This is a genomic window from Synechococcus sp. UW140 (genome assembly GCF_900474295.1).
In the GTDB taxonomy this organism is placed as follows: domain Bacteria; phylum Cyanobacteriota; class Cyanobacteriia; order PCC-6307; family Cyanobiaceae; genus Synechococcus_C.
On record NZ_UCOB01000031.1, the window covers coordinates 55,238 to 95,975 of the forward strand.

Below are 40,738 nucleotides of genomic sequence, written 5' to 3' on the forward strand. Positions count from 1 at the left end.
TGATCGATGCAACTGGGTCGCGCACGCCACACATCAAACGGCCGGATCATGGCCCGGTGGCGGGGCAAGCCGCCTATGGCCTGGTTGGGCGCTTCTCGAAGGATCCGATTCCTTCGGGTCAGTTTGTGCTGATGGATTACCGCTGCGATCACCTCAGCGCTGAACAACGCACGGAACCGCCGACGTTTCTCTACGCGATGGATCTGGGTGACGGTGTGTTTTTTGTGGAGGAAACCTCCTTGGCCCTGGCACCGGCCGTTCCCTTCGACGTGTTGAAACTGAGGCTTCAGCAGCGCCTAGATCAGTGCGGTGTTCAGATCGAGGAGGTGCTGCACGAGGAGTTCTGCCTGTTCCCGATGAACCTCCCGTTGCCAGATCTGCTTCAGCCAGTGCTCGCATTCGGAGGGGCGGCAAGCATGGTGCACCCCGCTTCCGGGTACATGGTGGGCTCGTTGCTGCGCCGTGCCCCCGCTGTGGCGCAGGCTGTGGCCGATGCGCTGACAGAGCATCCCGGGCTGGGTTCGGCGTCTTTGGCGCGTCGAGGATGGCAAGCACTTTGGCCCCTGCAATTGGTGTTGCGCCATCGCCTCTATCAGTTCGGGCTAGGCCGTTTGATGGGCTTCAACGAAGCGTTGCTGCGCCGTCATTTCGCCACCTTCTTCTCACTGCCACGAGACGAGTGGTTTGGCTTTTTGACCAATACCCTGCCGCTACCGCGGCTCATGGTGGTGATGCTGCGCTTGTTTGCCTTATCCCCTTGGGAGTTGCGACGGGGGTTGGTGCTGGGGGCAGATCCAAGGCAGCATCCGCGCTGGGGAGCAGCCGATTCAATTGTTCTTCGGCACGATTAAGCGCTTCCCCTCCTCGTCCTCAGGCATTCGCAGGAAGCTGCCGCCAATCCGCCGGTTGGATCAATGGGAAGAGGGCGTCTTCTGCTTCCACGTCCTCCAGCCAGTGTTCGGGAAGCTCTTCGCGTCTTTCGATTGCGGCCATCAGTTGCCAGAAGCGATACAGATGGCGTTCCACGCGCTCCCTCGCCAGGTCGGTGGTGGTGCCGGAGCGCAGGATGAAACTCCAGTCAGATGACTGGGCTAGCAGGAGTTCCCGGCCTGCTTGGTGGAGCAGGCGCAGGTCGGCTTCGCTGCCAACGCCTCGGCTGCTGCGCTCCACCATGGCCTGGCCGGCTTTGCTCCACTCGGGCACGATCCAGGCATTGGTGTCGTTCAGCCAGTAGTCGTGGAACCCCCCGCGGCCCCAACTGGAGGGGCAGGGATCACACACCTGCAGGTTGGGGGTTCCGCCCAAGGCAGCCCGCAGACTGCTGAAGCGAACACCTTGCTCAGGGCCCTGACGGAACAATTCGGCCAGGAACCGAGGGCCCTCAAACCACCAGTGGCCAAACAACTCGGCGTCAAAAGGGGCCACGAGCAACGGTGCGGTTCCCATCCCTGCCTGGAGGTTGGCGAGCTGGTCGCGGCGACCCTGGAGAAAGTGTTGGGCGTGCTCGCGGGTGCGGGCTTGTGCCTGTTCCGGTTGATAGGGCTGTTTGGCATCAAGCGGTGCATTTTGGTCGCTGACCCGGTGCAGCTTCAGCCCCAGTGGGCGCTGGCCGGGAAGGCCATGGGCGGCGATGCGCTCGGGGGGAAGGTCCCAGCCCAAGTCGCGGTGGAATTCGCGATAGGCCGGATCGCCGGGGTAGCCATCCTTGGCTGACCACACCGGCAGGGTGGCGTCGCTGTCGCGTCCGAAGAAGGCCACACCCTGGCGGCTGCAGATCGGTGCATAAACGCCGTAACGAGGTCGGGGTTTGGCATGCAGGAGCCCATGGCCGTCGAGCACGGCGTAACGCAGCCCGGCATCCCGCATCCAACGATCGAGACCTTCGTAGTACGCGCATTCCGGTAGCCAGATGCCCAGAGGGCGCTCCCCGATCAGGCGGTGGTGTTCGCGAACTGCTGTGCGCAGCTGGGCACGGACAGCTTCCGGATGCTCCCGCAACAGCGGTAGATAGCCGTGGGTGGCGCCGCAGGTCAGTAGGTCCAGCACCCCCTGCTGTTGCAGAGCGGCGAAGCGTGCGATTAGATCTCCATCGCAGTCCTGCCAGCGTCCTCGGTGCCGGGTGATGGTGGCTTCCAGATGCTCAGCTGCATCTTGACGATCGGCTGGAGCCTCCTTGAGCAGACCAAGACGGGCATCAATCCAGGCGGGGAAGCGCTCTCGCAGCGTGGTGTCCGCCAGCAGCGACAGCAGGGTGGGAGACACCCCCATGGTCAGTTGCGGATGCTGGAGTGGATCAGCTGCCGCAGCCTCAAGCGTTTCCAGCAGCGGTAAGTAACACTCGATCAGGGCCTGAAAGAACCAGTCTTCTTCCAGGGAGTTGGGCTCGGAACCCCGCACATAGGGGAGATGGGCGTGGAGAACTAGAGCCAGTGCTCCGTGAGCCACGTTCCAGTCCCAGTAATCGAATGAATGTACCGGTAATTGCCGCAGTCTCTGCGGGATTTGACACGTGCACTCGCCTAGACTGATCTAACTCATAGTCATTCCGACTAGCACTGCTCTCGAGGCTGTTGCCATGGCCAAGGATCCCGGCCGCGTTCTGATCTTCGACACCACCCTCAGGGATGGTGAGCAATCGCCTGGTGCCAGCCTCAATCTTGAGGAGAAGCTTGCGATCGCTCAGCAGTTGGCACGCCTTGGCGTGGATGTGATCGAGGCGGGGTTTCCCTTTGCGAGCCCCGGTGATTTTGCCGCTGTGCAGCGCATCGCCCAGCAGGTGGGTGGTGAACAGGGGCCGATCATCTGCGGCTTAGCCCGTGCCTCCCGTGGCGATATCAAGGCCTGTGCAGAGGCGGTGGCGCCCGCACCCCAGAGGCGGATTCATACCTTTATCGCCACCAGTGATATCCACCTTGAGCACAAGCTGCGCAAGAGCCGCAAGGAGGTCTTGGCGATCGTGCCCGAGATGGTGGCCTACGCCCGCTCTCTTGTTGAGGATGTGGAGTTCTCTTGTGAAGACGCTGGCCGCAGTGATCCTGAGTTCCTTTATGAGGTGATCGAGGCGGCGATTGCTGCCGGGGCGAGCACGATCAATATTCCCGACACCGTGGGCTACACCACCCCCTCCGAATTCGGTGCCTTGATCGCCGGCATCGATCAATATGTCCCCAACATTGATGAGGCTGTGCTGTCCGTGCATGGCCATAACGACCTCGGTCTGGCGGTGGCCAACTTCCTCGAAGCGGTGCGCTATGGCGCTCGTCAGTTGGAATGCACGATCAATGGAATCGGTGAGCGAGCCGGCAATGCCGCCCTGGAGGAGTTGGTGATGGCGCTGCATGTGCGTCGTCGCTTCTACAACCCCTTTTTCGGACGTCCTGAGGATTCGCCGACACCACTGACAGCGGTGCGTACCGAAGAGATCACGAAGACCTCCCGGCTGGTGTCGAACCTCACCGGCATGGTCGTGCAGCCCAACAAGGCGATTGTGGGGGCGAATGCCTTCGCTCATGAGTCGGGCATTCACCAGGATGGTGTGCTCAAGAACAGGCTCACCTACGAGATCGTTGACGCCCGCACGGTCGGACTCACCGACAACCGTATTTCCCTTGGCAAACTCAGCGGCCGCAGCGCTGTGCGAGCTCGCCTGGAGGAGCTCGGTTATGACCTCAGTCGCGAGGATCTGGATGAAGCCTTCTCACGCTTCAAAGATCTGGCCGATCGCAAGCGAGAGATCACCGATCGTGATCTGGAGGCGATCGTCAGTGAGCAAGTACAGCAGCCTGAGGCCCGCTACCAGCTCAAGCTGGTGCAGGTGAGCTGCGGCAGCAGCCTTCAGCCCACCGCCACTGTCACCCTTGCGAATGAGGACGGCCAGGAGCAAACATCCGCTGCCATTGGCACCGGTCCGGTGGACGCGGTGTGCCGTGCTCTTAATGCTTTAGCGGGCGAACCGAATGAACTGGTTGAGTTCTCGGTGAAGTCGGTCACCGAAGGCATTGATGCCATGGGAGAGGTGACCATTCGCTTGCGTCGCGAGGGGCAGCTATTTTCTGGGCACTCCGCCGATACCGATGTGGTGGTCGCGGCGGCCCAGGCGTTTGTGAATGCTCTCAATCGCCTCGTGGCCGGCAGCCTTCATCAGCCGATCCATCCTCAGCGTGATGCTGCTGAAGTGGCGTCCCGTCCCAGTCTTTGAGGCGTCATGGCCACCTCAGCAAAGACTCGCGCTGGAGCCCTGTTGCAGCTACTGCTGCTGATCTTGCTGGCCCTGGTGGTGCTCGTTCCCTTGCTCTGGCTGGTGAGTACCTCCCTGAAGGGACCAGCCGAAGATATCTTCAGTTCACCACCAGCACTGTTGCCGGCCCAACCCAGCCTCGCGGCCTATGGCCGCTTGTTCCGGGATAACCCCCTCGGCCTTTATCTGCTCAACAGCACGATCGTGAGTGTGCTCGCGGTCGTTGCCAACTTGCTGTTCTGTTCCCTCGCGGCCTATCCGCTGGCGCGGATGCGTTTCGCCGGTCGGGGATTTGTGCTGGCCCTGGTTGTGGCCACGATCCTGATTCCCTTTCAGGTGGTGATGATTCCTCTCTATCTGTTGATGGTGCAACTGGGCTTGAGGAACACCCTGATGGCATTGGTGATCCCCCAGGCTGCCACTGCCTTCGGTCTCTACTTATTGCGTCAGAGCTTTCTGGCGGTGCCGGTCGAGCTTGAGGAGGCGGCCCGAATCGATGGCTGCAGCAAGCTTGGCGAATGGTGGAACGTGATGATCCCAGCCGCCCGTGCCGATCTGATCACCCTGGGCATGTTCGTGTTCATCGGCACCTGGAGCGATTTCCTGTGGCCGCTGGTGATCCTTGATGACCCTGGGTTGTACACCCTTCCACTGGGTCTCCAACAGCTTGCCAGCAGTTTCTCCCTGGATTGGCGCATCGTCGCCGCTGGTTCTGTGGTCTCGATCCTGCCGGTGCTGATCTTGTTTGTGTTGCTCCAGCGCTTCATTCTCCCCAGCGCGAGCAGCGACGCGGTGAAAGGTTGATCAGCGGCTTGGTTCAAGCTTGAAGGACTGGAAGGGATCAAAGCCCTCTGCAGGTCTGGCTTGCTGGCGAAGTGATTGCTTCAGTTCGATCAGTTCAGATTGCTGTTGTGCCATCCGGCCGATGCGATCTTCCAAGTCCCGCTGATTGGTTTGGAGCTGCTGGAGCTGCTGCTCCAGCAGCTTGCTGCTCACTGAGGGGTTCTCCTCCAGACGTTGCTCGAGATCTGCGAGTCGTTGTTGGATCCGGTTGATGGTGGTGGTGTGCTGTGCGAGGGCCTGCCAGAGCACCATGAACAGCACCGCGAGCATGCTGATCCCCGCAATTGGGATCAGCATCCAGACCATTTGTCTCGCCTGCATCTGCGCCGATTGCGCCTCTTGCGACAGTGCTAGCAGTCCTGACGTCAGGATGGGCTTGTGGATGGAATGTGTTGATGGCTTTGAACGATTTGGATCAGTTGCTGGCGTTACGCAGTGAGGATCCTTCTCTTGCCGAGCGGATGGCCGGCCCCCTCGATCTCGAGGCCTTGATTGCGCTGGCGGCCGAGCGTGGACTCACCGTCACAGAAGCCGATGTTTTCGCTGCCCAGCAACGGGAGAATTCAGATCGGTCCTCCGCTCAGCTTCAGCAGGAGGCTGCCCAGGAGTCCCGGCGTCTCCGCCATTTCATTCAGGGTTAGCAAGGGCTGGTGTTGCACGACACCGCATGCTCAGGCCCTTTTGCGGAATCTTGGGGAGGACGATTCCTTCGCTTTGACGTGGATTCCAGCAATCGGTCCATTGAGCGCATCGGCTCTGAAGGCTCTCGACCTGTCTGTGACCATGCAAATCTTCTGTTGCTGCGTTTTGACGACAGCCAGGATCTGATCGATCAAGATCATTTCCTGGCCTGGGATGAACTGTTGGGCTTGCGCTGAGCACCCAGAATCGAGCTCTCAGCGCAGCATCACCACGTCTGGTGTCACTCCAAGAATCTGGCCGATCCAGAGCGCGTGGGTGACAGCTCCTTCGTGGGTGTGAAACGCCCAGGCATTGTCTGGGGAGCTGACGTTCTCAATCTGTTCATCTTGGGCGTTCACCCTTAGATAGGTCCCAGCGCGGGGGCAGCGGAGCACGAAGCGCTCGATCGAGAAGTCCGTCATCTTCATCAACGATCTCGTTGAGACTCACTATTTCGATAGCGATGGCGGGCCCTTTGAAGGCCCTGATCCTTTGTTTTCTTGCGGTTTTCATCAACGGTTTGTGACAGCTCTGTTGACGCTGGCCTATCCGTCTTCGCTTGATTGCTCCGTTGGCATGGGCGAGCTACGGAGCCAATGCAGCCCTGTCGGCGCGCTGAACAGGCTCTGATGGCCGCCGCCGCGAAACCACGCCTGGTCTTGGGGTTGTAGTGCCGGTAGGGCAATGTCCCATTGCTGCTCGAAGTAGGTAGTCGCTTCCTGCTCAGGGGCTGGGTCGGGCTGTTCCCAGTGCACAAGGGCAAGTTTGACGGGGTGGATCGACAGCACGGCCAGTCGCTCGCCTTCGTCTGGGGCCGGCACGATGCGTTCCTCGATCGACTCTTGGCTCACGAACAGGCGCAGGCTTCCATGGCAGTCGCGTCCGTCCAAGGGGTATTTGCACAAGTACAGCGCCCTTGCCTTCTTGAACAGGGGTGAAGGCGCTCGCTGCATCAGGGATTCGTAAGCCAGCTGGAGCCTTGCGTTCGGCATCGGAGCGTGATGTTTGAACTTTCCGGCCTCGGAGTGGCGCCAACACCGGCACCGAGGCGAGACTGGGGACAGTTTGCAGTCTGTACCAGTGGGAGAGCGTTGCCGGCCGCAGTACCGACTCGTTGCTCTTGATGGCAGTCCGCATCCGGTGCTTGATGCCCCATACGACTCCATGGAAGCGGCTGAGGCTGCTGCTCAGCGATGGTGCACTGGTCAGGGTCGCGCCTTTGCGATGGGGCAGAGCGGGATTGGCGTCGAAGTTCAGACCAGTTGTGGGGAGTGGCGCACCGTTGGCTATCCGCTCAGTTGCCTGCGCTCTCGCTAGACCGGAGTGAGGTGATCTTCGGCTGTGATGTGGGTCAGTGTCGACCTCTGTGTTGTGCCTCTCGGTGTCGGGGTCTCCTTGGCGCCTTATGTCGCCGCCTGTCAGCGGGTGATTGAGCAGGCGGGGCTCGACCACGAGCTTGGTCCGAATGGAACCGCGATTGAGGGTGAGTGGGACGCGGTCTTTGCTTGCGTGAGGGACTGTCATGACGCTGTGCACGCTTTGGGCGCGCCCCGCGTTTACACCACCTTGAAGGTCAATACCCGTACGGATCGGCAGCAGAGTTTTCGCGACAAGGTCGTCAGCGTCCAGGCGTCGACGCTTAGCGGTGCCTGAAGTCCGAAAACCGGAGAACTTCTGTGCAAAACACCAACGCCTGAGCGGTCCTGAGTCCAATGAGACTAGAGATGCGATTGGCTTGTTTTGCGGATACGTGCTCTGGGCTGTGCCCTTCTATTCGGCTTGGCGATCGGTGCAGGCTCCGGTCTATCGGTCCGGGCTGAAACCTGGGACAGGATTGGTCGTTTTGCTGCGACGCTCCGCAAAGCCGGCACGTCCACTCTGGTGGCCAGGGATTGTCCGAACACCTTGCTCGGTGCTTTCCATTCCGAACGCAATGCCCTGCTGATCTGTGCCAACAACCTCCCCAACGATCCTGCGGAGATCTGGGAGGTGCTGGCCCATGAGGCGGCTCATGTGATGCAGCATTGCCGCGGTGGCCCGCTGCTGGTGGAGGGTCAGATGGACGATGCGATTGCCCGGGTGCGCTCCCGTTCGCCGCGTCTGTTCAAGGAGCTGAGTCTCTATCACAGCAGTCAGCACCGCGATGAGGTGGAAGCTCGGCTGGTGCAAACCCTGCCCCCCGATCAGGTGGAAGCCTTGTTTCAGCGGTTCTGCGCGACGCGACTGACTGGAACGAGCTCGGATTCGTGAATGTTCGGGAGGTGAGTGCCATGGATGAGCAGAAGCCGATCACGCCACTCACCGGCCCAGTGTTTGATGACGAGGGTCGACTCACTTACATGGGGGTGGATGGACGCCGCTATGTCGTCGTCGATGGCGTCGATTTTGATGAGCAGGACGCCGCCAAGGTGATGAAGGTGCTGCAGTTGGCAGGCGGGGTGTTTGAAGAGATCGAGCAGCATTGCCGCCATTGGTTGCAAATGGTGGACGACTCACCCCTGAGCGAGGAAGAGGCCTTGTCGTTGCTGTTGGCCACTCTCGAAACCGTTTTGGAAAGAAAGCAAGATGACCAGCAGGACCCTGGCCAAGGGAGCTGAGGGTGCGCCCTTACGGTGTGACTGTTAACGCAATCGGCCGGCGATGAATTCCAGCGTGCGGGGCTATTGGCTGATGACCTGGCTGGGGTTGGTGGGCAATGTGATCGCCTTACCGCTGATCGGTTGGATCGCTTTTCAGGCCCCGTCCCTGCGAGTGACCCATATTAGCCTCGCTTTTGGCCTTGCCTGGCCTGCTGCGGTTGTCGGCATCGTGGCCTGTGGTGGCCTGCTGGCAGAACGGCGCTGGGGTGGGATTGTTGCCATCGTGGCTTTGTCGATGGCTTTGGCTGCTTCCTTGCCTTACGGCATCGTGCGCTTCGCCCTGCTGCCCCTAGATCAGTCGCTCAACCTCGGCCTTGTGTCCATGTCTCTGGCCCTGGTGAACTTGTTGGCGCTTCTCTATTGGTGCCGACCTGCGCTTCGCCGGGGTGGTCCACTCTGAATGCAGGCGATTGCCGATCTGCCGGTCTTGTATCGAGATCGATGGGTTTTGGTGGTGGACAAACCTGCTGGACTTCTTTGCCAGCCTGGTCTGGGCCCGGCGCAGCTGGATTCTTTGCTCAGACGCGTGCAGCGTTGGGAACCCGGTTTGGCCTTGGTGCATCGCCTTGATCGCGATACATCCGGCTTGTTGTTGTTGGCTCGTAATCCCGAGGCTTTGGCGGCTTTCAGTGGTTTGTTCGCGCATCGTCGGGTGCACAAGCTCTATGTCGCGGACATCTGCACGGACCCTCCAGCTTTCGCCGGTCTGATCGATCTTCCCCTCGCCCGTTTGCAGCGTCACCCCCCTCGCTATGGCGAGCATCCTCAAGGACGGGCCAGTCGGACCCGATGGCGAGTTGCTGCATCGGCAGGGTCACTTCGACGGTTGTGGTTACAGCCCATCACGGGGCGATCTCATCAGCTTCGCGCCCACCTTGCGGCCCTTGGCTGTCCGATCCAGGGGGATCCGATTTATGCCGATTGCTCTGCCCCCTTCGGCAGCAGTCGCATGCATCTTCATGCCACCGCCCTCAGCCTTCTCCACCCTTTCACTGGCGAACGCTTGCGCTGCCGCAGTGCTGTGCCCTTTGCGTCTTCGCTTAATTAGGCCGGGAATCCTTTCTTGTATGCGGGAATCGGATAGGGGATGCGGCGATGGCGCATCCGCCGCCACACGCGGACGAAAGCGCGTATGACAAGTTCCACCTCGGAACGACTGAGGCTGCTCAGTCGCAGTTGGCCATCGCGCTGTCTGGCTTCCACGATCCTTCGCACCGTCAGTTTTGCTTGCGCATCAATGGTGTCTGGTGGGAGGGATCGAAGTGCGGCTTCGCAGCCATCAGCAAGCATCAAAATGGCCGTTTCGCGTGAGCGCGGACGCGGACCCTTGTAGCGGAAGCGGGCCTCTGGGATCGCGGCATCCTGTTCGCGTGCTTTATGCAAGAAGTAGCCCATCTTCAGTGTGCCCTGATGCTCCGGGATGAAGTCGGCCACCGGTCTTGGCAGGCGGTGACGACGCGCCAGTTTCAGGCCCTCATCGACGTGGGCCTGAAGAACTCCGGCACTGGCAAGGGGATCATTGAGTCGGTCGTGGGGATTTTCAATGTCACCGACCTGGTTCTCGATGAACCATTCAGGCGCATGCAATTTGCCAACATCGTGATACAGCGAACCGGTACGGATTAGGTCGATATCGGCACCGATGGCCCTGGCGCCTTCCTCGGCAAGCCCGCAGATCATCAGGGTGTGTTCAAAGGTGCCTGGCGCTTCCGATGACAAGCGGCGCAGCAGAGGCCGTTCTTGGTCCGCCAGTTCCATCAGTCTTGCTCGGGTGAGCAATCCAAAGGATCCCTCGAGAATCGGGATCAGCAGGATCGCAACCATCAGCAGGATGCCCATCAGCAGGGCTTCAGAGGCCAGCTCTCCCGCATCAGGGGCGAGCCGGGTCCAGGCGCTGGCTCCGGTATTGATCTGGCTGCGCAGCAGCAGCATCTCCACGAATAGTGCTGCCAGGGGCAGCAAGACGGTGAGCTGAAGCAGCTGGGCACGGCTGCGTAAACGTCCTGCCTGTAGTGCTGCCACCACGGCAATGGCCGCGGCAATCATCAGTCGCCCCTCTCCCAGTCCATTCACCGGCATGGGCCAAAGCAGGCTGGCGATGGCCAGCCAGGCCAGCCCGCAACTGGTTCCCAGCCCCTGGGCGAGTAGCAGCGTCGGCGGCACCAGCACTGCTAGAGGGCTCACGGCAGCACCAAAATGGAGCTTGCTGTACTGCACGAGTAGGAGGAGGCCCAGGCTCAGAAAGCTATGGGAGGCTTCCAGCTGGGGCCGTTCTCGCCGCATTAGCAACAGCAGTACGGCGCATCCGGCCAGAGCCTCGGTGAAGCGCATGGCCCATTGGCTCCAACGCGGCGTGCGTTTCACCTCGCCGAAATAATCAAGAACGTCATAGGCCTGGGGGCTGATCGGTTCTCCCTTGCGGGTGATCAGGCTGCCCTTCGTGACCTTGATTTCGGGTTTTCCCTGTTTGGTGATTAATGCCTCGAGCTTGCGCTGGCTCAGCACAGGATCGGTGCGCAGGTTGCTGGACCCTTGAAAACTGGCGGCCAGCAGTTTGCTGCCGATGCTGCGGGCGGGATCACCCTGTGCACCAAGATCTTCAAGCTGAAGAGCTGCAGCCTGGCGGAGCTGATCCACCGCCAGGCTGTTCACCAACCCCTGGCTGAGCATGCGAGAGGCGGCATCCCGCACGGCCTCCCGCCAGAACTGGGTGGTTTGTGGGGTCTGAGTGGTGAGCCAGAGCTGTTCCTCGGGGCTGAGGTTCACTGGACCTACCCGCTCGGCGGCATCGCTGAGGGCCACCCGCTGAAGTTCCTCCAGCTGCCGCTCTAGCCGTTCGCGCAGGCGTTGACTTTCCTGTTGGTCGATGACCTGCACGTAGGTGCTCGGTCCCAAACTGCTGCGTCGCTGTTCCAGCGCCTCACGGTCCACCACAAGGGCATCTTTGGGCGCGACGGCGTCAAAGGGAGCTGGAACGCCCGGACGCAGATTCGGTTCCCCTAGCGATGGCCAGCTTGAAACAAGCGCCACCAGCAGGCACATCATCAGCAGACCGGCCTGCTGAATCCGCCGCCAGCGCAGGATGGGCCGTCTGGGGGATTCGTTGCGCAGCCAGCTGTGCCAAAGCCGGCGGAGGCGTTGGAATCGAATCACAGCGGACGGCATTGAACACAAACGCTAGCTCCACCGAGCGGGCATGCTGGAGGGAACTACGTCGTCGGCAATGGCCCTGAGGCTGGATGGCAAACAGCTCGCCTCTGAGCTGGAAACGCGATTGCGCCAAGAGATCGAGTCTGGGATCTCACAGGCCGGTCGTCCGCCTGGTCTGGCGGTCCTGCGGGTGGGCGACGACCCCGCCAGTGGCGTGTACGTGGCCAACAAAGAGAAGGCCTGTGCCCGGATCGGTGTTGCCAGCTATGGATCCCACCTTCCAGGAAGCAGTTCTCAGGCTGAGGTGGCTGCGGCGATTGCCGCGCTCAACGCTGATGATCGTGTCGACGGCATCCTGCTGCAGCTTCCACTGCCGGCCGGACTCACAGAAGGACCGCTGTTAGAGCAGATTGATCCTGACAAGGATGCCGACGGTCTCCATACGTTGAATCTGGGCCGTCTGCTCAAAGGACAGACGGGTCCGCGCAGCTGTACACCTGCCGGGGTGATGGCTCTTTTGGCTCGACATCAGTTCTCGTTAGAGGGCAAACGGGCCGTGGTGGTGGGTCGCAGCATCCTGGTGGGTCAGCCCATGGCCCTGATGCTGCAGGCGGCTAACGCCACCGTGAGCGTGGCCCACTCCCGCACCAAGGATCTCGAGGCGATCACCAGACAGGCCGATGTGTTGGTTGTGGCTGCCGGCAAGCCGCGCATGATCGGGGCTGAGCATGTGCGTCCAGGTGCAGTGGTGGTGGATGTGGGTATCCATCGCTTGCCAAGACCTGCTGATGCCCCTGAGGGCACTAAGGCCAAGCTCTGTGGCGATGTGCGTGCCGAGGAACTGGAGGAGATCGCCTTGGCGCTCTCGCCGGTGCCTGGGGGTGTCGGCCCGATGACCGTGACCATGCTGCTGGTGAACACGGTGGTGGCTTGGTGCCGTCGCCATGGCCTTGACCACGGCCTGGAGGATCTGGTGGTCTGATCCGATCTGTGTCCAGACCTGGTGAGTTGGCGCTTGGCCTGAGAGAATCCGGCCAGCTTTGTCCTCCCCATGACCGCCGCGGCGACCAGTCCCGAGAGCGCCCGGTCAGGGGCTGATCAAAAGGCTTTTGATTTCAAGGCCTATCTCGCGGCTCAGAAGCAGACGGTGGAAGCTGCCCTTGACGACTCTCTCGGCCCGGAAAAGCCCGAGTCCCTGCGGGAAGCGATGCGCTACTCGCTGCTGGCCGGAGGGAAGCGCTTGAGGCCGATTCTCTGCTTGGCGGCTTGCGAGCTGGCAGGTGGTGATCCGCAGTTGGCGATGCCAACCGCGGTGGCACTGGAGATGATCCACACCATGTCGTTGATCCATGACGATCTTCCGGCAATGGACAACGATGACCTCCGGCGGGGCCGACCGACCAATCACAAGGTCTATGGCGATGCTGTGGCGATTCTTGCCGGTGATGCTCTTCTCACCCGCGCTTTCGAGATGGTCTCCCTGCGCAGTTCAGGGGTGCCTTCCGACCGTCTCCTCAAGGTGGTGGGGGAGCTCTCCTTGGTGGCCGGTGCCCCAGGCTTGGTGGGCGGTCAAGTGGTCGATCTGGAATGCGAGGGCAAACAGGTCGACCTTGAGACTCTGGAATACATCCATTTGCATAAGACCGGCGCCTTGCTCAAGGCCTGTGTGATTACCGGTGCATTGATTGGCGGTGCCGATGATGCACAGTTGAATTGCCTGCGGACCTATGCCCGGGGCATCGGCTTGGCTTTCCAGATCGTTGACGACATCCTTGATGTAACGGCCAGCAGTGATGTGCTCGGTAAAACCGCCGGTAAGGATTTGATTGCGGACAAGACCACGTATCCCAAGCTGCTTGGTCTCGAGGAGTCTCGACAGCGTGCCAAGAACCTGATCAAAGAGGCCAAGGAGTCGTTGACAGCCTTCCATCACTCCGGTGCGGGAGCGGGGCAGGAGGCGCCTCTGCTGGCGCTTGCCGATTATGTGATCGGGCGCGACCGTTGACCATGGCCATCCCGCTGTTGGCCACCCTTTCCAGTTCGGCTCAGTTGCTCGATAACGGTGTTTTGGTTTGGGGCCTTGTCGCCTGTGGTCTGGCCCAGCTTTCGAAGCTTCTAATCGAACTGGTCGTACATCGCCGCTGGCGACCCGCCGTCTTGATCGAAACCGGGGGCATGCCCTCCAGTCACTCCGCTTTAGTCACAGGAACCGCCGCCGGGGTGGGCTGGCAAAACGGGTTCAATGACCCTGTGTTCGCTTTGGCTGTCACCGTCGCGTTCGTGGTGATGTACGACGCCAGCGGCATCCGTCGTGCGGCCGGATTCACAGCGGCACGCGTCAATGCCTTGCCAGATAGCGCCTGGGACACTCTCCCCGAGAAACCCCTGAAGGAGACTCTTGGCCATTCCCGCCTCGAGGTGCTGGTGGGCAGCCTGTTCGGACCGCTCATCGCTCTGCCTGGTCTGGCCTGGGCAGGTTCGCCTCTGGAGTTGGCCCAACGGATCGGCCAGGCGCTCGGGTGAGTGATCCTCAGGACTTGTCTGGTGATTTGACGGCTGATCAATGTGAGGCTGCTGCTGCATTCGAGCGATGGCTCAAGCAGTCTGATCACGGTGTTCCCTTTGTGCTCAGTGGTTTCGCCGGTAGCGGCAAAACCTTTCTGTCCATGCGATTGCTGCGCATGGTGGAAGCCACAGGGCTGTGTTGGACGGTTGTGGCCCCGACGCATAAGGCGGTGGGGGTTCTTCGTCAGGCCCTGGCCTTGGAGGGCTTGCAGCCCACCTGGTATCCCTCCACGATTCACCGGCTCCTGCGACTGAAGCTCAAACGCCAGGGAGATCGGGAGCTGTGCGAATCCACCGACCAGACTGCTTTTGCCCTGGAGCACCTTGGCTTGGTGCTCATTGATGAGGCTTCGATGATCGACAGTTCGCTCTTGTCGATCGCTCTCCAGTGCGCCCATCCCTTTCGCACTCGCTTGGTGTTTGTAGGAGATCCGGCTCAGTTGCCTCCTGTGGGAGAAGCGGAGAGCCCAGTGTTTGCGATGGATCGGGCCGAGGAGGCCTGTCTGACTGAAGTGGTGCGTCATCAGGGACCGGTGCTGCAGCTGGCAAGCTGTCTCCGCGATGGTCGTTTGGCCTGCGAACGGCCGCCGTTATTCGCCGACGTCATCTCTAACCTTGGCAGTGTGTCCAGCTTGGATCGGGCCGATTGGTTGGCGCGGGCTCAGGCGGCACTGAAGCAAGCCTCAATCTGCGATAACCCCGATGCGGCACGCATCCTCTGCTGGACGAACCGCAGCCTGGAGCAGTTGGTTCCCCATGCCCGCCAGGCGATCCATGGCGCCATGGCAGACCAGATGCCGGTGCTGCCGGGGGAGGTTCTGATCACCCGCACCGCCGTGATGGCGCCGGCCTCCCGGGATGGTGCTGAAACCGGGGAGGAACCTGATCTGGTCTTGGGATCCAACCGAGAGCTGGTGGTTGAAGATGTCACTCCAGACCATTGTGATCTGAGCGAATTTGGCCTCAGCGGTGCCGATCTCAATGCAGGCGGGCAGCTCTCACTCGATGGCCTAGGGACTCCTGTGATCGAGACTCTCAATGCTCGTGTTCGTTGCGGTGAGCTCGAGCTCAGCTTGAGGTTGCTGCCGCCTGTGGGTAGTGAGGGCCGCCACCAGTTGGATCGGGTGCTGCAGCGGCTTCGTTCCCAGGCCAGGGATGCTGGCAAACGTGATGGTCGCCTTCTTTGGCGTCGCTTTTTCTTGATTCGAGATGCCTTTGCTTCTCTGGGCCCCGCCGCCGTCCTCACCGTTCACCGCAGTCAGGGCAGCAGCTTCGGCAACGTCTTCGTCGCTGATGATGTGTTCTGGCCAAAGGATCTGGCCCTACGCCGTCAACTTGTGTATGTGGCGGTGAGCCGCGCTCGCCATGGGGTTTGGATGGTGGGTCGGAGCAGTTCAGCTCCTGTGGTGGATCGTTGGCAGCAGGCGCTCAGTGCAGCATGAGGCCGCTCAGCCCTTGCCAGACCAGATAGCCACCCAGGCCAAGGCTGACGCCACTCACAATGAATTCACCTCGGGCAAACAGCAGCTGTTTGCCCTTCTCGAGAAGGGGCAGCACCTTCTGGCGACTGACCACCACGGCCATTAGCGGCAGTATCAGCATCAGGCTGGCGCCGGTGGTGAATGCGATGAGCCCAACCACCTCTTGCCAGGTGGGCAGTTGCGCCGCAAGCACCACAGCGGCCGATTTTGCAAACAGGAACAGATCATCGGGGCTGGCAACCTCGGTGAGTGCTCCCAGCCCGATCAGGAGAGGCAGGGGCATCGCCACAAAGCGGTCGATGCTGCGTGTCCAGGTGGGTGGATTGTCGCCATCGGCAAGGCTGCGCAACAGCTCCTTCACGCCGATAGCGATCAGGGCGCCGCCGGCAAGAAGATCCAGTCCTGTGCGGTGCTGGGATCCTTGCGTCATGTCAAGAACCAGGGTGTGCCCAACAGTGAGTAGAAGGCTCACAGTGGCCAGTGTTGTGACCACCCAGCCGGCGACAAACCATCCGCCTCGTTTCAGCGGGTTGGGTCCCAATAACAGCAGTAGCAGCACTGACACATGAATGGGTGAGAGGCTGATCCCTGTGCCGTAGGCGAGTAGCTCAGCCCAGAGGGTGGTGTCGCTCATCGCCTGGGAAATGCTCTGATGGTGCTGATGCTGACGCATCAGCGTCTTTGCGAGCGTTTGCCTGCTCAGAAACAGCCATCGGCTGGGGCATTCCAGCGGCTCACTGCACGGTGATGGTGCTCGTACCCCAGGACACAGATTGAACCCGTCGCGAGTCGGAACAGCCCACCCCCGCTCGCACCGAGTCCCAGCCAGCTACCTGTTAGAGCCCGAAGCAGATGGCCATGGGCGAAAAGGGCCACATCACCCTCCCCCTTCACGGCCATCGCCTGGTTAATCACCTGCTCGCAGCGTCCTTGCACCCCTGCTGCATCCTCTCCGCCTGGGCAGCCATGGCTCCAGATCGACCAATCGGGGACTGACCTCTGGATCTGCGTCGTTGTCAGGCCCTCATAGTCGCCGTAGTTCCACTCAGTCAGTTCTTTCAACACTTGAGCTCGGGAGCCCAGGCCAGCGATTTCGCAGGTGCGTTGTGCCCGTTGCAACGGTGAGGTGAACACTGCCGCGAATGTCACGTTTGGCAAGACCTTGGCCAGTTTCCTGGCCTCAGCTTCTCCTTCTGGCAACAGCGGTAGATCGGTCTTGCCGGTGTGTCGGCCGTTGAGTGCCCACTCCGTGGCCCCATGACGTAGCAACCAGATCTGACGTTCCTGCATGCTGCGTCTCAGTATTTGATCTCGAACCAGTCATGGCCGGTGACGGGAAGCTGGCTCAGGCGCACCATCCGCACATCAGCTGTGCCAGTCCCACGCTCACACCAGAGGCGCAGTTCGTTCAGTTTGTAGCTGGATCCCTCAGCCTGAACCTCCACTCTGCCGTCATTGAGATTGCGCACCCAACCGCAGAGACTCAGTTCTGTGGCCCGACGAAAGCATGCACTTCGGAAGCCGACGCCCTGGACGTCCCCTTCCACCATTAGTCGCCAGCGTTCTCTGAGCTCCTGGGATCGTGGCTTCTGCCGGGAGATGAAGCGACTTTGTTCCTCGCCATTGCGGTTTCGACTGCGGCGCGCCATCGGCATGAGATCGTCCAGCATCCGCCCCAGTGGAGGTGTACCCAGCTGGCGTGAAGTCTTGGGTGATTCCATCCCTCCCTCCGTTGAGGAACTTGCCACCCTTCAACCTGCCAAAGGGACTCCAGATTGCCAACAGATCCTCCAGACAGTTTGCTGTCGATGGCATCAGGACTGTCTGCAGACAGCTTCCAGCGATGGAATTCATGCCCGGTCAGGACATCACCGCGGCGTAGAAGTAGGCCATCTTGGTCGGCCTGGAGCTTGCGGTAGCCCACCTGAAGTTGCCCCTTCTGGGCATGAAAGGGCAGCACACCTGCCATCGCGTGGGCTTCACCTTCCGCATCAGTCAGGCTCTGACCCATCAAAAGCATGCCACCGCACTCGGCGTAGATCGGCCTCTGCCCAACCCATTGGCGCAGGCCCTCGAGACTTTGTTTGCACTGGCTTAGATCTCTGGCATGCAGTTCGGGGAATCCTCCCGGCAGGATCAATCCCTGGGCCTCAGCAGGTGGTGGTTCGTTCGCGAGCGGATGCCAAGGCAGAACAGGCATTGCCAGGGCATCTAACCAGTCCTGCATCTCCGGATAACGAAAATGAAAGGCCTGGTCCATAGCCACAGCCACTGGGATCGGTTCCAGACCTGTTGTCTGGGGCTGGCGGTCCATCTGCTGCTGCACTGGGTCGGGCCCGAGCACAGGGGCTTGGAGGAGCGGCAGCAGCGCGTTCAGGTCGAGGTGATCCTCTGCCAGCCTTGCCCAGGCGCCTAGCCGTTGCCGGAAGGCTTCGATTTCATGGGCGGGAGCAAGGCCAAGGTGTCGGCTCGGCAGGCTGAGCTCCACAGTGCGTGGAAGGCATCCCAGCAGCGGCACGCCGATGCCATCGAGCACCTCTTGCATCAGCTGCCTGTGCCGAGGCGTGCTGACGCGATTGAGCACCACGCCGGCCAGTTTCAGCTTCGGGTCATGGAGCTGAAAGCCTCGCACCAGTGCCGCTAGAGATTGGGCCTGGCCGCCCGCATCCACGACCAGCACCACGGGGAGTTGCAGCAGCCTGGCTACGGCAGCACTGCTGCCCTCACTGGTAGGGCCGATGCCGTCGTAGAGGCCCATCACCCCTTCCACGAGGCACAGCTCTGCACGCCCGCCATGACCATGGAAGCTGTCGCGTACCCAGGCTTCTCCGCACAGAGGCAGATCGAGGTTGCGGCAGGAACGTTCAGCTGCCGCCGTCAGCAACTGCGGGTCGAGATAGTCGGGGCCAACCTTGAAAGGCTGCAGGCTTTTGCCGCGACTTCGGGCGTAGGCGATCAGGCTCAGGCTGAGCAGGGTTTTACCGCTGCCACTGGCTGGAGCAGCGATCAGGCAGGCCATGGACGGCAGGGGGCATTGAGCGGCATCCCGCCGAAGGCGGATCAGTGAAGCAGCTTGGCAGCCAGCGGTGCGGCCGCCGCCAGCAATGGGGTGGTGGTGTCATGACCACCCTCCAGAAGCCTGGCGACATCCGCTTCCACGCGGCTGTGCTGAACCGGCACCACTTCTTCAATCAATTCCATGCTGGCCATGCCGCCGGCTTCAAGCCGCATGCATCCACCGGATTCAGCACAGAGGATCACACAGGCGGCAGGTTGATGATCCGGCTGGCAGATCAGACGCATGCCCACGATCTGACCTGGGTGGATGCTGGGCTGTCCCACGGGTACCGGTGCAACACGCATCGTCACTGATGCACCATCGCTGCGGCTAAAGCTGGCGGTAATGATTCCATTGCTTTCAGGCTCGCTATTGCCGAGCTCCCAGCCGAGGCGATCGGCGATCCACGCCGCCAGTAGCAGCCCTTGTACGGGATGCTCTCCCTCCACATCGATGTCGAGCTGCACCACATGGCCAAGGGCATTGCGCCGCTGTGGAGGGTCGAACACCATCGCCAAGGTTTCCCTCCATCCCCGCAGGCGCAGCCAATTGAGGTCATTCACTGATTGCCCAGCTTCGATGCGATCCCGCAGCAGATTGAGGCAGTGGTGCGGGCTGCCCAGGGCTGAATCAAAAATCAACCTCCGGGGTGCGATGGCGAGTTGCTCCAGCAGCTCTGGGGCTTCATCGAGGCTGCCGTTCCACCAAACCCAGGAGGGCAGGTCTTCAGGCAGGAGGGGCTGGAGGATCGTGAGGCCCTGGGTCAGAGCTGCGTAGCCACCGCGGAGCACCACGACATCGCCGCAAGCTGCCGTGCCGCCACCTTCTTCTGGAAGGGGGCAGTAGGCGGCGACAAGCGTTTCAAGGGGGTGGCTTGCATCCAGACTCGGCGCCAGGGTGATCAGGCGACGCGGACGCAGGGTGCTGACGGCGGCATCCACATGCTGGCCTCGCAAGTCTTCGGCTTGTTGGTCCCCATTCAGGCTGCCAAGGGCTTGACCAACGCTGGCGGTGAGTGGGGGTGTCGTCAGGGGAAGATCGCTGTCGCTCACCACCTGGCGGGCCGCTGTGATGACCTCATCGCGTTGCACACCTGTGATCGGACCGTTGATCCGTCCTGTGCGGACCAATTGCTGCTCAACCCAGGCCGGTTGCCATACCAGTAGGCAAAAGGTGTGGGCCCCCTGGCTGGTGGGCTGATCTTTCGCCCAGAGCTGCTCGAGGTAGGCAGGAATCTCTGAGGGGGGAAGCTCGAGGGGGGTTTGGAGGGTGAGCTGGGGAGACATGGGAGCCGGAGCGAAGGGGCGGCGGAAACAGAGACTGGGGAGCTGGGAGTGAGGGGAGCGCCTTAGGGACGTCTCCAGAGCAGACCATCGCGAGCCAACATTGAATCGGCGGCAGCCGGCCCCCATGTGCGCGACTCATAGGGGTGGATCGGCAGGCGCCAGGGGCTGTCTTCGATCAGTTCCAGGAGAGGGGTGTAGAGGCGCCAGGCGGCTTCTACCTCGTCACTGCGGGTGAACAGAGTGGGGTCGCTGAGCATGGCATCGGCGAGGAGGCGCACATAGCCCTCATCGGAGGGCTCTCCAAACGATTCGTCGTAGGAGAATTCCATTTCCACCGGTCGACTGCGCATCCCTGATCCTGGCGATTTCACCTCGAAGCGAAATTCAGCGCCTTCATCCGGTTGGATGCGCAGGATGAGTTGGTTGGCTGTGGGACTGCCGCCAGCGGCATCAAAGAGATGCACGGGTGCTTCGCGGAAGGTGAGAACAACCTCGCTCAGACGCTTTGCCAGCCGCTTGCCGGTGCGGACATAGAAGGGGACCCCCTGCCATCGCCAGTTGTCGATGAACAGTTTCATCGCGACGTAAGTCTCGGTGGTGCTATTTGGATCCACCCCCGGTTCTTGGCGGTAGCCCTTCAGTGGTGCCGACTGACTACCTCCTGGGCCGTACTGGCCGCGGATGCAGCAGTTCCAGGGTTCAAGTTCATCCGCCAGGCGGGCCGCTTGCAGCACCTTGGCCTTTTCGCTGCGGATCGCCTCAGGGTCGAATCGTCCAGGGGTCTCCATCGCGGTGATCGCCAGCATTTGAGTGAGATGGTTTTGCACCATGTCTCTCAGGGCCCCGGAGCTCTCGTAATACCCAGCCCGTTCCTCTACTCCGACCGTTTCAGCTGCGGTGATCTGAACACTTGAAATGTAGTTACGGTTCCAGATCGGTTCAAAGATCGTGTTGGCGAAGCGCAGAACCATGATGTTCTGCACAGTTTCCTTGCCGAGGTAGTGGTCAATTCGGAAGATCTGGTTCTCTTGACCACAGGATTGGACAACTTTGTTGAGTGCCTGGGCACTGCTGTAGTCGCGACCGAAAGGTTTTTCGATCACCACCCTGCTGCGCTCAGGATCGCGGAGCAGCCCTGCATCGGCCAGGGCGCGGCAGCCGCTTCCATAGAACTTTGGTGAGACGGAAAGATAGAAGGTGCGGTTGCTGCGGGTCGCCCGGAGCCGATCAATCGTCTCTAGCCGTCCGCCCAGTTTCACCAGGTCTTCTGGCTTTTGAAGATCGACAGGTTCATAGAACATCCCTGCTGAGAACTGCTCCCAGGCCTGTGGGTTGTCTGTGATTTTGTCCGCCATGGCCTCGGCCATCTTGGAGCGGAATTCCTCGTCACTCCAGGGGCGGCGAGCACAGCCGAGCACTGCGAATTCGCTAGGCAGCCTGCGCTGCATGAACAGTTCAAACAGGGCCGGCACGAGTTTGCGGTGCGTGAGATCGCCGCTTGCTCCAAAGATCACAAGGCATTGGGGTGCAATCACCCGCTCCTGACGTAGTCCGACCCTCAAGGGGTTTGTCGTCATCGTGGTGCTCATGGATCACCCGGCTCTGAAGCAGGTTTAACCAGGATTCACCGAATGCACAGCGCCCTGGATCTTCCCAGCCACGTTTTGTCGTTGTCTGCACAAAAACGGACATAAAAAAACCCGCCCATGGGGCGGGTTTCAACTGGCGTGTCAATCCGGCCGAATCAATAGGTTTCTACGTGCCAGCGCTCAGCTTTCTTGAGCTGGGGACGCAATTTGCTCCAGTCGAGACCCTTGGCTGCCGCAGCTGCAGTCATGGCCTCATCGATTCCTGGCTCCATGCCTCGTAGGCCACACATATAAACGTGTGTCTTGGGATCTTCGATCATCGTGAAGATCTCCTCGGCGTGCTCGAGAACGCGGTCCTGGATATACATCCGTCCACCTTTGGTGTTCTTCTGTTCACGACTGATCGCCTTGGTGTAGCGGAAGTTGTCGGGGAATTGGCTCTGATAATGCTCAAAGTCGGCGTCGTAGAGCAGGTTCGGGGTCTTCGGTGCACCCATGAACAGCCATGCCTTGCCACGGAAGTTCCAACCGTTCTTTTCTTTTTCAGCTGGTTCAAACATGCGCCGCAGGTAGGTGCGCATTGGGGCGATACCGGTGCCCGTGGCGAGCATGATCACGTTGGCTTCTTCATCTTCAGGAAGAAGCATCTCTTTGCCAACTGGACCGGTGATTTTCACCTTGTCGCCAGGCTTGATATCGCAAAGGAATGTGGAACAGACACCGTTGATGGTTTCACCGTCCTTCTCGTACTGGAGCTGGCGCACGCAGAGGGAAACAGTGTGGCCGGCCATGTTGTCGCCATGGCGTGTGCTCGCAATCGAATAGAGGCGGAGCTTGTGGGGCTTGCCTTTGGCATCTTCGCCATCGGGAATGATGCCGATGGATTGGCCCTCGACGTAGTTGAGATGAGGATCACCACCATTGAGGTCGAAGGTGATGTGATTCACCCGGCCGATGGCTCCTTCACTGAGAAGGCTGTAATTCTCAGTAACCGTGCCGATGAAAGGAGACCTCGGCTTGTACAGGTTGACTGGAACGGACTTGTGGTCGGGCTTTTTGGTCACGGGAGCGGATGCCTTGGTCTTGGCAGGGGTCGCCTTGGCAGGAGCTGCCTTCGCTGGAGCTGCCTTGGCGGGAGCGGCCTTGGCGGGAGCTGCAGCTTGGGACGCTTCAGTGGCGGCGACCACTTCGCTGATCTTGCCGCCCGTGGAGATGATCAGGCGGATCGTGTGTTGAAGTCGTGAATAGGGAACGGTGTAGCGGCGCTCTGCTTTGAGTTGGCGACCTGCTTGAAGTCCATGGACGATCACCGTGAACATCCGTTCGTTGGAATCGGAGGAACCAACAGTGCTGACGCGCATGGGCTTTGCCTAACCACTAAACCGCGCGATCATAGTCGTGAAGCTTCGCCTTCAGCGATTCGTCTGTGCGTTTGCCGCAATGCTGACTGTCGTCTTTGAACCATTTATGTCCGTAGCGAGCTTAAAGTCGTTCGATTCCACTTCTCCTTAGTCGCTGAGACCTCCCTTTGCCGCCCTCTGATCCCACTGCTGTCAAACCCCGCACTCTCTTCGCAGATGTGCCTGGATTTGGTGTGCGTCGTCAGACCATTGAGCAGACCATGGAACGCCTGCCGCATGGGACCCGGCGTCTGGCGGTGCAGCTGCGGACACCCTTAGACCTGGACCTGCTCTGGAAGGTTCTGACCGATTACGACAATCTGAGCAGCTTCATCCCCAACCTCGCCAGCAGTGAAGTGTTGGGGCGAGAGCACAATTGTGTTCATCTTGCCCAAGTTGGCAGTCAGCAGCTTCTCGGCCTCACCTTTTCGGCGCGAGTGGAACTTGACTTGACGGAGTATCGACCTGAGGGGTTGCTCCAGTTCAGAATGACCAAGGGAGATTTTCGTCGGTTCGAGGGCTCTTGGCGGCTTCAGTCTCTGCCTGAAGGGACCTCACTGCTTTATGACCTCACTGTGCAAGGTTGCATGGGAATGCCTGTTGCCTTGATTGAGCAGCGTCTCAGAAGCGACCTCACTGCCAATCTCCTTGCGGTTGAACAGGAAGCCCTTCGTCGGCAGGAATCACCTGAATTGGCATAGCTCATCAGCTCTCGGCTCAGATCGAGATTGATCTTGCGCGCCTCGCTTATTGATCAAGGGAATGAATGGATCCCTCAGAAAAGATCAGTTTCTCGACCAAGTTGATTGATGTATATGCATAAAATTGCCAACTATTGGATCCCTACCTTGTGAATATGAGCGGCTTCGATTAATTCTTTTGCCTTTGACTTAAGGCGATTTTGATACCCCCAAGGGGATTCGAACCCCTGTCGCCTCCGTGAAAGGGAGGTGTCCTAGGCCTCTAGACGATGGGGGCGAGGCCGTGTTCGGAACGTTGTGTTCCCGAGCACCAAAAGAAATTACGGGTCAGACGGACCCTCCGTCAAGAAACTGGTCGCATCATTCTCTGACTTGGCCTGATCCTGTCCCTGCCAAACCGGAACGGTGAAGAAGAAGCAGGCACCCTCCCCCGGTGCTGAAACCACCCAGATTTTCCCTCCGTGCACCTCAACGATGCGCCTGCACACCGATAGTCCCACTCCAAAGCCTGAGGTCTCGCTAGAGGTTTGCGGCAGGCGCACACGGTCCAGGAAGATCCGCTGCTGCTCCTCGATCGGAATCCCTGGCCCGCTATCGCACACACTCACCTGAAGCCATTGACTGGTGCGGTGCAGCATGCTGAGTGAGACCTTGCCGCCGTCTTTGGTGTATTTCAAGGCGTTCTCCAGCAGGTTGAGAAGCACCTGCCGCATTCGTCTCTGGTCGGCATAGACCTTGGGAAGATCGGAGGGGATGTCGGTGTGGATGCCCACATCACGGCCCAGCCACTGTTTTTCCAGCTCGAGAATGGCCTCGGCCGCAACGCTGGCAAGATCCAGTCGCTGGGGATTAAACATTGCCTCCCAGCGTGTGCTGCCAACCTCGAGCAGATCTTTTGACAGCAGGGCGATTTCCTCGAGTCGCCGTTTCAGGACATCCTGGAAGCGGTTGTGATCGATCTGGCCGAGTTGCAGGCTCTGGAGCGCCAATGTGGCGGCGGTGAGGGGTGTTCTGAGTTCATGGGCGACCATTCGCAACAGCCTTTCCTGCGCCTGGAGCCGGTCGATCAGAGTTTCGTTCTCCTGGCGCAGCACTAGAAGCTGGTCTTCCAGTTGCAGCTCCCGCTGGGTGCGGCTGCCATCCAGTTCTGTGGGTTGGAGGCTGAGTCCGAGTCCGCTCACGACTTCGTCCTGTTGCCAGCGTGGAACCCATCCCCGTAATTGTTGGAAGATGCTGGTTCCGGCGAAGACCTGCTTGGGGGCGGGCTGAAGCTTGATCAGAGCTGGTGTCACTACCAGCCGATGCAATTCGAGTAGTTCAGGGTGGCTGGTTGGGTCTGCCACCTGCAGGGTGACTTCAAATCCGCAGTCCTCACTCTCAAGGAACTGAATCAGGGATCGGATATCTCCGCTGGACAGATGGTGCCTGCTGGCAACCAGCAGGAGCTTCAGAGGCTGACGCGGATTGGGAGCACTCCCATCCACAGGACGGAAATTGTCAAAGATGACGCTTACCTTATGGGTTTTTGCAGCGTCGGAGAGATTCGCTATGACGATCTTGTACAGACTGTTGTCTTGCAGGGCCTGTTATGCCGTTACTCCCTCTCGAGCGACGGGGTGCCCAGGTTCCCCCTGATGGCCCACCCCCGAGTGAGCGATTCAATCTGGACGGCAATCTGAGGCGTTGGTTCGCTCGCAACTTGGGGTTGTGGCGTTCAAGGCGGCAATACATTTTTCAGCACGATGAAGTGCTCTATCTCGACATGGTGATCCGCGTCGAGATCTTTGCGGAATCCGCCATTGGAGTCCCTCGCTACCGCTTCACTTGGTGGCCGGAGAAGGAAGCTGATACCTTCCAGCGCAAGCTCCCTTATCGAAAAGAAGGTCAGATGGAGGCCACCCTGCTTGGCCATCAGCTTCAAAGGGATAGGGCCTACTTAGAAGACATGCCTGTTCGCACCCAGATCCGACAGGTGGATGAGCATGAAGTGGTATTTGAATCGGATTACGCCGATTGGCACATCCTTGAACACACCCGTCTGATCGACCAGGACCGCTATCGTTCCCGAGCGATTTACAGCTGGCAGAACGGCGAACTGGCGATCGTGGAGCACCACCACGAAACCCGGATAGAAGATGCCAATGAGCCCATCTCGGCCTGATGGGCCAAAAGCTCAGATGGGGGGGTTCTGCCAATGCAATCAGATTTAGTCATCGATTGACTGGTCGATCAGCCCTTATATGGGGCACCATGGCACGGAGATCCGATTCCGTCAGTTGTTTACCTTTTCCCGCAGCATTCGTGTTCTGTTGTCGGCTTCCCTCGCCGCAGCACCCTTGAGCCTGGTCAGCCCAGCTGCTCATGCCCAGCAGCTTGAAAGCGCCAGCCCGGCGGCGCAAGAGGACATTTTCCTGTACCGAGGAATGGGCTCGTCCTACGTTTGTAATGCTAGTGCGGCCAAGGTGGAATTCCCTAAGGCGGTTGGCATTGCCTCAGCGACCTATGTGCAGATCCTCAACGGTCGTCATGGCGGCATGGTTGAGTCGGCTGGCAGCAACAAACTCACGAACGAGCAATTGTTTGCAGGTGCTGAATTCCAGATCATCACCGGTGCTATTCAGTATTGCCCTGATGTTGTTCCCGCCGATGTGAAGGCCAAGGTCCAAGAGGCGATCAAGAAGCAGAGTGCCTCTGCTGGCAACTGATCCAGTTCAGTCCCTTCACGCCTGAAACCAAGCCCGCAGTTGCAGAGCGATGCAGCTGTGGGCTTTTTGATGGCCCCGTTATCTGGGGTCCCGATTGGCTGAGGCCAACATCCAACCCAATGCCTGCATGCTTTTCGTTGGCTCGAAAGGATGCATCCCCTCTTTTCGCTTCGGTGGTCTGCAGCCTTGGTCTGCAGCCTTTGTGAGCGCCTGGGGTCCCCCAAGGCCATAGGGCGCGCCAGGATCAGGTGACTGAGCGATCCCTATGGCCCCAGCTTCCACTGTTCGTCTCCTCGATTATCGGCAGTATCCATTTGCGATCCCCAGCGTCAGTCTCGATGTGGTGATTGAGGACAGGCTGGTTCAGGTCACCAGCACGATGGCGGTGGAACCTCGCGCATCAGGTTCTGCCTCAGAAGCGATGCATTTACGCGGCGTGGAGCTTGAGCTCCTCGAAATCCGCATCGATGATCAGGTTCTCGCTTCCGCCGATTACAGCGTCGAGACCAGCCGATTGGTGCTGAAGCATCCTCCAGCAGAGCCCTTTTCCTTGACCACGGTCTGCCGGGTTGATCCTTTCTCGAACGCATCGCTGGAAGGGCTGTATGCCAGTGGGGGCATGCTCACCACCCAGTGCGAGGCGGAAGGGTTCCGCCGCATTACTTTCCATCCGGATCGTCCGGATGTGCTGAGTCGCTACCGGGTTCGCATTGAAGCTGACCGCCAGATGTATCCGGTGCTCCTGTCCAACGGCAATCTGATTCGTTCCGGGGACGTGGCCTCGGCCTCCGGTCGTCACGAAGCGATTTGGGACGATCCCTTCCCGAAGCCGTCCTATCTCTTTGCTCTTGTAGCGGGTGATTTGCGCGAGGTTCGCGACAGCTTCAGAACCGCATCTGGCAGGGATGTGGCGCTGCGTTTGCATGTGGAACCTGGGGATGAGCCATTCACTGCGCATGCGATGGCATCGCTGCAGCGTTCGATGGCCTGGGATGAGAAGGTTTATGGCCTCGAATACGACCTTGACGAGTTCAATACTGTTGCCGTGCGCCATTTCAACATGGGCGCGATGGAGAACAAGAGTCTCAATATCTTCAACTCCAAGTTGGTGCTCGCGGATGCGGAAACAGCCACGGATGGTGAATTGGAACGGATCGAGAGCGTCGTCGCCCACGAGTACTTCCATAACTGGTCGGGAAACCGCATTACCTGTCGTGATTGGTTCCAGTTGTCCCTTAAGGAGGGACTCACCGTCTTCCGTGATCAGTGCTTCACGGCTGATCTGCATTCACAGGCCTTGAAGCGCATCGAGGATGCCTCCATGCTGCGCAACACCCAGTTCCGGGAGGATGCTGGCCCTACGGCACATCCTGTGAAGCCAGATGCCTACCAAGCGATCGATAACTTCTACACAACGACGATCTATGAGAAAGGGGCAGAGTTGATTCGCATGCTCCAGACCCTTCTCGGCAAGGAGCGTTTTATGCGGGGGATGGGGCTTTATTTCCGCCGGCATGACGGTGAAGCGGCCACAACCAACGACTTTGTCGCAGCGATCCTGCAGGGAGCACTCGAGGACGGCGAGCCCTTGGGTTTTGATCCGGAGCAATTTGAACGTTGGTACGTCCAGGCCGGCACCCCGGAGGTGCAGATTGCGCGTGCTTGGGATCCACAGCACGGCCGCCTGACTCTCACCATCCGTCAGACCACGGCAGCTACCCCTGGACAGCCCGATAAGCAGCCGCTGGTCATCCCTCTCCTGTGGTCTCTGGTTGGTGCCGATGGTGAACCAGGGGAGGAGCAGCTGTTGGTGTTGGATCAGCCAGAGCAGACCCTTGTTCTGGAGGGGCTTGCTTCAGCTGAACAGCCACCAGCCTTGTCACTGTTTCGCCAGTTCTCCGCACCAGTGCATTGGCAGGCGGATCAGTCGATGACGGAGTTGTTCCATCTCTTTGCTTATGACAACGACCCCTTCGCCCGCTGGGATGCAGGGCAACAGCTCTGGCAACGTTTGCTCTTGGCCCGGGCCGCAGGTGACGTTGACATTGCCTTGGAGAAACAGATGCAGTCCTCCCTGGAGGTTCTGCTGGCCGCTGATGGTGAGCAGGATCCCGCTGTTCTCGTCACTCTGCTCAGTTTTCCTGGTGGAGCAGAGCTTGAGGCTCTGCAGGAGGTGGCCGAACCTCTTGACCTCTATCTGGCCGGCTGTGCCTTGCGTGAACAGCTGGGCACAGCCTTGGCCATTCCTTTGAAGGCCCGGTTGGAGCAGATGGGGCCACAGCTCGATCAGGTCTGGCCTGAAGGTCAGGGTGAACGACAGCTCACTGGTTTGATCTGGAGCTGGCTGGCTGCCGCGGGTGATCATCAGGTGAGGGATCAGGCCTTAGACGCAGTCACTGGCCCCTCGATGACCATGGCTCGTTATGGCCTTCGTTCCCTTCAGCCCCTCGATTGTGTTCAGAGAGAGAAGGCCTTGCAGCGTTTTCATGATCGCTGGCAGCAGCGTCCGGTGATCTTTGACACCTGGTTCGCTCTCGAGGCTTCCACTCCGCGAGCTGATGGCCTCGAGCGGATTCAGACGTTGCTCGACCATCCTCGTTTCGATCCGATGGCGCCTAACGCTGTGCGGGCAGTCCTTGGAGGCCTGGCTGGAAATCCCGTGGTCTTCCATGCCGCGGACGGCAGCGGCTATCGCTTCATGGCGCAGCAGATCATCGCAGTGGATCAGCGCAACGCGATCACGGCATCCCGACTGGCAAAGGTGTTTAGCCGTTGGCGCTTTTACAGCAAAGAGCGCCAGCGTCAGGTCCTGGAGGGGTTGGCACTACTGCAGTCAGCGGAGTTGTCCGCCAATACCCGGGAGGTGGTGGACATGATGATGGCCTGATCGTGTTCTCTTCCACCCATCAATGTCTTCTCAGGTCGCCGGCATAATCAAGCGACGCCTGTCATTGGTTTTTCCACAAAAAAGCCGGTCAGGAGACCGGCAGGGTGATGGGGTTTCCACAGTTTATCGGCTTTTGGGCTGTTTTGGAGGTTTTTACGGTTGTTTGGACGCGAAAATAGGCCTCTTTTTTCCACAGGTTGTGCTGCTTCGCTGGCCTGCCATGGCCAGGTCTGCTGTTCTTGTTGATGGCTGTGATAACGAGCGATTGTTGATCCTGCTGGCTTCAGGGGCTCAGACCGATGGAAAGAGCAGCTGCTCGTGGCTAAAGGTTGGATCTGCCGATCAAGGGCTTTCTCAAGGCTGAATCAGCTTGTTGTCCTTTGCTTATTGGTTGCCCTGAGATTCAAAACGAGACTGTCTGTTGGTCGAAAGAGCAGATCGATCCATTGTTTGATGGGGGTGGGCTTTTGTACTCACTCAATTGCTCAATGGTCTTTCATGTTTTGAGACAAGTCCTTCTTGGACGATCTATGTCTTGCCTGATGAAGTGATGGGTGTGTATGTTTCTAGTAATTCATTTCAACAATGGAAATGCTCACTGGATCTGAACTGCTGGCCAAAGTCAAGGAGCTGGGTGATGTCTCCAAAACTGATATGGCCACGGCCTGTGGGTACGTTTCTGACAAGAAAGACGGTGGTCAACGGGTTAACTTCACCAGCTTCTATGAGGCTCTTCTCAATGCCAAGGGCATTGACCTAGGAGGTGGCACAAAGGGAATCGGCAAGGGTGGTCGCAAGCTCTCTTATGTGGCCACCGTTCAGGGCAACGGTAACCTTCTGATCGGCAAGGCTTACACGGCTATGCTCAATCTTGAGCCTGGCGATGAATTCGAAATCAAGCTAGGAAAGAAGGCGATCCGTCTGATCCCAACTGGTGCAGCAGCCACTCACAGCGACAGCGCAGCCATGGAAGACGGCGAAGACTGAAAGACTCCGCATGATTTAGGTTGCTTCCCCACCCCGCTGTCAAGCGGGGTTTTTTGATGGAATCATTTCGATTGATCGAGGATTGACTCCCCAGGCGTAGTTCCAAGCCGCCGGAAGACTTCGCGCCTGAAGGCCGATCCTTCACGACCCGAATGTGCACCCCAAAGTCCCTCCCAGTAAAAGAAAATCACTCCGTAGCCTCGTTCATGGCTGAGCCGCATTTTCTCTGCAAGAACTGGCATTGGAGTGGTTCGTTTTCCGAAGCCTGCAAGCACTCCAATCTGCACCGGCATTCCCCATTGCCGGGCTTTGCGCAGCGCGGGTTGATCCAGATCTTTCGCGAAACCTTTGAGGGAATAGGCATAGTTCTGCACCACAAGATCTTCGATTAGCTCACCGACAGCCCACAGCTCCCAGTCCTGCAACCAATGGTTGTAGGCAAAACGGAAGGGCCCTGGTGAGAGTGAAATACGTTTTGGCAGTGCTTCTTGGCCGAGGCGCTCGCGTAACTCCCTGAGGAGACCTGTGAGCTTGCGACGTCGCCAGGTCATCCAGATGCGGTTGGTGTGATCACGCGGAGGTTCCACACCGGTTTCCTGCCGATAGAGGGCCACGGTGTAGGGGTCGTAGCCCAGTTCCACCGGCCAGGCGAAATGGTCGTCGAGCTGGAGGCCATGCATGCGGCAGCGCTTGAGCACCTCCACCACCAAGCCGATGAAGCGTTCCCGCACCTCTGGGTGGGCGGGATTGAGCCAGACCATCTCCTTGCCGTGCATTGTCATGCTCGTGCTGCCATTGGCCTTCGCAAGCACCCATTCGGGATGGTCCTGGACCACAGCTGCTGTGGCGGGCTCCATCAGGCCGTATTCAAACCAGGGGATCACTTTCATTCCCCGTTTGCGGGCTTCGGCACTGAGGGTGCAGATCGGGTCCAGTTCCAGTCCGGCAGCAGCGAGATTTGGTTCTACGGGTGCGAATTGACTGCGGTGGAAGGTCGTGCCCCTGCTCCAGACATTCGGATAGATCGCGTTAAAACCGGCCTCCTGGAGCTCCTCAACGGCCTGGCGGATGCGTGCATGGCTGTAATAAACAGGACTCGGACTGTTTGTGATCCACACTCCCAGCGTTCGGGGTGGCGGCCCATTGATGGGAAGTTGGCTGATGTTGCCCGTCGAAGCTGGTGGAGGCGCGGCTTTGGCGCTTGGCCGTTGCGTGATCGCCAAGCTCAGAATTGTGGCGAGCCCTGCAGCGAAGGACGTGATCAAGCGTCGCTCGGTCTGAGCCCCGATCCTGGGCAGCTTGCACTGATATGCAAAAGCTTTCACGAATTCAGCGAAACATTGAGCTCACAGAGCTTTCTTCGTGAATGCGCCAGATCGCTTCCCCAAGCATGTTGGCTACCGAGAGAACTTTGAGCTGGGGGAATGTCCGATCGGGTGCGATCGGGATGCTGTTGGTGACTACCACCTGTTCGAACAAACCATCCGCGGAGAGGCGCTCACAGGCTGGCGGGGAGAAGACAGCGTGTGTTGCGCAGGCCAGAACTCGCTGGGCACCCTGCTGGCGAAGCAGACGTGCACCGGAGCAGATGGTGCCGCCTGTGTCGATCATGTCGTCGATCAAAATCGCGGTTTTGTCCTTCACATCACCAATCACGGTGAGGCTTTCCGCCTTGTTATGACCAGTTCGGCGCTTGTCGATGATCGCCAATGGCGCATCGTTCATCTGTTTGGCGAACGCCCTGGCCCGGGCTACACCACCGACATCTGGTGACACCACCACCACCTCGCCAAGCTCCTGGGCGGAGAGGTAGTCAACCAGGACTGGGGATCCGTAAATGTGATCGCAAGGGATATCGAAATAACCCTGGATTTGAGCAGAGTGAAGATCCATCGCAAGCACTCTGTCCACCCCTGATTTGGCTAAAAGGTTGGCTGTGAGTTTTGCCGTAATCGATTCCCTCCCGGCTGTTTTGCGGTCTGCTCGGGCATAGCCGTAATACGGCACCACAGCCGTGATTTGACGTGCTGAGGCCCGGCGGCAGGCATCGACCATGATCAACAGCTCCATGAGGTGGTCGTTGACCGGAGCACAGGTCGGCTGGATCAGGAAAACGTCGCAGCCACGGATCGATTCTTGAATTTGGACGTAAAGCTCGCCATCGGCGAAGCGCTTGCAAACCCTCGGGCCGTCTGGAACGCCCAGATAGGCTGAGATCTCCTGGGAGAGAGCAGGATTCGCCGTACCGCTGAACAGGCGAAGCCGGCGATTGTCCTGGTGGATCTTCTCCTGCTCTGCACGGGCTGCAGTGAGAAAACTGGTCACGACTCCCGCAAACGAGAACAGCTGTCACCCGATGGTAGTGCCGAGCCTGACGGCCTTCATCACGGGTCGCTTGTTCAAGCTCGTTAAGGTCTGCTGATGCTCGATCAATCCATAGTGGTGATTGGCGCCGGGCCCCTGCCCGAGCTGCTGATGCGCAGGGCCTGCAGAACCCTCGCAGAAGCCTTTGGGGTCACGTTGAGCACCGTTGCAGTCGGCCAGTCTCCCCAGTCGTTCTTGGCTGACCTGCACAGGGATTGTCCCCGTCTGGTGCGGTTGGCCGGTGATTCCGGTCGAGTCGCGTTTGATGGCAGTTGTTGGATCGATGCGCTAGGTGCTTGGCGGGTCCCCACGGTGTTGTTGGCAACCCCATTGGCTGATGGGGCAATTCCTGGGGTCGTTCCGGCTTATCTCGCTCTGTGTCACAGCCGCCGTGTTCCTCTGATCGGCCTGATCCAGATTGGAGGCTCCTGGAGCTTGACCGAACGGCGACGGGATGGATTGCCGTGGTCCGGTTGGATGGCCGCTCAAGGTGATGAGGGCCTGGATGCTCTGGTGACGGTGTTGCAATGTCAGCTCAGAAGCTGAAGGGTTGTGCTGATTCCCTCAGTTTTTTGGAGGCCAGAGCGGAAAGGGCGTCCCGGCTTTGAGTTGACGCAGGGGTTGCTCGCCGGCCCTGGGAGCCAAGGGCAAGGTGGAGATCACGGGAGGTTGTTTGCTGCTCAGAGCTGCCGCGGCCAGGCTCAGCCACTCCTGGCTGTTCATGTCGCTCTCCACTTGGCTGCTGAGGTCATTGACTAATCCTGGCAAGACGAGAATGGCGTTGGGCTGGTGCATCTGATCGTGAATGGCACGGACCAGCCATTGCTGCCGTAGGCGCCGTTCATGGTCTTTGAGGGGATCAGGACGGAACCGGGCCAGTTGCTCAGCCTGGGCAGCATTGAGGGTCTGGCGTCCGGCCTGCAGATTGACGCTGTAGTTCTGGCGTTGATCGGTGTGGTTGAGGGTCTGATTCAGACGCACGTCCAGGTCACCGAGACCGTTCACGAGAGTGCGTAGGGCCCTGCGAGGCATCACCACATAGCGGCTTGGCTCCCCTTCTTGCAGTCCGACCACGTCTGCGACCACATCGGCGGTCAGAGCCACACCACCCTCCCGGTAGCTCCTGGCCAGGGGTTGCATCGAGGCTGTCCCCGGCAGGTTCACCCCAAGCTCTGTTGGGACCTGCAGGATCTGCAGTGGCGTTTCTGGCTGAACGCGGATCAACATCAAGCTGTCGGCATTGGCCGGTCCTTGCGGCGCCGCTCTGTTGAGGGAATCGTTGATGCCATTCGCATCCACACCCACCACCAACACCGTGACCGGTTGGCTGGGGAAGGGCGCCAAGCTGGAGGGGTCATCGACTGAAGGCAGCGTCGGTGCGACGCGGTCGGCCTTCGGCCACAGTGTTGTCAGGGCTGTTCCGACCAGCCAGACACTGCCAAGTGTTGCTGTAATCCGAAGCACGGCCCTGAGGGGATGCTGACCAAGCCAACGGCGCTGTTTGCCCTTTTTGGTGGTGTGTTCCTGTGCCGGGGCAGCCATCAGCCGTGCTGATTTCAAAGGGTGCCCAGTCTTGCTCAACTTCAGCTGTTTAGCGTTGGAAGCGTCAAGGCCCGCCCGATCTGTGACGCAAGCTCCTGCTTCCCCCGCTCCCCATGAACGGGCCCGGCCCATTCCACGGGATGTGGTGCGGCCAGCCAAGGACCTCTGTAGCGACTGTGGTCTGTGTGATTCACGTTGGGTTGCCTACGTGCGTCAGGCCTGCGCGTTTCTCCATCAGGATTTCGAGGGGATGGAGAAGCGCCACCACGGCCGCAGTCGTGACCTCGACAATGACGACGAGCTTTATTTCGGCGTGCAGCAGCGCATGCTCACCGCCCGCATGCGCCAGCCAATCGATGGTGCGCAGTGGACTGGAATCGTCAGCCACCTTGGTGTTCAGGCTCTCAAGAGTGGTCTGGTCGATGCCGTGCTCTGTGTCCAGCAGAGCCCTGATGACCGCTTCACACCGATGCCAGTTCTGGCACGCACGCCTGAAGAGGTGCTTGCCGCACGGGTGAATAAACCGACCCTCTCCAACAATCTGTCTGTGCTTGAGCAGTTGCCGGGCAGCGGCATCCGTCGCTTGCTGGCCATTGGGGTGGGCTGTCAGATCCAAGCCTTGAGGGCTGTGCAGAACACCTTGCCGCTCGAACAGCTCTATGTGCTTGGTCTGCCCTGTGTGGACAACGTCTCCCGTGAGGGTTTGAACACCTTTCTGCACAGCGCGAGTGCTTCCCCGGACACGGTGGTCCACTACGAGTTCATGCAGGATTTCCGAATTCACTTCCGCCACAAGGACGGTCGCCAGGAAACAGTTCCGTTCTTTGGTCTCGATACACCCCGCCTCAAGGATGTCTTTGCTCCGAGCTGTCTGAGCTGTTTCGACTACACCAATGCTGGGGCTGATTTAGTGGTGGGCTACATGGGTGCTGAATTTGGCCGCCAATGGCTGGTGGTGCGCAATCAGCTCGGAGCTGAGTTGCTGGATTTAATCGAAGCGGATCTCGATATCGCTCCTGTCACCAGCCGTGGGGATCGACGGGCGGCAGTGCAACAGGGCATCGATGCCTATGACAAGGCCATCAAGCTGCCGATGTGGTTGGCTGAGGTCGTGGGCTGGGTTGTGCAGCGCATCGGTCCGAAGGGGCTGGAGTACGGACGGTTCTCCATTGACTCCCACTTCACGCGCAATGCCCTTTGGGTGCGGCGGAACCATCCCAAGCAGTACGGTCGCCATCTACCAGCCTTCGCGCGGAAGATCATCGAGCGCTACGAGTTGCCCAAGTCTTGATCCTGGCGATGGTGTTGTCTTCCACTACAGAGGTCACTGCCGCTGCACCTGCAGGGGCCATTGGGGTTCTGCTGCACCCCTCTGCCCTACCGGGAAGTCCTGTCTGTGGTGGGTTCGGAGCTGCGGCGCGTGATTGGTTGCAGTCTCTGTCCCGTCACGGCATCGGGGTCTGGCAGGTGTTGCCGTTAGCGCCGACTGACGGCACTGGATCCCCCTACAGCTCCCCTTCCAGTTTTGCGATCAACCCTTGGTTTCTGGATGGCCAGGATCTGGTCGATCAGGGCTTTTTGTCAGAGCAGGCCCTGAACGCTCTGCCTGGACAATCAGCCGATTCCGGCCCCATGCAAGCTTTGGACTGCCAGCTTGCTGATGAGCGGGCCGAGGCTCTCGCACGGGAGCTGGAGAAGGCCTGGAAGGAACAGTCTTCTGAACGCCACCGCTGTTTCGAACGTTGGTGTGTGGCCCAGGGGGATTGGCTGGAAGAGCACGTCTGTTTTGTGGAGCTTCGCAGGCAGCACCAGGGCTTGCCCTGGTGGGAGTGGCCTCGCCCCTTGGCTCGACATCGGGGCAGAGCGCTGCGGGCCTGGAAAGCGGAACATCACCGGGCTTTGCAGGCTCAGCGATTGCTCCAATGGCAGCTTGATCAGCAATGGCGATGCCTGCGAGCGTTCGCGGATGAGCTTGGGGTTCGCATCTTTGGCGATCTCCCTTTCTATGTTGCCCGTGATAGTGCCGATGTTTGGAGTCATCGTCGCTTGTTCTCGATCGAGTCAGACGGCACGTTGACCACCCAGAGCGGTGTGCCCCCTGATTACTTCTCTGCCACCGGTCAGCTCTGGGGCACTCCGGTGTATCGCTGGTGGCGGCATCGCCTGACCCGGTTTCAATGGTGGCGGCAGCGCTTGCGGCGTCAGTGGCAGCTCCTGGATTTACTGCGGCTGGATCACTTCCGAGCTTTGGCGTCTTACTGGGCCGTACCGGGTGGCGATGACACCGCCGCTCGAGGGGTCTGGAAACCGTCACCTGGCCATGCGTTGTTGCGCTGTCTGAAAGCGGATGGTGATGGCTGCTTGCCCCTGGTTGCTGAGGATCTGGGGGTGGTCACCGATGATGTGGAAGACCTGCGTGACGGGTTCGACCTGCCGGGCATGAAGATCCTGCAGTTCGCCTTCGACGGCAATCCAGACAACCCCTACCTTCCGCACAACATCCACGGCAACCAGTGGGTTGTTTACACCGGTACCCATGACAACCCCACCACGATCGGTTGGTGGCAGGGACTGGATGCAGACGCCAGGGAGCGGGTGGCTATGGCGGTGGGTCAAGAGGTAACAGCTCCGGGCTGGCAACTGCTCGAGCTCGGGCTGGCCTCTCCCGCAGGTTTGGTGGTGACCCCATTGCAGGATCTCTTGCATCTTGATGATGCTGCGCGCTTCAACACCCCCGGCACGGTTGGTGGTAACTGGATCTGGCGTCTCCCCTCCCTGGATCATGCGGTGGAAGACGCCCTCAGGGGTTACGGCGAGCGCGGGTCGCTTTGGGGTAGGCGATAGCGACCAGGTTGATCGCTCATGGGCTTTTGAGGCTGACCATTCCAAAGCACTTGATCCTCTGCCTGCGGAGGAGGCTGCAGATTCAAGCTGATCGGCGCTAGCAGTTGCAGGGTTAACTGCCCTTGGCTGCCTTGCAGTTCACTGCGATCGCCACCGGCACTGGACAAACGGATGGTGCTCGGCTGACTGAGGTTGAGCTGCAGTAGGCCGAGGGCCTGGCGTTCATCGGAGTCGATGGCCTGAGAATCCTTGCTGGTGGCTGACGTTGGTGGTAACCACTGCACCAATGGGCGTCTGAGGGCGTCCTCAAGCGGTCGCAGTCCCGGCGGCAGTCCCGTCTCGCTCCCTTGCGTGCGGTTGCTGATCTGAAGGTCAGCCGCCGTCGGTGCGATCGGTTGCAGTTGCTGACTGTTGCGTTGGGCCAAGTGGCGCTGTTGCTGATTCAGAGCCATCAATGTCCCCAGCATCACCACCCCGTACACCACGCTTCCTTGCCAGGTGCTGACGATGTCAATACTGCCGATGGTGAAGCGGCGGTTGCCAGCGGTTTTGCCCTGCAGCTTGCTGTTCGTCGTCGTGGGGAGGGCCCCTTGCAGGCTGTCGGGTGCCAGCTCGAGGTGGCGCTCCAGTTGTGCCAGCATCGCGCCGAGGTAGGCGGCTTCGGGCAGGCGATCAGCCCATCCTCTCTCCAGGGCTTCAAGCACGGGAGTGGTAATGCGCACCTCTCGAGAGAGGTCTCGCATGCTGAGCCCTCGCTGCTCCCTCCGTTCTTTCAGCAGCTGGCCTGCCTGCTGCAAGGGCGTGATCTGATCAGGGCTCTCGCCTGTTAAACCGCTTGTCGCCTGGGACGATCTGCGCCGAGGCCAGAGCCTGGGAAATCTCATCGCGGCGTGTTGGTCAATGCACGCCATTCTCCCTTGTTTAAAGGGCGCCAGCGACCCTCCGCCAAGGAACCGAGAGCGACGTTTGCGATTGCGATGCGTTGGAGATCGATCACCGGGTGGCCAAGCTGTTCAGCGACCCGCCTGATTTGGCGATTGCGGCCCTCTCGCAACACCACCTCCAGCAAGGTCTCTCCACTCTCGTGCTCCAGAACACGAACCGTTGCGGGCTGGGTGATGCGGTCATCCAAGGGCAGTCCCTGGCGCCATGCCTCCAGGGTGCTGTGTTTCGGCCGGCCCCTGACCCAGACCCGGTACGTTTTGGTGTGGGAGTAGCGGGGGTGAGTGAGATGCAGCGTCAGCTCTCCTTGGTTGGTGAGCAGCAGTGCTCCGCGGCTGTCTGCGTCGAGACGTCCAACGGGATGGAGGCCGCAGCGCAGTTCGATCGGCAGCATGTCCAGCACGATTGGGCGTCCTTGGGGGTCGTGACAGCTGCTGATGACCCCTTTTGGCTTGTTCAGCAACAACAGCCTGGGTTGGGGTGTGCTTCGTATCTGGGCCCCATCCACGCAGATGTGGTCTTGGCTTGGGTCGGCTCGGTCCCCTAGCTGAGCCACCCTGCCATTGACGCTGATGCGGCCGGCCCGAATCCACTCCTCTGCATGGCGTCTCGAACAGATCCCTGCGGCAGCAATCAGTTTTTGCAGGCGGTCGCCGCGGGGGGAGCCAGCCAAAGAATCTGCTTCAAGCTTGTGATTGTTGCTCAAGGGCCTTGACCGGGACGAACCACACTTCAGACGCTGTCAGTGTTTCGAGGTAACAGCAGCTCCATGCTGGCGCCGCCACCGGGGTGGTTGCGGGCCTGCACCCTGCCTCCGTGGTTGACAGCGATTTGCTGCGCAATCGCCAGACCCAGCCCGCTGCCGCTCTGATTGGATCGGGCCCTGGAGGGATCTCCTCGGTAGAACCTCTGGAACATTTTCTCGAGGTCTGGCTCGCTGAGTCCCTGGCCGTGGTCGCGAACAGCCAGCAACCACCAGCCGCCACTGGGCTGGATCTCCACCTCCACCTGGCTGCAGTCGGGTGCGTACCGCAGAGCATTGTCGAGCAGATTGAGGATGGCGCGATGCAGTCGAGGCTGGTCTCCTCGCAGCGGTGCCGTGATCTGATCCCGCATTTCCAGGCTGACGCCCCTTTGTTCGGCTAGGGGCCGGATACTTCCCCATGCGCTAGCCACCAGTTCATTCAGGATGAGCGGCGAATAGCTGCCGTTGTCCATGGGCAGGCTGTTCTCCAGCCGCGATAGCTCCAGCAGGTCTTCAACCAGGAGTTGCAAGCGTCGCAATTCCTTTTGCAAACGTTGAACCAGTACGGTGTCGCCCTCCCCGACGGCCGTTTCGAGTCTGTCGCTCACGAGCATTAAGGCTGTGAGAGGCGTCTTGAGCTCATGGGCGACATCACTCACCCACCGTTCTTGCTGCTGTTGTTGGGCCTCTAGGGACTGACGACTCTGCAGCAAGAGCAGGAGCCATTCGTCTGATCCAGGTAGCACGATCGTCTCGAGTGGCTCGCCACGCATGTCCCATTCGATTCGTTGAGGGCGTTGCTGGTGACGCACGCTCACAATCGCCTCATTGATTGGGTCGACATGGAGCACTTCGTCGAGTCTTTGGCCTCGAACCAGGGTTTGATGGGAGATGCGCAATAGGCGTTCGGCCTTGCCGTTGATGTAGGCGATGCTCAGATCCGGTTTGAGGATCAACCAGCCTTGAGTGGCTTCATCGATCCAGGCCAGCAGCTGGGGGGTGCTGAGGGGCTTGCGCTCTTTCGCGCGGGCGTCACCCTTTTGGCGAGATCGTCTTGGCTGGCGTTGGATCAGCCAGGTCAAGCCACTACCGATCACGAGGCCGGTAGCAAGTCCCAGCGTCCATTCCGTTGCCATCGTCGTTAACCGAAGCGGTATCCGAATCCGCGCACTGTGCGGATGTGTTTTGGCGAGGAGGGCTGGTCTTCGATTTTTTCCCGAAGCCAGCGGATGTGGACGTCAACGGTTTTGGTGTCGCCGACAAAATCGATGCCCCAGACCTTCTCAAGCAGCTGATCCCGACTCCAGACTCTTTTGGGGTTCTTGATGAATAACTCAAGGATGCGGTATTCCTTCGGCGAGAGATTGAGATCCTGCTCGTCACGTGTGACCCGGCACTCTTGGGCATAGAGGCAGAGATTGGCGTGGCGCTGCATCGCATTGGTGCAGTCCTCCACGACGGTCGGTGGCTGTGAACGACGCAGCAAAGCGCGGCAGCGCGCCACGAGTTCGCGGATCCCAAAAGGTTTGACAAGGTAATCGTCCGCTCCGACCTCAAGGCCAAGCACCCGGTCGGTTTCACTATCCCTGGCGCTGATCACCAGGATGGGTGTGTTGTTGTTCTGGCTGCGCAGCTGGCGGCAGAGATCCAGGCCTCCAAGCCCAGGCAGCATCAGATCAAGAACGATCAGATCCACTGCGTCGCGGCTGGCGTTGGTGAGAGTTGATAGAGCCTCAGCCCCGTTGGCGCAGGATCGCACCACAAAGCCTTCGGCTCTGAGGGCTTCGTCCACTGTCTCCCTGATGGAGTCGTCGTCCTCGATGACAAGAAGGCTTGCGGCGGTCACGAGCGGTGCAGAAAGCGTGTTTGTCACCGGGTGATCCGATTGAGCATGACCATTGTGGCGAATACCCCCCCCCCCGCCAAGAGTCCAATCGGGTCTGGGGGTAGAAATCCCGACAACGGTGGTAAATTACGAAACCAGTCGGTTTCGTAATTGATCGATGGCGCCCCTGTCCCTTCTGCCTGATGCAGATCTGGTGCGTTCGTATCTGCGTGATATCGGTCGTGTGCCGCTGCTGAGCCATCAGCA

General features: G+C 59.8%; 45 protein-coding genes and 1 tRNA gene (1 of these 46 only partly in view). 25 read left to right on the forward strand and 21 right to left on the reverse strand.

Translation table 11 applies throughout. The features are described 5' to 3' along the window. On the forward strand, window positions 1–851 hold the 3' portion of the coding sequence (crtL, locus tag DXY10_RS13020; RefSeq protein ID WP_115019873.1) for a lycopene beta cyclase. Its footprint begins 424 nt before the window's first position; the window shows 851 of its 1,275 coding nt (coding positions 425–1,275); its start codon lies off the left edge, out of view; its stop codon occupies window positions 849–851. A 19-nt stretch (window positions 852–870) separates the two neighbouring features. On the opposite strand, the gene DXY10_RS13025 is transcribed toward crtL, so the two are convergent. Then, window positions 871–2,445 carry a glycoside hydrolase family 57 protein gene (locus DXY10_RS13025; RefSeq protein WP_115019874.1) on the reverse strand — a complete coding sequence of 525 codons (1,575 nt, stop codon included), beginning with the start codon at window positions 2,443–2,445 and terminating at the stop codon, window positions 871–873. Between the two features lie 130 nt (window positions 2,446–2,575). On the opposite strand from DXY10_RS13025, the gene DXY10_RS13030 reads away from it, so the two are divergent. After that, window positions 2,576–4,198, forward strand: coding sequence for a 2-isopropylmalate synthase (locus DXY10_RS13030; RefSeq protein WP_115019875.1), 1,623 nt, complete (start codon window positions 2,576–2,578; stop codon window positions 4,196–4,198). A gap of 6 nt (window positions 4,199–4,204) precedes the next feature. Continuing rightward, window positions 4,205–5,041 (forward strand): carbohydrate ABC transporter permease, encoded by an 837-nt coding sequence (locus DXY10_RS13035; protein WP_115019876.1) that lies wholly within the window; start codon window positions 4,205–4,207, stop codon window positions 5,039–5,041. Here the strand turns inward: DXY10_RS13035 and DXY10_RS13040 are convergent, their stop codons facing one another. Further along, complete coding sequence (locus tag DXY10_RS13040) at window positions 5,042–5,377, reverse strand: signal protein (protein ID WP_136989215.1); 336 nt, start codon at window positions 5,375–5,377, stop codon at window positions 5,042–5,044. It lies immediately after the preceding gene. 98 nt (window positions 5,378–5,475) lie between these two features. On the opposite strand from DXY10_RS13040, the gene DXY10_RS13045 reads away from it, so the two are divergent. Continuing rightward, window positions 5,476–5,721 carry a Nif11-like leader peptide family natural product precursor gene (locus DXY10_RS13045; protein WP_115019878.1) on the forward strand — a complete coding sequence of 82 codons (246 nt, stop codon included), beginning with the start codon at window positions 5,476–5,478 and terminating at the stop codon, window positions 5,719–5,721. A 78-nt stretch (window positions 5,722–5,799) separates the two neighbouring features. Continuing rightward, window positions 5,800–5,958 carry a hypothetical protein gene (locus DXY10_RS14690; RefSeq protein WP_170955853.1) on the forward strand — a complete coding sequence of 53 codons (159 nt, stop codon included), beginning with the start codon at window positions 5,800–5,802 and terminating at the stop codon, window positions 5,956–5,958. A gap of 18 nt (window positions 5,959–5,976) precedes the next feature. Here DXY10_RS14690 and DXY10_RS13055 read toward each other — a convergent pair whose 3' ends face one another. Next, a complete protein-coding gene (locus DXY10_RS13055; RefSeq protein ID WP_371411162.1) occupies window positions 5,977–6,183 on the reverse strand; it encodes a hypothetical protein in 207 nt (68 codons plus the stop codon). Between the two features lie 123 nt (window positions 6,184–6,306). Further along, a complete protein-coding gene (locus DXY10_RS13060; protein WP_115019881.1) occupies window positions 6,307–6,753 on the reverse strand; it encodes a hypothetical protein in 447 nt (148 codons plus the stop codon). An 88-nt stretch (window positions 6,754–6,841) separates the two neighbouring features. Here DXY10_RS13060 and DXY10_RS13065 point away from each other — a divergent pair, with 88 nt between their 5' ends. The 6 genes from DXY10_RS13065 (at window position 6,842) to DXY10_RS13090 (ending at window position 9,448) form a co-directional block, all read left to right on the forward strand. Continuing rightward, a complete protein-coding gene (locus DXY10_RS13065) occupies window positions 6,842–7,078 on the forward strand; it encodes a hypothetical protein (protein ID WP_115019882.1) in 237 nt (78 codons plus the stop codon). A gap of 27 nt (window positions 7,079–7,105) precedes the next feature. Continuing rightward, entirely contained in the window at window positions 7,106–7,414 is a 309-nt protein-coding gene (locus DXY10_RS13070; RefSeq protein ID WP_115019883.1) for an MTH1187 family thiamine-binding protein, read from the forward strand. An 87-nt stretch (window positions 7,415–7,501) separates the two neighbouring features. Then, a complete protein-coding gene (locus DXY10_RS13075) occupies window positions 7,502–8,011 on the forward strand; it encodes a hypothetical protein (RefSeq protein ID WP_115019884.1) in 510 nt (169 codons plus the stop codon). Then, window positions 8,008–8,358: a hypothetical protein gene (locus tag DXY10_RS13080; protein ID WP_244282313.1), complete on the forward strand. Its 351-nt coding sequence runs from the start codon at window positions 8,008–8,010 to the stop codon at window positions 8,356–8,358. The genes DXY10_RS13075 and DXY10_RS13080 overlap by 4 nt, the downstream gene beginning before the upstream one ends. A 43-nt stretch (window positions 8,359–8,401) precedes the next feature. Further along, window positions 8,402–8,800, forward strand: coding sequence for a hypothetical protein (locus DXY10_RS13085; protein ID WP_115019885.1), 399 nt, complete (start codon window positions 8,402–8,404; stop codon window positions 8,798–8,800). After that, window positions 8,801–9,448, forward strand: coding sequence for an RluA family pseudouridine synthase (locus DXY10_RS13090; protein ID WP_115019886.1), 648 nt, complete (start codon window positions 8,801–8,803; stop codon window positions 9,446–9,448). It abuts the gene before it with no gap. Here DXY10_RS13090 and DXY10_RS13095 read toward each other — a convergent pair. Next, complete coding sequence (locus tag DXY10_RS13095; RefSeq protein ID WP_115019887.1) at window positions 9,445–11,565, reverse strand: HDIG domain-containing metalloprotein; 2,121 nt, start codon at window positions 11,563–11,565, stop codon at window positions 9,445–9,447. The genes DXY10_RS13090 and DXY10_RS13095 overlap by 4 nt on opposite strands. A 58-nt stretch (window positions 11,566–11,623) precedes the next feature. Between DXY10_RS13095 and folD the strand changes: the two genes are divergently transcribed. The 4 genes from folD (at window position 11,624) to DXY10_RS13115 (ending at window position 15,557) form a co-directional block, all read left to right on the forward strand. Then, complete coding sequence (gene folD / locus DXY10_RS13100; RefSeq protein ID WP_115019888.1) at window positions 11,624–12,532, forward strand: bifunctional methylenetetrahydrofolate dehydrogenase/methenyltetrahydrofolate cyclohydrolase FolD; 909 nt, start codon at window positions 11,624–11,626, stop codon at window positions 12,530–12,532. A gap of 69 nt (window positions 12,533–12,601) precedes the next feature. Then, the gene (crtE, locus tag DXY10_RS13105; protein WP_115019889.1) at window positions 12,602–13,555 is read left to right on the forward strand and encodes a geranylgeranyl diphosphate synthase CrtE; all 954 of its coding nucleotides are present in this window, start codon (window positions 12,602–12,604) and stop codon (window positions 13,553–13,555) included. A 2-nt stretch (window positions 13,556–13,557) separates the two neighbouring features. Further along, window positions 13,558–14,073 carry a divergent PAP2 family protein gene (locus DXY10_RS13110; protein WP_115019890.1) on the forward strand — a complete coding sequence of 172 codons (516 nt, stop codon included), beginning with the start codon at window positions 13,558–13,560 and terminating at the stop codon, window positions 14,071–14,073. Then, the gene (locus DXY10_RS13115) at window positions 14,070–15,557 is read left to right on the forward strand and encodes an ATP-dependent RecD-like DNA helicase (protein WP_115019891.1); all 1,488 of its coding nucleotides are present in this window, start codon (window positions 14,070–14,072) and stop codon (window positions 15,555–15,557) included. Before DXY10_RS13110 ends, DXY10_RS13115 begins: the two co-directional genes overlap by 4 nt. On the opposite strand, the gene DXY10_RS13120 is transcribed toward DXY10_RS13115, so the two are convergent. From DXY10_RS13120 to DXY10_RS13150, 7 genes are all read right to left on the reverse strand, one after another. Then, a complete protein-coding gene (locus DXY10_RS13120; protein WP_115019921.1) occupies window positions 15,544–16,230 on the reverse strand; it encodes a GAP family protein in 687 nt (228 codons plus the stop codon). The two genes, DXY10_RS13115 and DXY10_RS13120, sit on opposite strands and share 14 nt — an antisense overlap. Before the next feature lie 65 nt (window positions 16,231–16,295). Next, the gene (locus DXY10_RS13125; RefSeq protein WP_115019892.1) at window positions 16,296–16,886 is read right to left on the reverse strand and encodes a histidine phosphatase family protein; all 591 of its coding nucleotides are present in this window, start codon (window positions 16,884–16,886) and stop codon (window positions 16,296–16,298) included. 8 nt (window positions 16,887–16,894) lie between these two features. Then, entirely contained in the window at window positions 16,895–17,146 is a 252-nt protein-coding gene (locus tag DXY10_RS13130) for an acylphosphatase (RefSeq protein WP_371411163.1), read from the reverse strand. Beyond that, window positions 17,146–18,615 (reverse strand): cobyrinate a,c-diamide synthase, encoded by a 1,470-nt coding sequence (locus DXY10_RS13135; RefSeq protein WP_115019894.1) that lies wholly within the window; start codon window positions 18,613–18,615, stop codon window positions 17,146–17,148. Before DXY10_RS13135 ends, DXY10_RS13130 begins: the two co-directional genes overlap by 1 nt. A 41-nt stretch (window positions 18,616–18,656) precedes the next feature. Then, window positions 18,657–19,940 carry a glucose-6-phosphate dehydrogenase assembly protein OpcA gene (locus DXY10_RS13140; protein WP_115019895.1) on the reverse strand — a complete coding sequence of 428 codons (1,284 nt, stop codon included), beginning with the start codon at window positions 19,938–19,940 and terminating at the stop codon, window positions 18,657–18,659. A gap of 62 nt (window positions 19,941–20,002) precedes the next feature. Then, window positions 20,003–21,529 carry a glucose-6-phosphate dehydrogenase gene (gene zwf, locus DXY10_RS13145; RefSeq protein WP_115019896.1) on the reverse strand — a complete coding sequence of 509 codons (1,527 nt, stop codon included), beginning with the start codon at window positions 21,527–21,529 and terminating at the stop codon, window positions 20,003–20,005. A 155-nt stretch (window positions 21,530–21,684) separates the two neighbouring features. Continuing rightward, a complete protein-coding gene (locus tag DXY10_RS13150; protein ID WP_115019897.1) occupies window positions 21,685–22,890 on the reverse strand; it encodes an FAD-binding oxidoreductase in 1,206 nt (401 codons plus the stop codon). A gap of 260 nt (window positions 22,891–23,150) precedes the next feature. On the opposite strand from DXY10_RS13150, the gene DXY10_RS13155 reads away from it, so the two are divergent. Next, window positions 23,151–23,630 (forward strand): SRPBCC family protein, encoded by a 480-nt coding sequence (locus DXY10_RS13155; protein ID WP_115019922.1) that lies wholly within the window; start codon window positions 23,151–23,153, stop codon window positions 23,628–23,630. A gap of 204 nt (window positions 23,631–23,834) precedes the next feature. On the opposite strand, the gene DXY10_RS13160 is transcribed toward DXY10_RS13155, so the two are convergent. Then, window positions 23,835–23,907: transfer RNA gene (locus tag DXY10_RS13160), tRNA-Glu, on the reverse strand. A 43-nt stretch (window positions 23,908–23,950) separates the two neighbouring features. Further along, window positions 23,951–25,114, reverse strand: a complete 1,164-nt coding sequence (locus DXY10_RS13165) for a histidine kinase (RefSeq protein WP_115019898.1) — start codon at window positions 25,112–25,114, stop codon at window positions 23,951–23,953. Between the two features lie 104 nt (window positions 25,115–25,218). Between DXY10_RS13165 and DXY10_RS13170 the strand changes: the two genes are divergently transcribed. The 5 genes from DXY10_RS13170 (at window position 25,219) to DXY10_RS13190 (ending at window position 30,209) form a co-directional block, all read left to right on the forward strand. Further along, on the forward strand, window positions 25,219–25,791 hold the full coding sequence (locus DXY10_RS13170) for a hypothetical protein (protein ID WP_115019899.1): 573 nt from the start codon (window positions 25,219–25,221) through the stop codon (window positions 25,789–25,791). Between the two features lie 79 nt (window positions 25,792–25,870). Further along, window positions 25,871–26,335 carry a cAMP phosphodiesterase gene (locus tag DXY10_RS13175; RefSeq protein ID WP_244282314.1) on the forward strand — a complete coding sequence of 155 codons (465 nt, stop codon included), beginning with the start codon at window positions 25,871–25,873 and terminating at the stop codon, window positions 26,333–26,335. Between the two features lie 265 nt (window positions 26,336–26,600). After that, window positions 26,601–29,222 (forward strand): aminopeptidase N, encoded by a 2,622-nt coding sequence (pepN, locus tag DXY10_RS13180; RefSeq protein WP_115019900.1) that lies wholly within the window; start codon window positions 26,601–26,603, stop codon window positions 29,220–29,222. A 22-nt stretch (window positions 29,223–29,244) separates the two neighbouring features. Next, window positions 29,245–29,586, forward strand: a complete 342-nt coding sequence (locus DXY10_RS13185) for a hypothetical protein (RefSeq protein WP_115019901.1) — start codon at window positions 29,245–29,247, stop codon at window positions 29,584–29,586. A gap of 227 nt (window positions 29,587–29,813) precedes the next feature. Then, entirely contained in the window at window positions 29,814–30,209 is a 396-nt protein-coding gene (locus DXY10_RS13190; RefSeq protein WP_115019924.1) for an AbrB family transcriptional regulator, read from the forward strand. 62 nt (window positions 30,210–30,271) lie between these two features. Here the strand turns inward: DXY10_RS13190 and DXY10_RS13195 are convergent, their stop codons facing one another. Both DXY10_RS13195 and DXY10_RS13200 read right to left on the reverse strand, forming a co-directional pair. Next, a complete protein-coding gene (locus DXY10_RS13195; RefSeq protein ID WP_244282331.1) occupies window positions 30,272–31,372 on the reverse strand; it encodes a glycoside hydrolase family 10 protein in 1,101 nt (366 codons plus the stop codon). A 166-nt stretch (window positions 31,373–31,538) separates the two neighbouring features. Beyond that, a complete protein-coding gene (locus DXY10_RS13200; protein ID WP_115019902.1) occupies window positions 31,539–32,534 on the reverse strand; it encodes a ribose-phosphate pyrophosphokinase in 996 nt (331 codons plus the stop codon). Window positions 32,535–32,630: 96 nt separating this feature from the next. Here DXY10_RS13200 and DXY10_RS13205 point away from each other — a divergent pair, with 96 nt between their 5' ends. Continuing rightward, window positions 32,631–33,119: a hypothetical protein gene (locus DXY10_RS13205; RefSeq protein ID WP_115019903.1), complete on the forward strand. Its 489-nt coding sequence runs from the start codon at window positions 32,631–32,633 to the stop codon at window positions 33,117–33,119. Window positions 33,120–33,137: 18 nt separating this feature from the next. Here DXY10_RS13205 and DXY10_RS13210 read toward each other — a convergent pair whose 3' ends face one another. Then, window positions 33,138–34,115: an LCP family protein gene (locus tag DXY10_RS13210; RefSeq protein WP_244282315.1), complete on the reverse strand. Its 978-nt coding sequence runs from the start codon at window positions 34,113–34,115 to the stop codon at window positions 33,138–33,140. 82 nt (window positions 34,116–34,197) lie between these two features. On the opposite strand from DXY10_RS13210, the gene DXY10_RS13215 reads away from it, so the two are divergent. Beyond that, the gene (locus tag DXY10_RS13215; protein ID WP_115019926.1) at window positions 34,198–35,406 is read left to right on the forward strand and encodes a Coenzyme F420 hydrogenase/dehydrogenase, beta subunit C-terminal domain; all 1,209 of its coding nucleotides are present in this window, start codon (window positions 34,198–34,200) and stop codon (window positions 35,404–35,406) included. An 8-nt stretch (window positions 35,407–35,414) separates the two neighbouring features. After that, window positions 35,415–36,959 (forward strand): 4-alpha-glucanotransferase, encoded by a 1,545-nt coding sequence (gene malQ / locus DXY10_RS13220; protein ID WP_170955856.1) that lies wholly within the window; start codon window positions 35,415–35,417, stop codon window positions 36,957–36,959. Here the strand turns inward: malQ and DXY10_RS13225 are convergent. Genes DXY10_RS13225 through DXY10_RS13240 form a run of 4 tightly spaced genes read right to left on the reverse strand, consistent with a single transcriptional unit; the run spans window position 36,923 to window position 40,519 of the window. After that, on the reverse strand, window positions 36,923–37,870 hold the full coding sequence (locus DXY10_RS13225; RefSeq protein WP_371411164.1) for a helix-turn-helix domain-containing protein: 948 nt from the start codon (window positions 37,868–37,870) through the stop codon (window positions 36,923–36,925). The genes malQ and DXY10_RS13225 overlap by 37 nt on opposite strands. Beyond that, window positions 37,840–38,574: a pseudouridine synthase gene (locus DXY10_RS13230; protein WP_115019928.1), complete on the reverse strand. Its 735-nt coding sequence runs from the start codon at window positions 38,572–38,574 to the stop codon at window positions 37,840–37,842. Before DXY10_RS13230 ends, DXY10_RS13225 begins: the two co-directional genes overlap by 31 nt. Before the next feature lie 59 nt (window positions 38,575–38,633). Further along, the gene (locus DXY10_RS13235; RefSeq protein WP_115019906.1) at window positions 38,634–39,782 is read right to left on the reverse strand and encodes a cell wall metabolism sensor histidine kinase WalK; all 1,149 of its coding nucleotides are present in this window, start codon (window positions 39,780–39,782) and stop codon (window positions 38,634–38,636) included. A gap of 5 nt (window positions 39,783–39,787) precedes the next feature. Then, entirely contained in the window at window positions 39,788–40,519 is a 732-nt protein-coding gene (locus tag DXY10_RS13240) for a response regulator transcription factor (protein ID WP_244282318.1), read from the reverse strand. A gap of 130 nt (window positions 40,520–40,649) precedes the next feature. Between DXY10_RS13240 and DXY10_RS13245 the strand changes: the two genes are divergently transcribed. Next, window positions 40,650–40,738, forward strand: an 89-nt coding sequence (locus DXY10_RS13245; RefSeq protein ID WP_136989217.1) for a sigma-70 factor domain-containing protein, incomplete at its 3' end; no start/stop codon positions are given.

Coding starts and splice junctions, on each gene's coding strand:
- DXY10_RS13125 (WP_115019892.1), bottom strand. CDS start 16,886: ATGCAGGAACGTCAGATCTGGTTGCTACGTCATGGGGCCACGGAGTGG.
- DXY10_RS13235 (WP_115019906.1), bottom strand. CDS start 39,782: ATGGCAACGGAATGGACGCTGGGACTTGCTACCGGCCTCGTGATCGGT.
- DXY10_RS13045 (WP_115019878.1), top strand. CDS start 5,476: ATGGCTTTGAACGATTTGGATCAGTTGCTGGCGTTACGCAGTGAGGAT.
- DXY10_RS13095 (WP_115019887.1), bottom strand. CDS start 11,565: ATGCCGTCCGCTGTGATTCGATTCCAACGCCTCCGCCGGCTTTGGCAC.
- DXY10_RS13140 (WP_115019895.1), bottom strand. CDS start 19,940: ATGTCTCCCCAGCTCACCCTCCAAACCCCCCTCGAGCTTCCCCCCTCA.
- DXY10_RS13130 (WP_371411163.1), bottom strand. CDS start 17,146: ATGGTGGAAGGGGACGTCCAGGGCGTCGGCTTCCGAAGTGCATGCTTT.
- DXY10_RS13175 (WP_244282314.1), top strand. CDS start 25,871: ATGGGGCACCATGGCACGGAGATCCGATTCCGTCAGTTGTTTACCTTT.
- DXY10_RS13225 (WP_371411164.1), bottom strand. CDS start 37,870: ATGGCGTGCATTGACCAACACGCCGCGATGAGATTTCCCAGGCTCTGG.
- DXY10_RS13060 (WP_115019881.1), bottom strand. CDS start 6,753: ATGCCGAACGCAAGGCTCCAGCTGGCTTACGAATCCCTGATGCAGCGA.
- DXY10_RS13120 (WP_115019921.1), bottom strand. CDS start 16,230: ATGAGCGACACCACCCTCTGGGCTGAGCTACTCGCCTACGGCACAGGG.
- malQ (WP_170955856.1), top strand. CDS start 35,415: ATGGTGTTGTCTTCCACTACAGAGGTCACTGCCGCTGCACCTGCAGGG.
- DXY10_RS13210 (WP_244282315.1), bottom strand. CDS start 34,115: ATGGCTGCCCCGGCACAGGAACACACCACCAAAAAGGGCAAACAGCGC.
- DXY10_RS13135 (WP_115019894.1), bottom strand. CDS start 18,615: ATGGCCTGCCTGATCGCTGCTCCAGCCAGTGGCAGCGGTAAAACCCTG.
- DXY10_RS13110 (WP_115019890.1), top strand. CDS start 13,558: ATGGCCATCCCGCTGTTGGCCACCCTTTCCAGTTCGGCTCAGTTGCTC.
- DXY10_RS13070 (WP_115019883.1), top strand. CDS start 7,106: ATGTGGGTCAGTGTCGACCTCTGTGTTGTGCCTCTCGGTGTCGGGGTC.
- DXY10_RS13170 (WP_115019899.1), top strand. CDS start 25,219: ATGCCGTTACTCCCTCTCGAGCGACGGGGTGCCCAGGTTCCCCCTGAT.
- crtE (WP_115019889.1), top strand. CDS start 12,602: ATGACCGCCGCGGCGACCAGTCCCGAGAGCGCCCGGTCAGGGGCTGAT.
- DXY10_RS13205 (WP_115019903.1), top strand. CDS start 32,631: ATGCTCGATCAATCCATAGTGGTGATTGGCGCCGGGCCCCTGCCCGAG.
- DXY10_RS13055 (WP_371411162.1), bottom strand. CDS start 6,183: ATGACGGACTTCTCGATCGAGCGCTTCGTGCTCCGCTGCCCCCGCGCT.
- DXY10_RS13155 (WP_115019922.1), top strand. CDS start 23,151: ATGGAACGCCTGCCGCATGGGACCCGGCGTCTGGCGGTGCAGCTGCGG.
- DXY10_RS13090 (WP_115019886.1), top strand. CDS start 8,801: ATGCAGGCGATTGCCGATCTGCCGGTCTTGTATCGAGATCGATGGGTT.
- DXY10_RS13030 (WP_115019875.1), top strand. CDS start 2,576: ATGGCCAAGGATCCCGGCCGCGTTCTGATCTTCGACACCACCCTCAGG.
- DXY10_RS13190 (WP_115019924.1), top strand. CDS start 29,814: ATGCTCACTGGATCTGAACTGCTGGCCAAAGTCAAGGAGCTGGGTGAT.
- DXY10_RS13085 (WP_115019885.1), top strand. CDS start 8,402: ATGAATTCCAGCGTGCGGGGCTATTGGCTGATGACCTGGCTGGGGTTG.
- folD (WP_115019888.1), top strand. CDS start 11,624: ATGGCCCTGAGGCTGGATGGCAAACAGCTCGCCTCTGAGCTGGAAACG.
- DXY10_RS13040 (WP_136989215.1), bottom strand. CDS start 5,377: ATGCTGATCCCAATTGCGGGGATCAGCATGCTCGCGGTGCTGTTCATG.
- pepN (WP_115019900.1), top strand. CDS start 26,601: ATGGCCCCAGCTTCCACTGTTCGTCTCCTCGATTATCGGCAGTATCCA.
- DXY10_RS13185 (WP_115019901.1), top strand. CDS start 29,245: ATGTCTTCTCAGGTCGCCGGCATAATCAAGCGACGCCTGTCATTGGTT.
- zwf (WP_115019896.1), bottom strand. CDS start 21,529: ATGAGCACCACGATGACGACAAACCCCTTGAGGGTCGGACTACGTCAG.
- DXY10_RS13035 (WP_115019876.1), top strand. CDS start 4,205: ATGGCCACCTCAGCAAAGACTCGCGCTGGAGCCCTGTTGCAGCTACTG.
- DXY10_RS13150 (WP_115019897.1), bottom strand. CDS start 22,890: ATGCGCGTCAGCACTGTTGGTTCCTCCGATTCCAACGAACGGATGTTC.